This window comes from Actinocorallia sp. A-T 12471 (assembly GCF_033875155.1).
Lineage (GTDB): Bacteria > Actinomycetota > Actinomycetes > Streptosporangiales > Streptosporangiaceae > Actinocorallia.
Map to the genome: position 1 here is coordinate 111801 of NZ_JAWZTE010000014.1, position 57347 is coordinate 169147.

A 57347-nucleotide genomic window follows, 5' to 3' on the forward strand; every position below is an offset into this window, starting at 1 on the left:
CCCCGCCGAAGTGGTCGGCGTGCGAGTGCGTGTAGATGACCGCCTCGACCGGCCGGTTCCCCCGGTGCTCACGGTAGAGCGCGAGCGCCGCTTCGGCGGTCTCCACCGACAGCAGCGGGTCGACGACGATGACGCCGTGATCGCCCTCGATGAACGTCACGTTCGACAGGTCGAACCCCCGGACCTGGTAGATCCCGTGCGCCACCTGGTAGAGCCCGTGCTTGGCGGTCAGCTGCGACTGCCGCCACAGGCTTGGGTTCGCCGTCTCCGGACACGGCCCGTCAAGGAACTTGAACGCCCCGAAATCCCAGACGGCGCGCCCGTCCGCGTCGGTGATCCGCTCGGCCGCGACGGTTCCGACGAACCCCCGGTCGGCGTTGGCGAAATCGGTCCGATCCGCGAGCGAAGGCATGACTTCCACAGCGGCTCCTCACCACGATCTACGACATTCCGTCCTCCGGGACCTGCCCTGACGTGCCTCTGGCCAGGCCCTCGCCGGGGCAAGGAACCCGCCATGCCGGCGCGCGAGGCGAAGGACCGTGTCCGGATCGGGCCACTCGCTGCGCATAAGGGGGATGAGGGGGGAGGGTTCGCTTGATCGTCTGGGCGCGCCGGGACCGGTGCGCCCGGGGTGGAAGCGCCCTCGCGGGCGTGGGGACGCCGGGGAGGCGCGTGGTGAAGGCTTTCGTACGGGACGAGTTCGGCGGTCCCGAGGTCCTGGAGATCCGTGACGTCCCGGTGCCGGAACCGGGGCCCGGCCAGGTCGTCGTCAAGGTGCGCGCGTCGTCGGTGCAGCCCTGGGACTGGCACAACCTGCGCGGCGAACCACGGGTCGCCCGGCTGATGGGCGGCGTCGGCCGCCGCCGTCCCCTGTACCCGGTGCTCGGCGCGGACCTCGCCGGGGACGTCACGGCGGTCGGCCCCGACGTCACCACGGTCGGCGTCGGCGACGCGGTCTACGCGATGCCGCTGGGCGGCGGCTTCGCCGAGTACGCCCTGGTGGACGAGACGGCCCTCGCCCCCAAGCCGGAGAACTTCAGCTACGAGGAGGCCGCCGCCGTCCCCCTGTCGGCGCTGACCGCCCTCATGGCCCTGCGCGACGACGGCAACCTCACCGAGGGCCAGTCCGTCCTGGTGACCGGCGCATCCGGCGGCGTAGGCATCTTCACGGTCCAACTCGCCAAGGCCCTGGGCGCATCCCAGGTCACCGCGGTCTCCGGCCCCCACGCCGCCGACCTCCTGACCTCCCTCGGCGCGGACACCATCATCGACCGCACCAAGGACGACTTCACCCGCACCGCCACCCCCCACGACCTCCTCATCGACATCGCCGGCGCCCACTCCGCCCGCGCCACCCGCCGAGCCCTCACCCCCAAAGGCGCCCTCGTGGTCGTCGGCGGCCCAGGCGGCCGCTGGATCTCCCCCGTCAACCACGTCATCTCCGCCATGGCCCTCGCCCCCTTCATCTCCCAACGCGTAGCCCTCACCGACGTCACCGCCTCCAAAACCATCGCCGCCGACCTGGCCTTCCTCACCTCAACCAACCTCAAGCCCATCCTCGACCGCACCTACCCCTTCCCCGACCTCCCCGCCGCCCTCCAAGCCCAAGAACACACAAGCACCACCGGCAAGTTGGTCCTCACCTTCTGACCCGCACCACCCACCCCCGACCGCGCGCGTCGGGGGTGCTGTTCGGGCGGGGTCAGAGGGTTTGGCCGGTCCAGATGGTTCGGGAGGTGAGGAGGGGGCGGATTGTTTGGAGGATGTGGGTGTGGAAGTGGGGGGTTTGGGTGTGGGCGGTGAAGGCGGGTTCGTCGGCGTACTGTTCGTAGAGGGTGAAGGAGGACTCGCCGGGGGGTGTTTCGGTGTCGGTGTGGACTATGTAGGCGAGGTTGCCGGGTTCGGTGGGGGTGTGGGTCTGCATCGCGGTGAGGGCGGCTTGGACGGTGGGGGCGTCGGATTCGGCGCAGCGGTAGTGGGCGATGACGGCGTAGGGCATGGGGGCTCCGGTTCGGGCTGACTGACGGGGTGGGAATTCCCTGATCTCACCATGGGGGAGGTCGGGGACGGGCTACGTGGCGTGCAAGCAATGGATGCCGTTCGGCGGATGGTTGCGGGGGCGGGGAATTCCTATCGTGGGCCCGGCGAGCGCGCCCTGACACCCCGTGAACGAGCCCTGAGGAGCCCTGATGGCCTTGCAGTCGATGGAGACGCTTTCCGGAGGACGCTGGGTGGGGGCGGATTCCTGGGTCGAGGTGTTCGACCCCGCCGACGTGCGCGAGGCCGTCGCGGCGGTGCCCGCGCTGACGCCGGAGGACGTGACCGCCGCCTATGACGCCGCCGAGTCCGCGTTCGCGGTGTGGCGGCGGACGTCACCGTTCGAACGGGCCCGGATCTTCACCCGGACGGCGGCGCTGCTGCGCGAGCGCGCGGCGGAGATCGCCGAGGCCGTCAGCACCGAGAACGGCAAGACCAGGGCCGAGGCGCGCGGCGAGACCGAGAAGGCCGCCGACTTCTTCGAGTACTACTCGTCCCTCGCCCGCGACGGCTACGGCACGCTGATCCACGACGTAAGGCCGGGCACAAGGACGAGCTTCCAAAGCGAGCCGCTCGGCGTCGTCCTGGCGATCACCCCTTGGAACGATCCGCTGCTCACCCCCGCCCGCAAGCTCGCCCCCGCCCTCGCCGCGGGCAACACCGCGGTGCTCAAGCCCGCCACCGAGACCCCGACATCGGCCCTGCACCTCGCCCGCGCGCTCCACGACGCGGGCCTCCCCGCGGGCGTCCTCAACGTCGTCACCGGACGCACAAGCCAGATCTCCGACGCCCTCCTGGACGACCCGCGCATCGCCGCGGTCACCTTCACCGGAAGCAACGGCGTGGGGGAGACCCTGCGGGTCAGGCTCGCCGCACGGAACATCAGATTCCAGGGCGAACTGGGCGGCAAGAACGCCTCGGTGATCCTCCCCGACGCCGACCTCGACGCCGCAGCGACCGCCGTGGTGGCCGCGTCCTTCGGCCAGGCCGGGCAGCGCTGCACCGCGACCAGCCGGGTCCTGGTCCACCGCGACGTCCACGACGCGTTCGCCGACATCCTGCGCGCCAAGGTCACCGCCCTGCGCCTCGGCCCGGGCCGCGACGCCGACGTCAACGTCGGCCCTCTGGTCAGCCAGAGCCACCGCGCCGGGGTGCTCGCCGACATCGACCGCGCGGTCGCCCAGGGCGCGAAGATCGACGTCGGCGGCACGCCCCCCGAAGGCCCCCGCTACGCGCACGGCTGCTACGTCACCCCGACGGTCCTCGCCGGGGTCACCCCCGAGATGGACGTCTGGCGGCACGAGGTCTTCGGCCCCGTCGTCGTCCTGCGCGCCTTCGACACCCTCGACGAGGCCATCGCGGCGGTCAACGACTCCGACTTCGGCCTCGCCGCCGCGATCTTCACGAAGGATCTCGGCGCGGCCCACACGTTCATCGACGCGGTCGACTGCGGCCAGGTCGCGGTGAACACCACGACCTCGGGCTGGGACGTGCACCACCCGTTCGGCGGGTTCCGCGACTCGGGCTCGGCCTTCAAGGAGCAGGGCGGCGAGGCGCTGCGCTTCTACACCCGGGTCAAGACCGTCGCGATCCACTATGGAGGGTGACGGGCGCGGCCCGCACGGAAGCGACAGCGAGAACGAACGGATTGACGGAACATGGCCGAAGAGAGCATTGGAATCGTCGGCGCGGGCATTGTCGGCCTTGCGATCGGACGCGAGATCCTCCGGCGACGGCCGGGCACCCGCGTCGTCGTCCTGGAGAAGGAGGACAGGGTCGCGGTCCACCAGACCGGCCACAACTCCGGCGTCGTGCACGCGGGGATCTACTACAAACCGGGCAGCCTCAAGGCCGAGTTGTGCACCAGGGGAAGGCTCCTGCTGCGCGAGTACTGCCAGGAGCGCGGCCTCCCCTATGACGAGTGCGGCAAGCTCGTCGTCGCCGTCACCGAGGAAGACGTCGCCCGCATGGACGACCTCCACAAGCGCGCTGACACCAACGCCGTACCGGGCCTCAGAAGGATCGGCCCGCAGGAGATCCGCGAGATCGAGCCGCACGCGACGGGTCTGGCGGCCCTGCACTCGCCGGTCACCGCGATCACCGACTATGTGAGGATCGCCCAGGCGTTCGCCGCGGAGATCACCGACGCGGGCGGCGAGATCAGGTTCGGCTTCCCCGTCGACGGCGTCCGCGAGGTCCCCGGCGGGTTGGAGGTCTCGTCAGGCGCCGAGGCGCTCAAGTTCGACAGGGTGATCCTCTGCGCGGGCATCCACGCCGACGCCGTCAGCCGGTTGGCGGGGGACGCCGACGAGCCCCGCATCATCCCCTTCCGCGGCGAGTACATGGTGATCCGTCCCGAAAAACGGGACATGGTCCGCGGCCTCATCTACCCCGTCCCCGACCCGCGCTACCCGTTCCTCGGCGTCCACTTCACGAGGCGCGTGTCCGGCGAAGTCGAGGTGGGCCCCAACGCCGTCCTCGCCTTCGCCAGGGAGGGCTACAAGCTCTCCGACGTCTCCCTCGCCGATCTCGCCGGAATCGCGGCATGGCCCGGCATGTGGCGGATGGCGGCACGGCATTGGCGCACCGGCGCGAAGGAGATGTACGGATCATTCTCCAAGCGCGCCTACATGAAAGCCGCGCGCCGCTATGTCCCGGAAATCGGCGCGGCCGACGTCGTGCGCGCCGGATCGGGCGTCCGAGCGCAGGCACTCGACCGCGACGGCGGCCTTGTCGACGATTTCCGCATTCACCGGCTCGGCCCCGTCACCGCGGTCCGGAACGCCCCCTCGCCTGCGGCTACCTCGTCCATGGCGATCGCCGAGTACGTCCTTGACGTGCTCGAAGGAAAAGCCGTTGGCTGATCGGCGCGAGCATCGCGATTCGTGCAACAACCGTTTGCGCGTCGCGGACTCCGCAAAACCCGATCACCCCTCTAGCGTCTTATCCAGATTCACCCGAGATCCCGCAGCACCCGATCGATAGGAAACAGATCATGTTCGTTGTCGACTCCCAGGTCCACATCTGGAAGGAAGAGACCCCGGACCGTCCGTGGGTCCCCGGCGCGCGGGAGCGGATCAGGCTGAACGGCCACCGCGAGGACCCCTTCAGCTACGAGGAGTGCCTTGAGCTGATGGACGAGGCCGGCGTCAACCGGGCCCTCATCCTGCCGCCGTCCTGGGAGGGCGACCGGATCGACTACGCCCTCGAGGCGTGCGAGGCGCACCCCGACCGCTTCGGCATCATGGCGCGCATTCCGCAGAACAAGCCGGAGGAGGGCACCGCGATGCTGCGCGACTTCGCGCAGAACCCGCACGTCAAGGGCACCCGGCTGACGTTCCACCGGCCGCAGGACCGCAACTGGATGATCGACGGCACCAACGACTGGTACTGGCCGATCGCCGAGGAGCTGAACATCCCCACGATGGTGCACGCGCCGGTGTGGAAGGCCGAGCTCGGCGCGATCGCCGGAAGGCACCCCGGGCTGAAGATCATCATCGACCACATGGGCATCATGGCCCGCTGCGTCGACGACGCCATCGGCTACTGGGCCGCCGAGACCGCCGACCTGCACGAGCACCCCAACATCTACGTCAAGGTCTCCGCGCTCCCCGGCTACTCCACCGCGCCCTTCCCGAACCTCAACATCGAGAAGTACGTGCGCCACATGGTCGACAAGATGGGCCCCGAGCGCTGCTTCTGGGGCACCGACATCACCCGGCTGCTCGGCCACGGCCTCACCTACACCGACACGATCGAGCAGTTCACCAAGCACTTCGACTTCACCCCGGAAGAGCTCGACTACATCATGGGCAAGGGCATCTGCGACGTCCTCGACTGGCCGATCGAGGGCTGATCCCGACATGACGCACCCCACCGACCGGCCGCACCCCGGTCAGCCGCACCCCGGTCAGCCGCACCCCGACCGGCCGCACACCGACGGCGGCGACGCCGTCATCGCGGCGTTCAACGCGATCGGCGCCGACTACGTGTTCTCCTCGCCGGGCTCGGAGTGGGCCCCGGTCTGGGAGTCGCTGGCCCGCAGGCACCGCGACGGGCTCCCGTGCCCGAAGTACCTCGACCTGACGCACGAGACAGTCGCCGTCGGCATGGCCACCGGGTACGGCCTGGTCACCCGACGCGTCCAGGGCGTCCTGCTGCACGCGGGCCCCGGCCTGCTCCAGGGCTCGATGGCCGTGCACGGCGCGCTCCTCGCGGGCGTGCCGATGGTGGTCGCCTCTTCGGAGTCCACCACCTACGGCGACGGACCCGGCCCCGACCCGGGCGGGCAGTGGTACCGCAACCTGTCGGTCGTCGGTGGGCCGCACGGCATGGCGAGGCAGTTCGTCAAGTGGGCCAACGAGGCGGCGAGCGTGCACACGCTCCCCGGCATGGTCACCCGTTCGGCGGAGCTCGCCGAACGGGCCCCGGCCGGGCCCGTCTACCTCAACATCCCCCTTGAGGTGCTGCTCGACCCGTGGGAGGAGCGCGAGCTCAAGCCGGTCGCGCCGAAGGGCGCGACGGTCAGCGCGCCCGACGAGATCAGGACGGTGCTCGACCTCATCGCCGCGGCCGAGAACCCCGTCATCGTCACCGAGACGGCGGGCAGGGAAGCGGGCGGCATGGCAGCGCTCGTCGCGTTCGCCGAGGCGCTGCGCATTCCCGTGGTCGAGCCGCCTTCCGCGGTGTGCGCGAACTTCCCGCGCACCCATGACCTGCACGTCGGCCCGGACATCGAACCGTGGATGGACGCCGCCGACCTGATGATCCTGGTGAACTGCCGCGCGCCGTTCTACCCGCCGAGCCGCAGGCCGTCGCGGGCGCGGATCGTCGTCATCGACGAGGTGCCGCAGCGGCCCCACGTCGCCTACCAGGTGCTTTATGCCGACCACTACCTTGAGGGCGGCGTCGCGGCGACGCTGCGCGAGCTGACCCGCCTCGCCGTCGAGACCGCGCCGGCTCCCGCCGCGCGGGACGCCGACCTGCGGGAGCGGCGTGCGGCCGAGGTCAAGGCTATCGAAGCGGCCGAGACGCGTGCCGCGTCCGCCGCGTCGGGAGGCGTCGATCCCGTCGCGGTGGCGGTCGCGCTGCGTGAGCTGCTCGCGCAGGACGATCCGGTCATCGTGGACGAGACGATCACGCACAGCCGTGTGGTGTCCAGGCACCTCAGACGGTCCACCCCGGACTCCTACTTCTACGTCCAGGGCGGCCTCGGGCAGGGCATCGCCGTCGCGCTCGGCGTCAAGCTGGCCGCGCCCGAGCGGCCCGTGGTCTTCACCGTCGGCGACGGGGCATTCCTCTACAACCCGGTCATTCCCTCGCTCGACGCGGCCAAGCGGTACGGCATCCCGCTGCTGATCGTCATCTTCAACAACCGCGAGTACCTGTCCATGAAGATGAACCACCTGCGGTTCTACCCCGAGGGCGCGGCCGTGCAGACCGGCGAGTTCCTCGGCGTCGACCTCGCCGGCCAGCCGGATCTCGCGAGGTTCGCCGAGCCGTTCGGGTTCCACGGCGAGACCGTCGCACGGGCCGCCGACCTCACCCCCGCGCTGGAACGCGCGCTCAAGGCGGTCCGCGAGGGCGTCACCGCGGTCGTCAACATCTCCACGTCACGCTAGATCCGGAGCACCCCGATGTCACCAGCGACCAAAGTCGTGGTCCCCGCCGCCGACCTCACCAGCTTCACCGCTGAGCTGTTCACCAGGGCGGGCACAAGCCCGGAGCACGCGGCGACCATCGCCGACGTGCTCATCTGGGCGGCCCTGCGCGGCGTGGACTCGCACGGCGTCTCCCGCGTGCCGCGCTACCTCGAACTCCTCGCGTCCGGCGAGGCCAACCGCGACCCGGGGATCGAACTCACGTCGAGCGTGCCCGGCGTCGCCGTCCTCGACGCCGACCGCGCGCCGGGACCCGTCGCGCTCACCATGGCCGCCGACGAGGCCGTCGCCCGCGCGCGGGCCAATGGGATCGGCGCGGTCGGCGTGCGCGGGACCGTGCACACCGGCGCGATCGGCTACTACACGACGCGGATCGCCGAGGCGGGGCTGACCGGCGTCGCGTTCGTCGCGGGCATGCCGAACATGGGCTACACCGGCGCGAAGGGCGCGGCGGTCGCGACGAGCCCGCTGTCGATCGCCGTCCCCGCGACGGGCAGGCCGCCGGTCCTGCTCGACATGGCGACCGCCACGATCGCGCTGGGCAAGATCGCCCAGTACCGCAACAGCGGCACCCCGCTGCCCGAGGGCGCCGCCGCGACCGCCGACGGCGTCCCCACCACCGACCCGGCCCTGGCGAAGATCCCGCTGCCGATGTCCGGCGCGAAGGGCGCGGGCATGTCCCTGGCGTTCGAGCTGATCACCAGCGTCCTCGTCGGCGCGCCCATCGTCTCGAAGTTCCACGGCGGGGACCGCAAACACCGCCAGAACGCCCTCATCATCGCCCTCGATCCGGCGGCCTTCGGCGACCCCGCCGCCTACCCCGACGCCGTCGCCGACACCCTCGCCGTCCTCAAAAGCCTCCCCCGCGCCGACGAGTCCACCGAGATCTTCTACCCGGGCGAACGCAGCACCGCCGTCGCCGCCCACCGCGCCGCCACCGGCATCCCGGTCGGCCCGAAGATCTGGACCGAACTCACCACCGCCGCCGCATCCCTGGGCGTCGAACCCCCCGCCTGACGCGGGCCACAAGACCCGGGCGGGCCCCACCGGTTGGGGCAGGGCCCGACCCGACGGCCCGGCCCGCCGCCCCCTCCCGCGGCGGCGCGCCGGGCCACACCCCGAACCCGGAGGAACCCGGTGAAGCGGCCCCCTGCCGGGGGCCGCCGGGGCGTCGTACCCTTTGACGTGCGGTGATTTGCCGGGAAAAGTGAGTCATCTGGGTTTATCAGGCGACAGACGGTGTGTCCGGCAGGGTGGCGACGGAAGGTGGGGATCATGGGTGCGGATGAGGGGGCGGACCGGCTTTCGGTGCGGCCGCCCAAGGGGTGGGCGGCGGGGGTGCCGGGGGTCGCGCACGCGCTGGAGTACGCGCTCGGCCAGATGTCCCCGGCGACGACCGCGCGCACCCTCCTCGCGCTCAACCAGGCCGACGGGCTCGACTGCCCGGGCTGTGCCTGGCCCGAGGGTTCCCCGGACAAGAGGCACATCAACGAGTACTGCGAGAACGGCACGAAGCACATCGCCGACGAGGCGACCCGCCGCCGCGTCACGCCCGAGTTCTTCGCCGAGCACTCCGTCGCAGACCTCGACGGCAGGTCCGACCAGTGGCTCAACCAGCGGGGCCGCCTCACCGAGCCGATGATCAAGCGGCCCGGCGCGACCCACTACGCACCCGTCGGCTGGGCCGAGGCACTCGCGCTCGTCGCCGCCGAGCTGCGCGCCCTCGACTCCCCGGACGAGGCGCTCTTCTACACCTCGGGACGCCTCAACAACGAGGCAGCGTTCCTGCTCCAGCTCTTCGCCCGCGCCTACGGCACCAACAACCTGCCGGACTGCTCGAACATGTGCCACGAGTCGAGCGGCACCGCCCTCATCCAGACCCTCGGCGTCGGCAAGGGAAGCGTCAGCCTTGACGACATCCACGGCGCCGACCTCGTCTTCGTCGTCGGGCAGAACCCGGGCACGAACCACCCGCGGATGCTGTCGGCGCTGGAGCAGACCAAGCGGAACGGCGGCCGGGTCGTCGCGGTGAACCCGTTGCCGGAGGCCGGGCTGATGCGGTTCAAGCACCCGCAGAAGGCGCGCGGCGTGCTCGGCCGCGGCACCGCGATCGCCGACGAGTTCGTGCCGATCCGCGCGGGCGGCGACCTCGCCCTGTTTCAGGCGCTCAACCTGCTGCTGCTCGAAGCCGAGGACGCAGCCCCCGGCACGGTCCTCGACGCCGCGTTCATCGAGGCGCACACGTCGGGCTTCACCGAGTTCGCCGAGGGCATCCGGAAACTCTCCTGGGACGACGTCCTCGCCGCCACCGGCGTCCCGCGCGACCAGATCGAACGCGTCAGCGCGATGGTGCTCCAGGCCAAGAGCGTCATCGTGTGCTGGGCGATGGGCATCACCCAGCACCGCCACGGCGTCGCGACGATCCGCGAGATGGTCAACTTCCTGCTGCTGCGCGGGAACCTGGGCCGTCCGGGCGCGGGCGTCTGCCCGGTGCGCGGGCACAGCAACGTCCAGGGCGACAGGACGATGGGCATCAACGAGAAGCCGCCGCGCGCGTTCCTCGACGCGCTCGGCGCGGAGTTCGGCTTCACCCCGCCGCACGAGCACGGCATGGACACCGTCGAGGCGATCCGCGCGATGCGCGACGGCAGGGCCAAGGTGTTCCTGGGCGTCGGCGGGAACTTCGTGCGCGCGACCCCCGACAGCGCCGTCACCGAGGCGGCCTTGCGCTCGTGCCGCCTCACCGTGCAGATCTCCACCAAGCTCAACCGCTCGCACACCGTCTGCGGCGACACCGCGCTCATCCTGCCGACGCTCGGCCGCAGCGACCGCGACGTGCAGGCGGGCGGCGTCCAGTTCTTCACGGTCGAGGACTCGATGAGCGAGGTGCACGCGTCGCGCGGGCGGCTGGCTCCGGCGTCGCCGCACCTGCTGAGCGAGGTCGCGATCATCGGCCGTCTCGCCCGGCTGACCCTCGGCGACGAGCCGGCGATCCCGTGGGCGGACTTCGAGTCCGACTACTCACTGATCCGCGACAGGATCGCCAGGGTCGTCCCGGGTTTCGCCGACTTCAACGCGCGTGTCGCCGTTCCCGGGGGTTTTGTCCTGCCGAACCCGGTCAACTCCTACGAGTTCCGCACCTCCACCGGCAAGGCCCTGTTCACCCGCAACGCCTTCGTTGACCTGCGGGCCCCCGAGGGCCATCTGATCCTCCAGACGCTGCGCTCGCACGACCAGTGGAACACGATCCCCTACACCTCGAACGACCGTTACCGGGGGATCAAGGGGTCCCGCCGCGTCGTGCTCGTCAGCCCGGACGACCTCGCCGCGCTGGGCATCGCCGACGGCTCACTCGTCGACCTCGTCGGCGTCTGGACCGACGGCGTCGAGCGCCGCGCCCCCGGCTTCACCGTCGTCTCCTACCCCACGACCCCGGGTTCGGCCGCCTCCTACTACCCGGAGACCAACGTCCTCGTCCCCCTCGACAGCGTCGCCGAAGGCAGCAACACACCGACTTCGAAGGACGTCGTGGTGCGCCTGGAGCCCGTCGGCTGACCGACCCTCAGCCGCGCACCGGGACGGGCTCGCCGAGCCCCCGCCCCGGCCGGGCCATGACGACGAGGGCGGCGACGGTCAGCAGCGCAGCGCCGAGCATGATCGTCGCCATGGGCAGCGAGCTCGCGTCGCCGAAGAGGCCGACGAGAGGGGAGACGAGCGCTCCGGCGAGGAACTGGAGGCCGCCGAGCAGGGCGGACGCCGCGCCCGGCGCGCCCCTGCCGAGGGTCTGGCCGATCGTCATGGTCGCCGGGAAGATCACGCCGACGCCCACGAGGGTGAGGAACAGGGTCGCCAGCGTGCCCGCCATGGTCTCGCCCGCGACGAGCCTGACCACCACCTGGCCCGCCGCCCCGACCGTCAGGATGCCGACGCCGACGGTCAGCAGCCTGGTGAGGCCGACCCGTCCGGCGAGCCGGCCGAACACGCTGCTCGCGACGAGCATGCCGAGCGCGTTGCAGGCGAAGATCACCGAGTAGGCGGTGGCCGAGACGCCGTGGATGCTCTCGAACACGAAGCTCGACCCCGCGATGTAGGTGAACATCGCGGCCGAGGCGAACGCGAGGACGAGCACATAGCCGAGGAACGACCGGTCGGCGGCGAGCCGTCCCATCGCGCGGAACGTGCCGCCGAGCCCGTCGGACCGCCGCCGCTCGCGCGGCAGCGACTCGGGCACCTTGGCCAGCACCGACACCAGCAGCAGCACCCCGACGACGGCGAGGGCCGCGAAGACCGCGCGCCAGGTCGAGACGGCGAGGATCGCCCCGCCGATGACCGGCGCGACGATCGGCGCGATCCCGGTGATCTGGGCGAGCAGCGCGAAGTACCTGGGCAGCGCGGGCCCGTGGAAGAGGTCGGTGAGCACCGCGCGGGCGAGGACCATGCCGACGGCCCCGGCGACCCCGTGCAGGAACCGCGCTGCGGTCAGCAGTTCGACGTTGGGCGCGAGCGCGCACAGCACCGACACGACGGCGAACCCGGCGCTCCCGCCGATCAGCAGGCCGCGCCGCCCGATCGCGTCGCTGACCGGCCCGAGCAGCACCTGGCCGACGACGAGACCGGCGAGGAACGCGGTCATCGTCAGCTGGACCGCGGAACTCGTCGTGCCGAGGCTCTGGCCCATCGACGGGAAGCCCGGCACGTACATGTCGATCGCGAGCGGGGCCACCGCGGTGAGCGCGGCGAGGACGGCGATCAGCGCGCCCGCCCGTCCCGCGGTCGGGAGGTTCGTGGCGCGTTCGGCCACGTGCTTGTCGGAGGACGCGGTTACCATGGGACAAAACGTTAACAGGTAGTTCACTGGTTAACAATTGTGGCGGTGGCCACCCCGAGCCGAGGAGACGACAGTGCTTCCCACGCCTGAAGGCGTCCGGGCCCAGTGGGCCGCGGGCCGGCCCGACCTCGACACCTCCCCGATGGAGGTCGTGGGCCTGCTGAAGCAGATCAACGCGCTCCTCGCCCAGGCATTCGAGCCGCTGTACGAGACCGCGCCGGTCACCCCGTCCGAAGTCGACATCCTGATCACGCTCCGCTACGCCGAGCGCCCCGCGATCGCCTGCCGCCTCGCCGAACACCACGGCCTATCCCGCGCGGGCATGAGCAAGACCCTCGCCAAACTCGAGAAACGCGGCTACATCACCCGCACCCCCAACCCCGCCGACCGCCGCGCCGCCCTCGTCACCATCACCCCCACCGGCGCCACCACAATCGACTCCTTCTTCCCCGGCCAGCTCGCCGTCGAGGCCGCACTTCTTTCCCCCCTCGGCAACGACCGCGACGGCGTAGTCGCCGCCCTCACCCTCCTCTCCCAAACCCTCCAAACCGCCCTAACCCGCCGCGCCTAGGGCGAACGTGCACGTGGAAGGGTGGGAATGGGGTTAGGGGGTTAGGGCTTTTAGGGCTATTTGTTCGTTGTGGGCCAGGTGGTGGGCTATGGCGGTGGCGGCCTGTTCTGGGTCGCGGGTGCGGAAGTGGGCGACGAGGTCGACGTGGGCCTGGGCGCGGCGGTGGTGCTCGGCGGGGTCGGGGTCCAGGCGGCCGATGCCGATGCGGATGTAGCGTTCGCCGGCGCGCCACAGGGTGGTGAGGACGCGGTTCTCCCATGTGGTGACGGCGGGGGCGAGGAGGGCGAGGTGGAAGGCGATGTGGTCGTCGTAGATGTCGGCCATGCCGTGGGAGTGGTCGCCGAAACCGGTGGCCGCCGCGTCGAGCTCGTCGAGGTCGGCGTCGGTGAGCAGCGCGCAGGAGCGGCGGGCGATGTCGGGCTCGATGGAGCGTCTGAGCCGGTAGATGCCCTGGAGGTCGGCGAGGTCGAGCGGCGCGATCATGACGCTGCGGCCCCGGCTCGTGGTGACCAGGCCCTCGCCTTCGAGGCTGCGCAGCGCCTCGCGGATCGGGATGAAGCTGACCTCGAGCATCCCGGCGAGCTCGCGCAGTGAGTACTGCTCGCCGGGCGCGAGCGCGCCGGACAGGATGGCGCGGCGCAGTTCGTCGGTGACCTGCTCGACGACCGAACGCGCGGCGATGGGACGGACGGACTGGCGCGCTGGCATCACGGTCAAGGCCCGCTCCTCGGGTCCCGATGGGGTGGAGTTATCAAGTATAGCGGTTCGCCCCGCCGCGTGTTGATCATGGGCTCCGGGGAAATGGCCAGGTCACCGCCCCACCCCTGTCTGATCGACGGTCTGATCGGCCTTCGGGCCCGACGGAGCCTTGCTGTTATCAAGTATTATTGATAACGTCACGGCGTCGTCTTGGACGCCCCGGCGCCTCCTGCGAGTCGCCCCTACCGCAGTTCCCCATGGCCCGCGCATTTCTGTCGCCGCCATTGCGAAACACAATTCCCCAGTGCTTTTCCGCCATTGCGTCTCCGCCACCCCCCGAGAAAGGAATGATGGCAATGTGCATCAATGATTGGACCCGGCGTGACCTCTTCCGGAACGCCGCGGTCGTCGGAGCCGCCGCCGTCGGCGTCCACACGCTCGCCGCGCCGCCGGTCTCCGCGAAGGAGCGGAGGTTCCTGTTCGGCGAGAAGATCGCCCTGACCAACGTCAGGGTCTTCGACGGCACCGCGCTGAGCGCGCCCCGGACCGTCGTGATCGACAACGGCCTCATCGGCATCAGCGCCCTCGGCGCCCGCACGGTCGACTGCGGGGGCGCGACGCTGCTGCCCGGCCTGATCGACGCGCACGTCCACCTGGAGAACCTCGGCACGCTGGAGCAGCTCACCGGTTACGGCGTCACCACCGGCCTGGACATGGCGACCTTCCCGGCGTCGGTGGTCAGGTCGCTGCGCAGGCAGCCGGGGCTGACCGACATCCGCAGCGCGTGCACGCCCGCGGTCGCGCCGGGCAGCCTCCAGAGCCAGATCCCCGGGTTCCCGGCGAACGGCGTGGTGACCGGACCCGACAAGGCCGTGCAGTTCGTGACGGCAAGGGTCGCCGAGGGCGCGGACTACATCAAGATCATCGTGGACAACCCGGGCCTCGACCAGGCGACGGTGACCGCGCTGACCAAGACCGCGCACCTGTTCGGCAAGCAGGTCATGGGCCACGCGACCTCGGCCGCGATGGTCGAGAGCGCCCTGACCGCGGGCATCGACCTGATCCACCACGTCCCGCTCGACACGGCGATCAGCGCGGCGACCGCGGCGCGCTACGCGGCCAAGGCGCGGGTCGCGGTGCCCACCCTTGGCATGATGAAGGGCTTCACCCAGCTCGGCATCCCCGGCATGAACTACGAGGCGGCGCGCGGCAGCGTCGCCGCGCTGCGCCAGGCCGGGGTGCGCATCCTCGCCGGGTCGGACGCCAACAACAAGCCGAACATCCCGGTCCGCCCGGCGTTCGGGCTCAGCCTGCACCAGGAGCTGGAGCTGCTGGTCGAGGCCGGGCTGACCCCGGCCGAGGCGCTGCGCTCGGCCACCGACCTGCCCGCGCTGTCCTTCGGGCTGCGCGACCGCGGCGTCATCAAGCCCGGCTACCGGGCCGACCTCGTCCTGGTCGACGGCGACCCGCTCGCCGACATCCGCAGGACCCGCGACATCCAGCGCGTCTGGGTGGGCGGGGTCGAGCACTCCGCCTGACCGAAGGCCGTGGCCGGCCCGACGGGGTCGGCCACGGCCCGAAGTCATTCTGAATTATGCATTGCATTCACCAATGAGGGATTGTTACGGTGAGGCTCCCCAGTCCGAAATGACGCTCACCCACCCCCGAAACGGAGCACGAGGCCATGTCTGACCAGCCGAGAGTCAAGCACTGGATCGACGGCGAGTGGACCAGCTCGCCCACCGAGAAGAACAGCGTCAACCCCGCGACCGGAGAGGTGATCGGCACCTACAGCGACGGCGACGCCGGCACCGCCGACCTCGCGATCGAGGCCGCCGCGCGCGCCTTCGCCACCAGCGGCTGGCGGCACGACGCCATGGGCCGCGCCACCGCGCTGAGCCGTCTCGCCGACGCGTTCGAGACGCGGCTCGGCGACCTCGTGCAGAGCCTGGGCACCGAGAACGGCAAGCTCAACAACGAGGCGGGCTACGAGGTCCACTTCATCCCGCGCGCGCTGCGCTTCGCCTCGGGGCTGGCGCTGCTGAACCAGGGCCGGGTCGCCGAGACCAAGCCCGGCGTGCAGTCCCTGTCGATCCGCCAGCCGGTCGGCGTCGCGGGGATCATCGTGCCGTGGAACTCCCCGGCCTACCTGAGCATCCGCGCGATCGCCCCGGCGCTGGCCGCGGGCTGCACCGTCGCGGTCAAGATGCCCGCGCAGGCCGCGCAGACCGGCGCGATCGTCGCCGAGATCTTCGCGAGCGTCCCCGACTTCCCGCAGGGCGTGGTGAACTTCTTCGTGGAGTCCGGTGACGCGGGCGCACGCAGGCTCGTGGAGTCGCCGAGCGTCCCGGTCATCAGCTTCACCGGCAGCACCGGGACCGGCCGCGCCATCGCGCGCGCCGCCGCCGACGGCCTGAAGCGCGTCAGCCTGGAGCTCGGCGGCAAGACCCCGCACCTGGTCTTCGAGGACGCCGACCTCGCCGCCGTCGTCCCCACGATCGTCGCCTCGACGACGGTCTTCGCCGGCCAGTTCTGCATGACGGGCAGCCGCATCCTCGCGCACAGCTCCATCGCCGACGAGCTCATCGAGGCGGTCGCCAAGCAGCTGGAGAGCGTGCGTCCCGGCCCGGCCGCCGACCCCGAGAGCCAGATCGGCCCGATGATCGACCTCGCCGCGGTGGCCCGCGTCGACGCGGCGGTCGAGGAGGCCATCGCGGCGGGCGCGGTCCCGATCGTGCGGGGCGGACCGTCGACGCTCCCGCACCTGAAGGGCGGCGCGTTCTACCACCCGACCCTGCTCGAGGTGTCGAGCACCGACCTGCCGATCGTGCAGACCGAGACGTTCGGCCCGGTCCAGACGGTCCAGCGGTTCGACACCGAGGAGGAGGCGATCGCGCTGGCCAACGCCACCGAGTACGGCCTCAGCGCCTGCGTGTGGAGCCGTGACTCCGACCGTCCCATGCGGGTCGCGCGGGCCCTGGAGGCCGGTCTGATCTCCATCAACAGCTGGGCGAACCTCGCCGTGGAGTTCGAGGAGGGCGGCTTCAAGAGCAGCGGCCTCGGCCGTCTCGGGGGCGTCGCCAGCCTTGACGACTTCCTCGAGTACAAGCAGATCAGCCAGGCTTACGCCTGACCCGCTTCGGCGGGCGGGTCCTTGACCTGCCCGCCGAGGTCGGCGGTGATGAGCCTGCTCGCCTTGAGCAGGTCGTCCGAAAGCCGCCGGGTGACGGGCGCGGTGAGCTCGCGGCTGGGCAGCGCGAATCCGAGCACGAGCGCGAGCCCGTCACCGGGACCGAAGACGGGGGAGGCGACGACGGACAGGCCGGGGATGATGGCCCCCGCGGTGATGCACACCTGCGTGCTGCGGACGTCGTTGACGATCTTCGTCAGTTCCTCGTCGGTGTAGGCGCGGGCCTCGCCGCGCTTCTCCTGGGCGCGCAGCACCGGCTTGGTGATGGCCTGGGGGAGATAGGCGTAGCAGACGCGTCCCGCCGACGAGTCGATGAGCGGGAGCACCGAGCCGACGCGCACCGAGATGGGCAGCGGGTACGCGCCGTAGTCCCATCTGATGAGCGTCGGTCCCGCGTCGCTCCACGTCACGAGCAGGACAGTGTGCTGGGTGCGGTCGCGCAGCTCGATCGCGTGCTGTGAGGCGATGCCCGCCTCGTCAACGCGCCGCAGCGCCTCGATGCCGAGCCGCCTTACCGCGCTGCCGAGCGTGTACAGCCCGGTCGTCTTCTCCTGTGCCGCGAGACCCGACCGCACGAGGCTGACGAGATACCGATGCACCTTGCTCGGTTGCAGTCCGGAGAGGTTCGCGAGGGTCGACAGCGAGACGGGACGCCGTGCCTCCTCAAGTGCCGTGAGGACCTCCATTGCCACCTCGACGGACTGGATGCCCTGTCGCTCATCGCTTGCCATGCCCCAAATATAGCGTTTCGCATTATGCATTGCATTCACTAATGCAGGATTGTACGGTGTGGGTCACATCGAGCTGAGAGAAGGTTTCTCGTGGGTGCTCATCGCCTGATCTCCCTGACCAGACGCGTTCCGGACCTCGACCTGACGCGCGAGTTCTACCGCCAGTTCGGCCTCCAGGAGACCGCGCCCGGCACGTTCGCGACCGAGCTCGGCGGCGACCAGCTCCACCTCCTGCCGGGCGACGTCCCCGAGGTCGTGGAGGTGCACATCGGCGTCGACTCGCCCGACGACCTCGACGCCATCGCCGAACGCCTCGCCCGCTACGGCGTGACACGTGCGGCGGGTTCCATCGCCGCCGTCGAACCGGTGAGCGGCGTGCGCGTCCGCCTGTCGGTCGCCGAACGCCTCCCGAAGCAGACCCCCTACACCGCCCCGACGTCGGTCAAGCGCGACGAGCTCGTCCGGCGCGGCGATCTCCTGCCGCTGCGCCTCGGCCACCTGGCCATCGGCTGCACCGACGTAGAGGAGGCCAAGGTCTTCTTCATCGACGGCATCGGCATGCGGCTGAGCGACTACGTCATCGGCGGCCCGTTCATGCGGTTCGAGACCGACCACCACAACGTCGTGCTGCTGCCCGCGCCGATGACGCTGCTGCACCACACCGCGTGGAAGGTCCGCGACATCGACGAGATCGGCTACGGCGGCTCGCGGATGATCGAGAACCACCCGGAGCGGCACGCGTGGGGCCTGGGCAGGCACGGCGCGTCCGCGAACTACTTCTGGTACCTGAAGGACCCCGCCGGAGCCTTCGCCGAGTACTACTACTCCGAGATGGACGACCTCGCCCCCGACCCCCTGTTCTGGGACCCGGTCCCGGGCACCGGCGAACTCCCCGTCGCCGTCTGGGCCTCCCCAGCCCTGCACGAGCGGCCCCTGGTCCCCGAGGCGATGCGCGCTCCGCTGCTCGACGCCGAGCGCTGACCCCCGGCGCTTTTCCCGCAAGTCCCCGGCAAGTCCTGGCATTTCCCCACCCCTTTGGAGAGCCGACATGACCACCACCCCCCGCTGGACGACCCTCGCCCTCGCCCTGGCCCTCACCGCGACCGCGGCCTCGGCCTGTTCCTCATCCGACGACGGCAAGAGCGAGGCCGCGCCCGTCCGGATCGTCATCAACCCCGCCGCCCCGCCGGCCCTCCCGCTGGTCGCCGAGAAGAACGGCGACTTCAAGAAGAACGGCATGGACGTGAAGATCACGATCCTGCCCAGCACCAGCATCACCACGTTCGCGCCGGGCCTCGGCCGCACGTACGACATCGCGTGGGGCACCCCCGCCGACGTCATCGCCGCGTCCGCCCAGGGCCACGACATCAAGGTCATCGCGGCCGCCTACGTCGACAGCGAAGAGCACCAGCAGGGCCAGCTCTTCGCCTCGAAGTCCGCCAAGATCACCTCACTCGCCGACCTCAAGGGCAAGCGCATCGCGACCCCGTCGCTGTCCGGCACGCTCTACCTGTCGGTGCAGACCGCGCTGCGCAAGGCGGGCGTGGAGGCCAAGGACGTCGAACTCGTCGAGGTCCCGTTCCCGAACATGCTCGACCAGCTCAACGCGGGCCGGGTCGACGCCGTCGCGACGATCGAGCCGTTCGTCGGCGGGTTCAAGGCGGCCGGCCACACCGGACTCGGCGACCCGTTCCTGTCGGTGGCCTCGCCCGCCGTCACCGGGATGTGGATCGCGAACCAGGGCTGGGCGCAGAAGAACCCGGAGAAGGTCACCGGGTTCGTCGCGGCGCTCGACGCCGCGGAGACCTGGGCCGGTGCGAACGACAAGGAGGCGCGCGACTTCCTCGCCTCGGCCCTGAAGCTGCCGCCGCAGGTGATGGCGGCCTCCACGCTGCCTGACTGGGAGAGCGACATCACCGCGGAGAACCTCAACCCGTGGATCGACGCCGTCGCCGCGTCCGGCCAGGTCAACGGCACCCTGCCGAAGGCGACCGACCTGGTCGCCGGCAACTGACACCAAGGAAAGAACACTCATGAAGATCGCGAACATCTCCGGACGAGCCGCGCTGTTCACGGGCACGGAGTTCGTGGACGTGCACAAGGCGAGCGACGGGGCCTTCGGGCCCGACCCCGTGTCGGTGTTCGACCAGTGGACGGTGTTCCTCGCCTGGGCGCGGTCCGCCTACCCCGACGCCGTCGGCGTCGAGGCGACCCTGCCCGCCGACGCCGAGGTCGGCCCGCCGAGCCCGCGGCCCCGTCAGGTGTTCGGGGTGGGCCTCAACTACACCGAGCACGCCAAGGAGGCCGGGTTCGACCTGCCCGAGACCCCCGTGGTGTTCACCAAGTTCCCGACGAGCGTCGCGGGCCCCGACCAGACGATCGCGCTGCCCGACGGCTCGGTCGACTGGGAGGTCGAGCTCGTCGTCGTCATCGGGGCGCACGCGCACCGGATCGAGCCGGACCGCGCGTGGGAGGCCGTCGCGGGCCTCACCCTCGGCCAGGACCTGTCGGAGCGGCAGCTCCAGCACAAGGGTCCCGCGCCGCAGTTCAGCCTTGCCAAGTCCTTCCCCGGCTTCAGCCCGACCGGCCCGGTGCTCGTCACCCCCGACGAGTTCGCCGACCCGAACGACCTGAACATCGGCTGCCGCCTGAACGGCGAGACGATGCAGGACGACAGGACCTCGGACATGATCTTCCCGATCGGCCCGCTGGTGTCCTGGCTGTCGCACATCACCCCGCTGTGCCCCGGCGACATCATCTTCACCGGCACCCCGTCCGGCATCGGCGCGAGCCGTACGCCCCCGCGCTTCCTGAGCCCCGGCGACGAGCTGGTGAGCTGGATGGAGGGCGTCGGCACGATCCGCACGGTCGTCGCCGGTCCCGCGTACGCCGGTCCCGGCGTCCCGGCCGTCGGAGGGCGCGGTGACTGAGGTGGGCGCGCCGGAGACTGACCTCCCGCAGGCGCGGCCCGCAGACGCCGTCCCGCGCCTCGAAGTACGCGACGTTTCGGTCTCGTTCACCGTCAAGGGCAAGCGCCGCACGATCCTCGAAGGGGTCTCCTGCGAGATCGCCCGTGACGAGATCGTCGGCATCGTCGGCAGGTCGGGCACGGGCAAGACCACGCTGTTGAACCTGCTCGGCGGCATCCTGCGGCCGAGCGGGGGCGGCATCCTGCTCGACGGCGAGCCGTTCGACAAGCCGGTCGACAAGGTGATCACCGTCTTCCAGGACTACAACCAGGCGCTCCTGCCCTGGCGGACGGTCCGGCGCAACGTGTCCCTCGGCATCGAGCGCAGGCTCACCCGGGCCGAGGTCACCGACCGGGTGGACCGCGCGCTTGAGATGACGCACCTTACCGACAACGCCAACGACCTGCCTTGGCAGCTGTCGGGCGGCATGCAGCAGCGCGTGCAGATCGCCCGCGCGCTCGTCATGGAACCCGAGGTGCTCCTTCTCGACGAGCCCTTCGGCGCGCTCGACGCGATGACCCGCGCCACCCTCCAGGACGACCTCCTGAGGCTCCAGCGCGAGACCGGCTTCACCGTCGTCTTCATCACCCACGACGTGGACGAGGCGGTGTACCTGGCCGACCGGGTGCTCGTCCTCGGCGGAAGCCCGGCCAACGTCGTGCGCGAGGTCGTCTCCGGGCTGCCCAGCGAGCGCGACCAGCTCGACACCCGCGAGTCGCCGCTGTTCACCACCGCGCGGCGCACCCTCGCCGACGAGCTGTGGGGTGAGGGGCGGTGAACCTCCCGGGGCTCGTCGTGCCGGTGCTGCTGGTCGGCGCGTGGGAGCTGCTCGTCAGGATCGACGTGCTGACGTTCACCTATCTCCCGCCGCCCAGCGACATCGTCGCGGCGGTCGGCGGGCTCGTCACCGACGACGACCTCGCGGGCCGCGTCGTGCACACCACCGCCATCGCCCTCCTGGCGTGGGCGGTGGCCCTCGCGGTGGCGCTCGCCATCGGGACCGCGATCGGGTTGTCGCCGAAGACCTGGCGCTTGTCGATGGCGTCCATCGAGGTGATGCGGACGCTGCCCGCGGTCGCGCTCGTGCCCGTCGTGCTGCTCGTGCTCGGCCCGACGGTACGGGCCGAGATCGTCGTCGCCGCCTACGCCGCGTGCTGGCCGATGCTCATCAGCGTCGCGTCCGGCCTGCAGGGCGCGCCGCCGAGGCTCATCGACGTGGCACGCCAGATGCGGCTGTCCAAGACGCGCGTCGTCTTCTCGCTGATGCTGCCGGCCGCCGCGCCGCTGATCCTCTCGGGGGCGCGGCTGGCGCTCGGCATCAGCCTGATCGTCGTGGTGCTCGCCGAGATGGTCGGCAACCCGCAGGGGCTCGGCGCGGGCATCGTGGAGATGCAGATGGCGCTGCAGCCCGAGAGCATGTGGGTCTACGTGCTGTGCGTGGCGCTGCTGGGCACCGCACTCAACGCCGCGCTCCTGCTGACGGCCCGGCTCTCGTTCTCCAATCTCCTGGTGAAGGACAGGCCATGAGGCTTCCCGGCACGCGCCGCCGTCCCCGCTCGGGACGGCCGCTGTTCCCCCCGCTCGTCGGCCTCGCGCCGCTCGCGCTCGTCCTGCTGCTGTGGCAGCTGTTCGGCGACCCGGACTCGGTGAACTTCCCACCGCCGGGGGAGTGGGTCGAGGCGACGAAGGCGGTCCAGGACCGTGACCTGCTCCTTCCCGCACTCGAACAGACCCTCGCGGTGTTCGCGGTGGCGCTCGTGCTCGCCGCGGTCATCGGCGCGGCGGCCGGGACGCTGCTCGGCGCGTCGGCGTTCGCGCGCGACGCGTTCGGGCCCGTCGCGGAGTTCCTGCGCAACTTCCCGCCGCCCGCCGCGGTGCCCGTCGCGGTGCTGCTGCTCGGCGACACGCTGACGATGAGCCTCATCGTCATCGTCGGGACCGCGGTCTGGCCGATCATCCTCAACACCGAGGAGGCGGTCCGCGCGATCCCGCACGTCAGGATCAACGCCGGACGCGCGCTCGGGCTGTCTCGGCCGCGCCAGATCACCACGCTGATCGTGCCGGGGGTGCTGCCCGCGGTGATGATCGGCGTCCGGGTGGCGACCCCGATCTGCCTGATCGTCGTGCTGCTCGCCGAGATGTTGGCGTCCACGGGCGGCGTGGGACATCTGATCTTGGAAAGACAACGTATGTACGACTCGGCCGGGGTCTTCGCCTGCCTCGCCATCGTCGGCGTCCTCGGCCTGCTCACGTCGGCGACGGTGGGCGGCCTGGAACGCGTCATGTTGCGGAACTGGCCGCCAAGTCACGCCGAAGGGAAATCCACATGACCGGACACCGCATCGACGTCCACGCCCACTATCTCGGCCCCGCCGTCGCCGAGATGTTCGCCTCGGGGTTCTCCCTCGCGGGCGGCTACAAGATCTCCGTGGAGTGGACTCCGGAGGCGGCGCTCGCCTTCATGGACAGACACGGCATCCAGACGCAGATCCTCTCCGCGCCGTGGTCGTTCGCGGGCACTGAGGAGCGGCCCGAGATGGCCAAGGACTTCTGCCGGAAGGCGAATGAGGAGTTCGCGGCGCTCGCCGAGGAGTATCCCGGGCGTTTCGGGGCGTTCGCGGCGATACCCGCCGACGACACCGACAGTGCGCTCGCCGAGCTCAGGCACGCCCTTGATGTCCTGCGGCTCGACGGCGTCCTGATCTCCACGAACACGGTGAACGGGGAGTATCTGGGCAGCCCGTACTTCGAGCCGATCCTTGCCGAACTGCATGAGCGTCAGGTGCCCGCGCTGGTCCATCCCAGGAACCCGCCGTGCCTTGAGGCTGTGGGGTTCGGCAGGTCGCCGTCGGTGGTGGAGTTCCCGTTCGACACCGCGCGGACGGTCACGAACGCGATCTACACGGGCGTGTTCCAGCGGTATCCGGGGCTGAAGCTGATCCTCGCGCACTGCGGCGGCGTGCTGCCCACGCTGGGCTGGCGCATCGCCGAGCACACCGAGATGGGCATGGGCCCGACGGACGCCGACATCGGCCCCGCGCACGTCACCGGCGTCCTGCGCGGCCTGTACTACGAGACGGCTCTGGCGGGCGCTCCGCACTCGGTGCGGCCCACGCTCGAGGTCACCGACCCGGACCACATCCTGTTCGGCACGGACTGGCCGGCCGCGCCCGAGGCGACGGTCACGCACAACAACGCCAACCTGACGGGCTCGGGCGTCCTGACGGCCAAGCAGATCGCCGCGGTCGAGCACGACAACGCGCTCGCGCTGTTTCCGCGATTCCGCAAGAACTGATGCATTGACAAACGTTGCAAATGCAACTTAGCTGAGGGGGCCGGACCGCGCCCCTTCCTCGGCCGGCGAAAGGAGCAGGACGATGCCGTCAAACCACCCCGACGGACTTCCCGACGCGTTCCGCACGGTCATGCGTCATGTGGCCGCCACCGTCACCGTCGTCACCGCCGTGGACTCCGAGCGGCAGCACGGCATGACCGTCACCGCGGTCTCGTCGCTGTCGATGGAGCCGCCGGCGCTGCTCGTCTGCGTCAACCAGCGGACGCTGCTGCACGACATGCTGCTGCGCGGCAGCCGCTTCTGCGTGAACGTGCTCGCCCACGACCAGGCCGAGGTCTCCGCCGCGTTCAGCGGAGCGCTCCCGCCCGAGGAGCGCTTCGCCTGCGGCGACTGGCGCACCACCGACGACGGTCTGCGCTTCCTCGCCGACGGGATGGCGAGCCTGATCTGCCGCAACACCGCGACGATCCCCTACGGCACCCACACGATCTTCGTCGGCGAGGTGACCGAGGTCCTGCGCACCGGCCCGGAAGTCCCCCTCCTCTACCAGAACACCAAGTACTGCCGCTGCGAACCCATAGACGCAGTCCCCGCCTAACCCCCCTGCAGTCCCTTCGGGACTGCAGGGAGGGCAGCGCACCCACAGACGCAGTGCCCGCCTGACCCGCCCCGCGGTCCCCTCGGGACTGCAGGGGGGTGCACCCACAGACGTAGTGCCCGCCTGACCCGCCCTGCGGTCCCTTCGGGACTGCAGGGGGGCGCACCCACAGACGCAGTGCCCGCCTGACCCGCCCCGCGGTCCCTTCGGGACTGAGGGGGGCGGCGAACCCGTAGACGCAGTCCCCGCCCACCTCCCCTCGGGGGAGGCGACCTTCCCTCGCAGTCCCGAAGGGACTGCGAGAAGGGGGTGCGCAGTCGTTGTCCTTGTTTGATCCTCCGTGTTTGAAAGGAAGCTCGAGATGATCGATGCTCCTGCCGAGAGCTCACTGGCCACCCCGCGGGAAATCGCTGAGCGGGTTCGGGAGATCGCCGCTGAGGCGCGCGGACGCGCGCGGCAGACCGAGCGTGATCGGCGTGTGCCCGACGAGACGATCGACGCGCTCGGCGCGGCCGGGTTCTTCCGGATTCCGCAGCCGCGGGTGTTCGGCGGCGGCCAGACCGAGCTCGACACCGTGGTCGAGCACATCTTCACGCTCGCGGCGGCATGCCCGTCGACGGGCTGGGTCGCCGGGCTGTTCGCCGCGCACCAGTGGCTGCTCGCCTGCTTCGGCGAGCAGGCTCAGCACGACGTCCTCGACGTCGACCCCGACGCGCGGATCTGCGGCTCCTATGCGCCGACCGGCCAAACCCGCGAGACCGACGGCGGCTACCTGCTCAGCGGCAGGTGGTCGTTCGCCAGCGGCAGCGACACCGCGACCTGGGCGGTGTGCGCGTCGTTCCTGCCCGCCGAGGAGGGCGCGCGCGGCAAGCCAGCGTTCTTCCTCATCCCCGCCGCCGACTACACCATCGACGACGACTGGGACGTCGCGGGCCTGTCCGGCACGGGCAGCAAGACCCTCGTCGTGGACGACGCCTTCGTGCCCGCCCACCGGCTGCTCCCGTTCTCCGACATCATGGCGGGCACGACCGAGGGCGCGGCGCTGCACGCCGACTACCCGGCGCTGCGTCTGCCGATGCTCACGCAGATCCCGACCTGCCTCGCGGCAGTCGGCGTCGGCGCGGCGGCCGGCGCGCTCGCCGACTTCCAGGAGATGGCCGGCACCCGTCAGACGCGCGGCGCGCTCGTGGGCGGCGGCAGCAGGATCGCCAACTTCGCGACGGTCCAGCTCAGGGTCGCCGAGGCCGCGGCGAGCGTCGACGCGGCCAAGGAGATCCTGCTCCGCGACATCCGTCTGCGCGCCGCGACCGCCCGCGAGGGCCGTCAGGTCTCGCCGGAGGAGCGCATCCTCAGCAGGCGCGGCCAGGCTTTCGCGGTGGCGCTCTCCGTCCGCGCGGTCGAGGCGATCAACGGCGCGACCGGCGGCCAGGGCCTCGCCATGGACAACCCGATCCAGCGCGCCTGGCGCGACGTCAGCGCGGTCAGCAGGCACATCTCCCTGAACTGGGACGCCGTCGGCACCATGTCCGGCCAGGCCGCCCTCGGCCTGCCCCCGCAGGGCCAGTACTGAACCACGCGGGGGATGGGCGCGGCGGCTACCGCTCCTCGTCGGGGCCGCCGAGGTTGTCGTACATGGTCCGGAGGATCTCCTTGAACCTGACGACCTCCTTGGCGCTCATCCCCGCGGTGGCGGCCCGCTCGTAGGTGTCGGCGACGGGGATGAGCGGCTCGACCACGGCGAGGCCCTTGGCCGTGAGGTTGATCGCGACGATCCTGCCCTGGTCCTCAGGCCGCTCCCGCGACACGAGGCCGTCACTGCGCATCGTGGAGATGAGCCGCGACAGCGTCGACTTCTCTATCGAGGTCTTGACGGCGAGATCGCCGAGCCGCTGGTCGCCCTGCTCGCGCAGGGCCGCGAGGACCCGGTACATCGGCAGGGTCAGCCCGTGGTCCTTCAGCTGGACCGCGAACCGCTCGCCGAGCCGGACGCCGAGCCTGTTGAGCAGGTACGGGACCGAATCGGTGAACTGGTAGGGCAGGGACTCGCCTGTTTCTTCCGACACGCAGCGATCCTAGCCTTTCGACCTGCGTCGTTGCCAATGCATCAGATGCGGTTGCAAAAGATGCGATCACAAGTGATGCGCTGCACCGCTCCCCGAAGCCTCTCAGGAGACGACGCGTTCGCCCAGCCGTCAGCGCGATCTGTGAGGAATTAACGTGATGGACACACCCGAAAGTGTGAATTAGTAACACTTCGCCGTGATCGTTTCACCTCAGTCGGAGCCGACGGAGGAGGTGGAGCGGTGGATCGCGAAGGCGTCACACGGTTGGTCAGGCGGGTGGGCATGCCCGTGCTGGCGATGGTGCTCGCGCTCGGGATCGGCGGGGTGATGGTCGCCGGGCTCGGGCACTCGCCGCTGACCGCGGCGCGGACCGTCCTCGACGCCGGGTTCGGGTGCAACGCGGACTACTGCAACCTGAGCGGGACGCTCGCGCTCGCCGGGCCGATCGTGCTGTGCGCGCTCGGCGCTGTGGTGTCGCTGCGCAGCGGGTTGTTCAGCATCGGGCAGGAGGGCCAGTACGCGCTCGGCGGGCTCGCCGCCGCCGTCACCGGGTCGGCGCTGTCGCTGCCGGGCGGGGTCCATCCCGTCGTCGCGCTGGCGGCGGCCGTCGTGGTCGGGGCGCTGTGGGGGGTCATCCCCGCGCTGCTCAAGGTGTTCCTGAACGTCAACGAGCTGATCATCACGATCGTGCTCAACGCCATGGCCGGGCTGCTGCTCGACTTCCTGGTGAACCATCCGCTGCGCGCGGAGGCGTCGACCGTCGGGTACACCAAGCCGGTCGACGCGTCCGCGCGGCTTCCGGTGTTCGACCCGTCGACCAAGTTCGGGCTCGGGTTCGTCATCGCGGTCGTCGCGTGCGTCGCCGTCTGGTTCTTCCTCAGCCGCACCACGACGGGCTACGAGCAGCGGATGTCGGGCGAGGCGCTCGACTTCGCCCGCTACTCGGGCATGTCGAGCACCGCGAGCGTGCTGCGCGCCGGACTGCTCGGCGGCGCGCTGGCCGGGCTCGGCGGCGGCGTCCAGGTGCTCGGCACCAACTACCGCGTCATCGAGGGCTTCTCCGACGGGACGGGCTTCACCGGCCTCACCGCCGCGATCCTCGGCGGCACCACCGCGATCGGCGCGGCCCTCGCCGGAATCCTCTACGCGGGCATCACGGTCGGCGCGGTCAACGGCCTCCAGATCGTGCTAGGCGTCCCGCGCGAGATCGGCTCGACGACGCTCGCCCTGATGATCGTCCTCGTCGCGCTCCAGGCCCCGCTGCTGGCGAAGATCGAGGCGGCGGCCGACCGGCGGCGCGCGGCGGGCAAACGCGGCGATCCCCCCGACGACCCCGCCAAGGAACAGGCACCGGAGAAGGCGGAGGCCGCACCATGAACCTCGTCGCGGACTTCCTCAACAGCGGCATCCGCCTCAGCACCCCGATCCTCTTCGCCGCGATCGCGTCGCTGATCTCGGCCAGGGCCGGGATTCTCAACCTCGCGATCGAGTCGAAGGTCCTCGCCGGCGCGTTCGTCGGCGTCCTGACGGCTGCGGCGTTCGGCCTCTGGGCCGGGATCGCGGCGGCGGCCCTGACGGGCGCGCTCATCGGCCTGCTCATGGCGTTCGCGCACCGGATCGGCGTCGACCTCGTGGTCCTCGCGATCGGGCTGAACATCCTCGTCCTGCAGCTGACCGTGTACCTGATGCGGTCCTACCTGGGCGGCGTCGGCACATACGCGCCGGAGATCGACAGGCTGCCGGAGATCGCGCTCCCGCTCCTGTCGGACCTGCCGTTCCTCGACCATCTGACGGCACGGCTCAACGTGCTCGTCTACCTCGCGCTGGGCACCGCGCTCGCGGTCGGGATCTACTTCAGGACGCGCAGCGGCCGCCATCTCCTCGCCGTCGGGGAAGCGCCCGTCGCGGCGGCGGCGTCCGGGATTCCCGTCGCGCGGGTCCAGCTCGCGGCGCTGGTCGTCGCGGGGGCGATCGCGGGGGTCGGCGGGGCGTTCCTGTCGATCGGCGACGTCGGCCTGTTCACCCGCAACATGAGCGCGGACCGCGGCTGGATCGGCATCACCGCGGCGCTGCTCGCGCTCAACCGGCCGGCGCTCGTGGTGCCCGCCGCCGCGGTCTTCGGGTTCGCCTCGGCCGCCGCGATCCGCCTCCAGTCGCTGGACGTGCCCGCGAACCTCACCCAGTTCCTGCCGCAGGGCGCGGCGTTCGTCGCGCTCGTCCTCGTGGGCGTGCACGGCAGGCTGCGCGGCAACGTCGCACGGCTCTGGCGTGACAGCACCCGCATCCCCTTCCCGTTCCCCAGCCGCTCATCCCCCGACAAATCCCCAGACGCATCCCCAGACAACCCGCCGGACAGCCACGCGAAAACCCCCCAGGAGACGCCATGACCAGCCCCGTCAGAACCCTGCTCAGAGCCACCGCCGTCACCGCCGCCCTGACGCTCGCCGCCGCGTGCGGCGGAGGCGGCGGGGACACCACCGCCGACCCCGACGCGTTCAGCTACTCCCTCATCACCCCCGGCTCGGCGGGCGACGGAGGGTTCATCGACTCGGCGATCCTCGGCACCGAGCGGGCCAAGAAGGAACTCGGCGTCACCGGCCGGGTCGTCGAGGCCGAGTCGGTCTCGCAGCAGGAGGGCGTCATCCGCTCGACGGTCGCGACCCGCCCCGACATCATCATCGCGCCCGGCCTCGACCCCGAGTCGCTGCTGGCGGTCGCGGGGGAGAACCCCGACCAGCTGTTCGGCGTCCCGAGCGACATCTTCGCCGACAAGCTGCCCGACAACGTCTCGGCGTTCTCCATCAACGTGCACGAGTCGAGCTTCCTCGGCGGGTACGTCGCCGGGAGCATGACCGAGACCAAGAAGGTCGGCGCGGTCCTCGGCATCGACAACCCCGGGCTCAACCAGTTCTACTACGGCTACAAGCAGGGCGTTCTCGCCGCCTGCCCCGACTGCACGGTCACCCCGAGCTACCTGAACGGCGAGTTCGGCGACCCGTCGGTCGGCCAGGAGGCGGCGCTGGCGCTGTACCAGGGCGGCAACGACATCGTCTACGCCGTCGCCGGGCTCAGCGGCCAGGGCGTGCTGACCGCCGCCAAGAAGGAGGGCAAGTTCGCCATCGGCGTCGACGCCGACCAGGACGGCGACGCCCCCGGCACCGTCATCGTCTCGGTCATGAAGCGGGTCGACCAGACGACGTTCCAGCTCATCGAGGCCGCCAAGACCGGCGCGTTCAAGGCGGGCTTCGTCCAGGCGGGCCTCGCCGACGAGGTCACCGGCCTGTCGTGGAGCGACGGCTCGACGGTCTTCGCCGACAAGGGCCCGGAGAAGCTCGCCTCCAAGGTCCCGGCCGTCACCGAGAAGGTGAATGAACTGCGCGAGCAGATCCTCGCGGGCGAGATCAAGGTCTGCGACGCGCTCAACGACCCGTCGTCCGAAGCCTGCGCCAAGGTCGGCCTGAAGTCCTGACCACGAGCCCGCCGCACCGCACAGAGGGAGGAAACCGCCGATGACCGCGCCGCCGCGCCTCGAACTCCGGGGCCTGCGCAAGTACTTCGCGACGTCGAAGGTGCTCGCGGTGGACGACGTCTCCCTCGCCGTCGCGCCGGGTGAGGTCGTCGCGCTCATCGGCGAGAACGGGACGGGCAAGACCACCCTGATGAACCTCGTGTTCGGCGTCCACCAGCCGGACGCGGGCGAGATCAGGGTGGACGGCACACCCGTCAGGATCAGCGGTCCGCAGGCCGCGATCGGGCACGGGGTGGCGATGGTGCACCAGCACTTCGAGCTCGTCCCGAGCTTCACCGTCGCGCAGAACGTGCTGCTCGGCAGGGAGCCGATCCGGCGCGGCCGCTACGACGACGCCGAAGCCGTCCGCCGCGTCAGCGCGCTGATGGAACGCTCAGGGCTGGTCCTCGACCCGCGCCGACGGGTCGGGGACCTCCCGGTCGCCGCGCAGCAGCGCGTGGAGATCCTGAAGGCCCTGGCCAGGGACGCCCAGGTGGTGATCCTCGACGAGCCGACCGCCGTCCTGACCCCGCGCGAGGCCGACGAGCTGATCGCCCTCGTGCGGGGCCTGGCCGCCGACGGCAGGTCTGTCGTCTTCATCTCGCACAAGCTCCCGGAGGTCCAGGAGGTCGCCGACCGGATCGTGGTGATGCGGCGCGGCAGGGTCGTCGGCGAGGTCGCGCGCGGCGGCGCGGACAACGCCGCGCTCGCCCGCATGATGGTCGGCCGCGAGGTCCCCATGACGGGTTCCTACGCGACGCAGCCGCCCGGCGACGAACTGCTCACCGTCTCCGGCGCGTCGGTGGCCCCGACCGTCGAGGGCAGCAGCGGGCTGCGCGGCGTCGACCTGACGCTGCGGTCCGGCGAGATCCTCGGCGTCGCGGGCGTCGGCGGCAACGGCCAGGACGAGCTCATCGACGCCATCACCGGCCTCGGCCGCCTCGAAGCGGGAAATGTCGCGATCGACGGCCACGACATCACCCGCGCCGCCCCCGCCGAGACCCGGCGGCACGGGATCGCGCACATCGCCGCCGACCGCATGCGCGTCGGCCTGAACCTCGAAGCCACCCTTGAGGAGAACGCCGTGTCCACATCGTTCCGGACCCGCCGGTTCAGCCGGGCCGGGCTGATCAGACGACGGGCGCGGCGGCGGTTCGCCGCGTCGCTGATCGCCGACTACGAGGTGCGCGGGGCCGCGCCGACCCGTCAGGTGCGCTCGCTGTCCGGCGGCAACCTCCAGAAGATCGTCATCGGCCGTGAGCTGTCGGGCAGCCCGCGCGTGGTGCTGGCCAACCAGCCGACGCGCGGCCTGGACGTCGGCAGCATCGAGTTCGTGCACGGCGCGCTGTCGCTGGCGCGCGCGGCGGGCGCGGGCGTCCTGCTGGTGTCGGCCGAGCTCGACGAGGTCATGGCGCTCTCCGACAGGGTCGCGGTGATGTACGACGGGCGGCTGATCGGGCCGTTCGACCGCGCGGACGTCGACCGGGAACGCGTCGGCCGTCTGATGGCCGGGGTGGAGGGCGCGTGACAAGGACAGAACTGATCGTCGCCGACCATGTGCTGGTCAACGATGACGCGGGCACCGTGCTGTCGCCGGGCGCCGTCGAGGTCGCGGACGGGCGGATCGTCTCCGTCGCGAGGCCCGCGGCGCGTCCTGCGGGACCGGGCGTCACCGACCTCGGGGCGAGCGTCGTCATGCCCGGCCTGGTCAACGCGCACGCGCACACGCCGATGTCGCTGATGCGCGGGACCGCAGAAGGGCACTCGCTGCTGACGATGGAAGGGTTCCTCACGGTGCTGCGCAGCCGCGAGGAGCACCTGACGCCCGACATGGTCCCCGCGTCCGTCGCGGTGTCGTGCGGCGACATGATCCGGCACGGCACCACCGCCTTCGCCGACCAGTACTTCTACGCCGACGAGATCGCGCCGACCGTCGAACGTTCCGGGCTGCGCGCCCGCATCGCCTGGGGCATCGTGGAGCTCGGCGACGACGCCGCGCGCGCCCGCGAACTCGACGCCGCCGCCCGCTTCGCCGAGAGCCTGCCCGCCGACGGACGTGTGTCGGCGTGGGTCGGCCCGCACGCGTACTTCGTGGACAACACCCCCGAGGCGATGGCCGCCGAACTCGCCCTCGCCCGTCGGCTCGACGCGGGTCTGCACGTCCACTTCTCCACGTCGGGCGAGGAGGACGCGTGGTGCCTTGAACACTATGGCCGTCCCGCCCTTGAGGTGCTGCGCGACCTCGGCATGCTCGACGTGCCGACGATCCTCGCGCATTGCACGACGCTGCCCGCCGACCAGCTGCCGCTGCTGGCCGGGACGCGCGCGGTGATGGCCGTCATCCCGAGCGTCGCGATGATGAGCGGGGTGCCCGCCGCGCCCGTCAGGGAAGCGCTCGACCACGGGGTCGCCGTCGCGCTCGGCTCCGACAACGTCTGCAACAACACCAACACCGACCTCTTCGAGGAGATGCGCGTCCTCGGCAAGCTCGCCGCGTTCACCTCACGGGTGCCCAACCAGGTCACGCCGCGCGAGATCCTGCGGATCGCGACGGTCGGCGGGCACCGCGCCCTCGCGGGCGGGCCCGACGACGGACGGCTCGTCGCCGGGGCCGTCGCGGACCTCATCGCCGTTCCGCTCGCGGAGGTGGCGCGCGGTCCCGTCGGCGCGCAGTCGCTCGAAGCCGCCCTCGTGTACGGGACGTCGGGGGCGTCGGTGACGCACGCGATGGCCGACGGGAACTGGCTCATGACCGACCGGGCCGTGCACACCCTCGATCTCGCCGCGGCGGCGCGCCGTCAGCAGGACGATTACGACATCCTCTCGTCCAGGATGACCGGACGACGGACGAGGGAGACCACACCATGAACGCGCGGGACCGCCGGAAACTCATCGAACAGCAGGTGGTCCGCACCGGCGAGGTCCAGTTCAGCGTGCTCGCCGAGGAGTTCGGCGTGTCCGAGATGACCGTTCGGCGGGATATCGACACCCTGGAGCGTCAGGGCGTCGTGCGGCGGGTGTCCGGCGGGGCGATCCCCGTCTCGGCCGCCGCGTTCGAGCCGTCGTACGGGCTGCGCAACGATCTGGCCGCCGCGAGCAAGGACCACATCGCGACGGCGATGGCCGGGCTGCTGCGTCCGGGCGAGACAGTCGTGCTGGACAGCGGCAGCACCGTCGCGCGGGTCGCGCACGCGATCCGGGGGCGCGGGCTCGGGCTCACCGTGATCACGCCGAGCCTTCCCGTCGCGACGGCGCTCGCCGACGAGCCCGGCACGCATGTGATCCTCACCGGCGGGACCGTCAGGCCGGGGGAGCTCAGCCTCGTCGGGCACGACGCCGAACGCGCCTTCGAGCGCTTCAACTGCGACACCTTCGTCATCGGCGTCGCCGGAGTCGACGCCGACAAGGGCCTCACCGAGTACCACCCAGGCGAGGCGAGCGTGAAACGCGCGGCGCTCGCCGCCTCGTCCCGGCTCCTCGTGGGCGCGGACGCGGCGAAGCTCGGCAGGGTCCATCTCGTCAACATCGCCCCCATCACCGCCGTCGGCGTCCTCGTGACGGACGCCGCGCCGGACCATCCGACGGTCGAGGCGGCCCGCGCGGCCGGAGCGGAGGTCGTCCTGACCTCCCGGGACGTCGGCGAACGAACAGGAGAAAGCGTATGAACCGTTTCGCGGCGATCTTCGCCGGTACCGCCAAGCCGCTGATCGCGATGGCGCACCTTCCGGCGCTGCCGGGGACTCCCCTTTATGACGCGGGAGCGGGGGTGCAGGGCATCGTCGACCAGGTCAGCGAGGAGGTCGCGGTGCTGGTGGACGCGGGGTTCGACGCCGTCATGTTCTGCAATGAGAACGATCGGCCATATGAGCTGAACGCCGGGCCTGAGGCGGCGGCGGTGATGGCGCGGGTCGTCACCGAGTGCCGTCCGGATTCCGTGCCTTTCGGGGTCGACTATCTGTGGGACAGCAGGATCGCGCTCGCCACGGCGGTCGCGACGGGCGCGAGCTTCATGCGCGAGGTCGTCACGGGGGTGTGGGAGTCGGACATGGGACTGTGGAACACCAACGCCGCGCACACGCTGCGCGAGCGTCGCCGTCTCGACAACGACGACCTCGCGATCTTCATGAACGTGACGCCGGAGTTCGCCTCACCCATCGGGGACCGTACGCCCGCGCAGATAGCGCGCTCGACCGTGGTGTCGAGCCTCGCGGACGTGATCCTTGTTTCCGGGCCGATGGCCGGGGCCGAGCCGTCCGCGCGGACGCTGCGCGAGGTGCGCGAGAGCGTCCCGGACGAGGTGCCCGTCATGCTCAACACCGGGGCCCGCGAGGACAGCATCGCCGAGCTGCTGAAGATCGCCGACGGCTGCATCGTCGGGTCGTCGCTCAAGGTCGACGGCAGCACCTGGAACCGGGTCGACCCCGTCCGGGCCCGGCGCTTTGTGGAAGCGGCGCGGGCGTGAGCTCCGCGATCACGATCGGGCTCGACATCGGCACGACCGGCGTCAAGGGCGTCGCGCTGGACGTCGAGCGCGGGCTTGTCGCCGAGGCCGCGCGCGGCAACGCGCTCGGCTCGCCCAGGCCGGGGTGGGCGGAGGCCGACCCGGCGCAGTGGGAGGCGAACGTCGCCGACGTCCTCGCCGAGCTCGCCGCGAAGATCGACGCCGCACGCGTCGTCGGGATCGCGACGACGGGGATGGTTCCGGCGGTCGTCTGCCTTGACGAGGCGGGTCGGCCTTTGCGGAACGCGATCCTGCAGAACGACGCGCGCGCGGTCGGCGAGGTGGCCGAGGTGCGGGAGCTGCTTCGGGACACCGACGTCCTCGCCCGCACCGGCTCGCCGGTGACCCAGCAGTCGGTCGCGCCCACGGCACGCTGGCTGCGGACGCATGAGGCCGACGTGTGGGAGCGGACCGCGACGGTCCTCGGGTCGTACGACGCGGTGCTCACCTGGCTGGGCGCGCGGCCACACGTCGAGCTGAACTGGGCGATCGAATCTGGGCTTTTCGACCTTTCCGGGGAGCGGTTCGCGCCCGCCGTCGCGGCGGGCGGGCTGGGCGACCGGCTGCCCCCGGTGGAGGCGGGCGGGACCGTCGTCGGCGAGCTGCTGCCCACGATCGCCGACCGCGTCGGCCTCCCGCGCGGCGTCCCCCTCGCCGTCGGCGGGGCCGACCACGTCCTTTCCGCCTACGGCGCGGGCCTCACCGAACCCGGCGACTGGCTCGTCAAACTCGGCGGCGCGGGCGACATCCTCGCCGTCAGCGCCGAACCCGTCGCCGACGACCGCTTCTACCTGGACCGCCACCCCATCGACGGCCTCTGGCTCCCCAACGGCTGCATGGCGACGAGCGGCAGCCTCGTCCGCTGGGTCCAGTCCCTCCTGGGCGTTGACGATCTCCGGGCCATGGACGCCGAAGCCGCCGACCGCGCCCCCGCCTCCATCCTCTGCCTCCCCTACTTCCTGGGCGAAAAGACCCCCCTCAACGACCCCCTCCTCCGCGGTGTCTTCGCGGGCCTCCACCTGGGCCACGACCGCGCCGACCTCTACCGCTCGGCCCTCGAGGGCGTCGCCTTCGGCTTCCGCCACAACGCCGAAGTCCTCGCCTCCCGCGGCATAACCCTCACCTCCGCCACGGTCACCAACGGCGGCTCCACCTCCCCCCTCTGGAAACAGATCCACGCCGACATCCTCCAAACCCCCCTCCGCACCCTTAAATCCCACCCCGGCGCCTCCCTCGGCGCAGCCGTCTCCGCCGCCATAGCCACCACGACCCTCCCCACCTGGACCGCCATCACCCACTACATCCAAGAAGGCCCCACCATCCACCCCAACCCCTCCCTAACCCCCCAATACGACCACACCTACCCCCTCTGGCAATCCCTCTCCACCACCACAACCCCCACCATGCACGCCCTCTCCCACCCCCCCGACTAACCACACCCCCACCCCGACCCAAGACACGGCCGCCGAGGGGTTTTCGCGGGAGCCGACGGGCGGGAAGGATGGGCGGATGGACAGGCTGGGCACCGCGCTCTGCGCGCGGCTGGGAATGCGGGTTCCAGTGGTGCAAGCACCAATCGGAAGCGCCTGCACCGCAGAACTGGTGGCCGCCGTCGCGGCGGCGGGTGGACTTGGCATGTTGTCGGTGACATGGATGAGAACCGCGGAGATCAGGGAGAGTTTGCGCCGAATTCGGGCACTTACGTCCGGGCCGTTCGGGGTGAACGCGGTGCTGGCGTTCGCGGTTGAGGAGAAGATCGAGCTGTGCTTGGCGGCCGGGGTCCGGGTCGTTTCGACGTTCTGGGGCGATCCCGCGCCCTATGTCGAGCGCATTCATGGGGCGGGCGCGGTCCATCTGCACACCGTGTCGTCGGCGGCGGAGGCCGTCGCGGCGGTGGAGGCGGGGGTTGATGTTGTGGTCGCGCAGGGGGTTGAGGCGGGCGGGCATGTGCGGGGTGGGGTTCCGACGATGGTGCTGGTGCCCGCGGTCGTTGACGCTGTGGGGGACGTGCCGGTGATCGCGGCGGGGGGCATCGCGGACGGGCGGGGGCTTGCGGCGGCGCTTGTGCTCGGGGCGCAGGGTGTGTGGATGGGGACGCGGTTTCTGGCGGCGCGGGAGGCGGCGACGCATGAGGTCTACCGGGATCGGGTGATCGGTGCGGCGGAGACGTCGGCCGTGCGCACGCTCGCGTTCGACGGGGGGTGGCCTGACGCGCCGCATCGGGCGCTGGAGAACAGCACGCTTCGCGCGTGGGAGGCGGCCGGGCGGCCTGGCTCTCCGGACCGGCCGGGTGAGGGCGACGTCGTCGCGACGGGGCCGGACGGCACCGCTTACCTCCGCTACGGCGACATGATGCCGTTGCCCGGGATGGCCGGGGACCTTGAGGCGATGGCCTTGTATGCGGGTTGCTCGGCGGGGCTTGTGCATGAGGTGGAACCCGCCGCTGAGATCGTCGCCCGCGTCGTGGACGAGGCACGCGGCCTTCTTTCCTGAGCCCTCGCGCGGCCGCTGTCGCGGCGCGGCCGGTCTCCCAGAAGAGGGCAAAGCTCTCTTTTGTGACGGTAAAGCGGGCGGGTGGTCGCGGTAAAAGGGCAGGTCGCGGTGGGTCGAGGGTGGGGGAGTGGGGCTGTCTTAGGCGGTGGGTGGGGGGAAAGGAATTACGGAGAGGGGGAAGGGGAGGGACCATGCGGATTGTGATCATCGGGGGGACCGGGCTGATCGGGTCGAAGCTCGTCGCGAAGCTCGGCGCGCGGGGACACGAGGCGGTGGCGGCAGCCCCGAGTACCGGTGTCAACGCGCTCACGGGCGAAGGGCTCGGTGCGGCGTTGAAGGGGGCCGACGTCGTCATCGACGTGTCCAACTCGCCGTCCTTCGAGGACGCGGAAGTCCTCGAGTTCTTCGAGAAGTCGACGGGCAACCTGCTGGCCGCCGAGAAGGAGGCGGGCGTCGCCCACCACGTCGCGCTGTCCGTCGTGGGCACCGACCGGCGTCCCGACATCGGCTACTTCCGGGCGAAGATCGCCCAGCAGGATCTGATCAAGGAGTCGGGCGTGCCCTACTCGATCGTCCACGCGACCCAGTTCTACGAGTTCGGCAAGCGCATCGCCGACGGCGCGACCGAGGACGGCGAGGTCCACATCGCCCCGGTCGCGTTCCAGCCGATCGCGGCCGACGACGTCGCCGACAACGTCGCCAAGACCGCCATCGCAACCCCGCTCAACGGCTCACTCGAGATCGCGGGCCCGACCCGCTACCGCATGGACGACTTCTTCCGCGAAGCACTCCACGCCTGGCACGACCCCCGCACCGTCGTCACCGACCCCCACGCCCACTACTTCGGCGCCGAACTAGACAACCTCACCCTAGTCCCCACCACCGACGCAACCCTCGGCGAAATCCCCTACAACACCTGGCTCCCCACCAACACCTGACGCTCCCCCACCGAGAACCCCCGTCCCACGAAAGGAGAACCATCATGAGCACCCGCACACTGGACCCCGAGGCACGCGCGATCGCCGACGCCACAGCCAAGCCCCCGTTCCTGTACGAACTGGGCCCGAAAGGCGCACGCAAGCTCCTCGAGGACCTGCAACGCGACGCCGCGGCCACCAAACCCGACGTGGACGACAAATGGATCACCGTGCCCGCCGACGTCGGCGACGTGCGGGTGCGGATCGTCCGTCCGCCCGGCGCGGGAGACGACCTCCCCGTCATCCTCTACGTGCACGGCGGCGGATGGGTGATCGGCGACGCGAACACCCATGACAGGCTCGTCCGCGAACTCGCCGTGGGCGCGCGGGCCGCCGTCGCGTTCGTCGAGTACGACCGCTCGCCCGAGGCCCGCTACCCCGTCGCGATCGAGCAGGCATACGCGACCGCCAGGTGGCTGACGGCCAACGGCGCGGGGGAGGGCCTTGACGTCTCGCGCATTGCGGTCGCCGGTGACTCCGTCGGCGGGAACATGGCCGCGGCGCTGACCCTGATGGCCAAGCGGCGCGGCGACGTCACCTTCGTCCACCAGTCGCTCTACTACCCGGTCACCGACGCCGCCCAGGACACCGCGAGCTACCGGGAGTTCGCCGACGGCCCCTACCTGACCGCCAAGGCGATGGCCTGGTTCTGGGACGCCTACACCACCGACCCGGCCGAGCGCGCCGAGGTCACCGCGTCGCCGCTCCGCGCCTCACTTGACGAGCTCGCCGGCCTGCCGCCCGCGCTGGTGATCGTGGACGAGAACGACGTGCTGCGCGACGAGGGCGAGGCATACGCCCGCAAGCTCACCGAGGCGGGCGTGCCGACCACGAGCGTCCGCTACAACGGCACGCTGCACGACTTCATGATGCTCGACCCGCTCAGCGACAGCAGGGCCGTCCGCGCGGCCGTCGCCCAGGCCGTCACGGCGCTGCGCGGCGCGCTGCACACCGACGACTCGTGAGCGCCGAAGCCCTTAGCCTCCGCGTGGACCGGCCTCCGGACGGACCTTGAGAGAACGCGGCAGATCTCGTGGCCGGACGGTTGCCGAGTCAAGGGGATGGGTCTGGGGGTTGGGTCGATTTGGGAAGGGGTGGCGGGGTGGATAGGCGGGGGTTTGTCAGGGTGGTGTCGGTTGGGGCGGTGGTGGGGGCGGTTGCGGGGGTGCGGGCCGCCAGTGGGGGCGGGGGGAATCCGGTGGGGGAGCCGGCGGGGGACGGGGAGGCGGGCATTGGGTTTGGGCCGTTGAAGCAGATCGATGCGGGTCTGCTGAATGTCGGTTATGCCGAGGCCGGGCCGCAGGACGGCCCCGTCGTGATTCTGCTGCACGGCTTCCCCTACGACATCCACAGCTACGCCGACGTGACGCCCCTGCTCGCCGCCCAGGGCCACCGCGTGATCGTCCCGTATCTGCGGGGCCACGGCACCACGCGCTTCCTCGACGACGCCACGGTCCGCAACGCCCAGCAGTCCGCCTTCGCCGTAGACCTCATCGCGCTCATGGACGCCCTGGGCATCCCGAAGGCAGTCCTCGCCGGGTTCGACTGGGGTTCGCGGACCGCCGACATCGTCGCCGCCCTGTGGCCCGAGCGGGTGAAGGCCCTGGTGTCCACGAGCGGGTACCTGATCACGAACCGCGCGGCGCAGAAGGAGCCGCTGAACCCGTCCGCCGAGCATGTGTGGTGGTACCAGTACTACTTCGCGACGCCGCGCGGCGAGAAGGGCCTCACCCGCAACCGGCACGACTTCGGCGAGCTCGTCTGGCGGCTCGCCTCCCCGACCTGGGACTTCGACGCCGCCACCTACGACCGCACCGCCCGCGCCTTCGAGAACCCCGACTGGGTGCCCATCGTCATCCACAACTACCGCTGGCGGCTCAGCCTCGCCGAAGGCGAACCCCGCTACGACGACCTGGAGATCAAACTCGCGGCAAGCCCCACCATCACGGTCCCCACGATCGCCGTAGACGCGGCCCTTGATCCCTTCGGCGCGGGAGGCAGCGACGCCGCCTACCGCGCCAAGTTCACCGGCCCCTACGAACACCGCGTCCTGAAGGACGTCGGCCACAACGTCCCCCAGGAGGCTCCCGAGCAGTTCGCACGCGCGGTCCTCGACGCCGCCGACCTGTGACCGGGCGGCTAACGGGAAGGCCGCGTCGGCTCGTGCGCGGGGCCCGTGGGTTCGTGGGTGGGGATGAGGACAAGGGAGAGGACGATGAGGGGGAGGCCGGCGGCCAGGAGCCAGGGCGTGGTGAAGGCGGGGCCGGGGGCGGGGAGGGCGAGGAGGCCGCAGCCGACGACGAGGAACGCCTTGGCGACGACCGTCGCGACGAAGACGACGGTGAGGAGACGGCAGCGCTGGAGCGCCATCTGGAGCTGGGCGAGGCCGAGGGTGACGCCGACGAGGAACAGCGGAACGAGCGGCCCGGTGAAGGCGTCGACGCCCCAGCCCGCGCGGGCCTGGAGGTTGAAGGCGAGCTCGGCGAACCCGACGAGGACGCCCGCGCCGACCCCGTAGGCGATGCCGGTCAGCGGACGGGCGTGCCGGCCGTCGGGCCGTGCGTCGCCGACCGTGAACAGCAGCACGGGCAGCCCCAGCGACACGACAGCGAGCAGCGCGAGGGACACGCCGGGCACCTCGGCCGGGACCGCGGGCGACGACCAGGAGACGAGGAGCCCGCCCGCGGCCATCGCCGTCAGCCAGGCGGCCTCGGCCCCGCCGGGACGTTCGCCGGTCACCGCGAGGGACAGCACGACGAGCGCGGCGAGCCCGGTGAGCAGCGCGGTGACCAGCACGGGAATCGGCAGTCTCGGCGCGGCGACGACCTGGATCACCACCCCCGCGCCCATCAGCGCGGCCCCGACGAGCCAGCGCCCGTTCCGCACGACGGAGCCCGCGAAGGCCCCTGGCCGGGTGGCGCGCAGCGGCGGCAGGACGGCCGCCGCGTCCTTGAAGAAGACGAACCCCAGGTAGTACAGGCACCCGGAGACGAACGCCAGGCCGATCGGGAGCGCCATGCGCCCTTCCCTTCGCGCGACTTTCCTGACTCGACGGGCCCGTCGCGCCGCGGTCAGCCGGTGCCGACGCGATCGGGCCGCGCGGTCCGCCCCTGACCGCCCCACATTCTTAGCCGAAACGCACCCCCCATGTAACCCATCACTTTCTGCGTAATGCGAATGCTCACTCCGGTGACAAAAATCGCGCCCGAATGTGCCTTGGATCGCTCCAATTCGACGCCGGTAATTCTCCGGTGAGTACCCATCACGGAGGAAAGGCGACATGAAGTGAGCGCGGGTCCCCTTTCGGGCGCCCGCGCTCATCACTGATCCGTCAGCCTCTAGGGCTTCGGTGGTTCCGTCGCCGAAAGGTCCCAGCGGGCGAGGTCGCGCAGCCACGCCTCGGCGTTGCCGTCGGAGGGCGCGCGCCAGTCGCCGCGCGGCGACAGCGACCCCCCGGCCGAGACCTTCGGCCCGTTGGGCATCGCCGAGCGCTTGAACTGGGCGAACGCGAAGAAGCGGCGGCAGAAGACCTCGAGCCAGCGGTGGATGGTGGCCAGGTCGTAAGACACCCGCTTGGCTTCGGGGAACCCGGGCGGCCACGCGCCGGCGTCCGCGTCGTGCCACGCGTGCCACGCGAGAAAGGCGATCTTCGACGGACGGAGTCCGAAACGCAGCACGTGGAAGAGCGTGAAGTCGTGCAGCGCGTACGGGCCGATCTTCGATTCCGTCGACTGGAGTTCCTCGCCGGGCACGAGTTCCGGGCTGATCTCGGTGTCGAGGATCGCGGTGAGCGTGCCGCCGGTCTCCGCGTCGAACTGCCCGCTGCTGACGACCCAGCGAATGAGATGCTGGATCAGCGTCTTCGGCACCCCGGAATTGACGTTGTAGTGGCTCATCTGGTCGCCGACGCCATAAGTCGACCACCCGAGCGCAAGTTCCGAAAGGTCGCCCGTCCCCAGCACGATCCCGCCGCGCTGGTTGGCGAGCCGGAACAAATAGTCGGTCCGCAACCCGGCCTGGACGTTCTCGAAGGTGACGTCGTACACCGGCTCGCCCTCGGCGAACGGATGCCCGATCTCCTTCAGCATCAGCCGCGCGGTCGGGGTGATGTCGAGTTCGGCGGCGGTGATGCCGAGCGAGCGCATCAGCTTGTGCGCGTTGTCCTTGGTGTGGTCGCCGGTGGCGAAGCCCGGCAGCGTGAACCCGAGGATGTCGGTGCGCGGGCGTCCCGCGCGGTCCATCGCGCGGGCCGCGACGATCAGCGCGTGCGTCGAGTCAAGGCCCCCGGACACCCCGATGACGACCTTCGGGTTCCCGATCGCGCCGAGCCGCTGCTGGAGCCCGGCGACCTGGATGTTGTACGCCTCGTAGCAGTCCTGGGCGAGCCGCGCGGCGTCGGCGGGCACGAACGGGAACCGCTCGACGCGCCGGCGCAGCCCGAGGTCGGTCCTCGGCGGGTCGAGGACGAATCCGACGCGCCGGAACCCGTCGGTGCGCGCGGCGTGGGCGCGGCGGTTGTCGTCGAACGTGCCCATCCGCGCGCGCTCCTGCCGCAGCAGGTCGAGGTCGACGTCCGCGACCGCGTGCCGGTCGCCCGACGGGAACCGCTCGGTCTCGGCGAGCAGCGCGCCGTTCTCGTAGATCATCGTCTGGCCGTCCCAGGCCAGGTCGGTGGTCGACTCGCCGATGCCCGCCGCCGCGTACACATACGCCGCCAGGCAGCGCGACGACGCCGACCGGCACAGCAGCCGACGGTCCTCGGCCCGCCCGACGGTGATCGGGCTGCCGGAAAGGTTCGCCAGCACCGTCGCCCCCGCCAGCGCCGCCTCCGCGCTGGGCGGCACCGGCACCCACATGTCCTCGCAGATCTCCGCATAAAGGACGAGCCCCGGCACGTCGTCGGCCGCGAACAGCAGATCGACGCCGAACGGGACGTCTACGCCGCCGAGCCGGATCGTGCCGCCCCGCTCGTCGACGCCGGACGCGAGCTGTCGCTGCTCGTAGAACTCGCGGTAGTTCGGCACGAACGACTTCGGCGCGACGCCCAGGACCCGCCCCCGGTGCACCACGACAGCGCAGTTGTAGATCCGGTTCCGGTGCCGCAGCGGCGCGCCGACGACGAGCACGGTCATCAGCCCGGCCGACCCCGCCGCGACCGCCGCGACGGCCGCCTCGACCTCGTCCAGCACCGCGTCCTGGAGCAGCAGGTCCTCGATCGAGTACCCCGTCAGGCACAGCTCGGGGAAGACGGCGACCGCGACGCCCTCCTCGGCGCTGCGCCGCGCCTGCGCCAGCACGGCCTCGGCGTTGGCCGCCGGGTCGGCGATCGCCGTGTGCCCGGTGCAGGCGGCGACGCGGGCGAAACCGTGTTCGTAGATCGACCAGAAGCTCACCGCTCCACCGTATCCATCCCGCGATCTACCCCCGCGCCCGGGCGAGGACGTCGGGGTTGGCGAGGTGCAGCGGCAGGTCGCCGCGCAGGTGCCGGGCGACGTCGGCGGCCACGATCGTCGCGGCGTTCATCGCGGTCTCCTTGGACGCGCCCGCCAGGTGCGGGGTCATCACGAGGTTCGGCGCGGTGAGCAGCCGCGAGCCCGCCGGGATCGGCTCCTCGGGGAACACGTCGGTGGCCGCGCCGAACAGGTGGCCGGTCTCCAGCGCGTCGCACAGCGCGTCGTAGTCGAGCAGGGAGCCGCGCGCGCAGTTCACCACGACGGCCCCGCGCGGCAGCGCGGCGAGCTCGCCCTTGCCGATCATGCCCCGGTTCTCGGCGGTCGCGCGGGCGTGCAGGCTGAGGAAACGGGAACGTTCCAGCAGCTCGGGCAGGGCGACGAGCTCGATCTCGGGCGCGTCGGCGGGCGCGAGATACGGGTCGTGGACGAGGACCGTCGCGCCGAACCCGCGCAGCATCGCCGCGACCTTCCGCCCGATCGCCCCGTAGCCGACGAGTCCGACGGTGCTCCCGGCCAGCTCGGGGCCGACGCTCTCGTACCTGTAGTAGTCGCCGCGCCAGACGCCGCCCGCGAGGTCGCCGTGCGTCGCGGGAATCCTGCGGGTGGCGGCGAGCAGCATGGCCAGGGTGTGCTCGGCCGTCGCGACCGCGTTGCGGCCCGGCGCGAACGTCACCGCGACGCCGGCCTCCGTGGCGGCGTCGAGGTTGGCGTTCACCGGGCCGCCCCGGCTGACGCCGAACAGCCGCAGCCGGGGCGCGGCGGCGAGCACCTTCTCGGTCAACGGGGCCATCTGGGTCACGCAGACGTCGACGCCGTCGAGCGCGGCGATCAGCTCGTCCTCGACGTCGGACGCCTCGTTGACCTCGCCGACCCTGCCGAACGGCGTCAGCGGCCACGGGAGGGTCAGCTCACGCGTCTCGAAGTCGCCGGGGATCTCCCGGCGCAATGCCTCGAGAAAAAGGCTGTTCAGGACAAAGTGGTCGCCTGCTGTGAGAATCCGGATGGTCACGGGGAAAGCTCCGTCACTGGGTGGGAGAGTTGTACTGCAGGAGCGCCGCGCGTCCGTCGCGCAGGCGGATCTCGGTGAGCGCGCCGTTGTCCAGGCGCGGCAGGAGCCGTCGGTACTCGCCGAGCGGCAGGCCGAGCAGCCGGCACAGCGCGAGCCTGATCGCGGTGGTGTGCGCGACGACGAGGACGCGCCCGCCCTCGATCTCCGCGAGGCAGGAGATGAACCGTTCGGCAGCCGCGTGCGGGTCCTCGCCGCCCGGCAGCGGGTGCGCGGCGGGGTCGGCCTCGAACGCGGCCCGCTCGGCGGGGAACGCCGCCTCCTGCTCGGCCTTGGTGAGCCCCTCGGCCCGGCCGAAGTCGAGCTCGCGCAGCCGCGCGTCGACCCGCAGGTCGAGGCCCGCCGCGTCGGCGCTGGCCTGGGCGGTGATGCGGGCGCGGCTCAGGGTCGAGGACCAGACGGCGTCGAGCCCCGCGCCCTTGGCCCACACGGCGAGCCGTTCGGCCTGCCGCGTCCCCTCGTCGGTCAGCGCGACGTCGCTGACGCCCGCGTAGCGGTTCTCGGCGTGCCAGACGGTCTGCCCGTGCCTGACGAGGACAAGATCGGTCATCGTGCGCTTCTTTCGTGTGCGTGCGCGGCGACGTGGGCGGGCAGCCAGCCCCGTGCGGCCAGCGCGTCCACGAACCGCAGGTAGTGGGCCTGATCGGCGGGGCGCGGTTCGACCACCTCGCGGGTGCGGGCCATCGTCGCGGTGAGCCCCTGGGCGAGCAGCGCCATGCCGAGGGCGGGTTCCGCGTTCTCCCGCAGCGTCACCGGACGGCCGAGCGCGTCGGCGCGGACCTGGGTGACGTAACGGCTGCGGGCCGCCCCGCCCGTCAGGATGATCTCACCGTCGACCGGAGCGCCGAGCAGATCCAGGTAGTCGAAACACAACCGTTCGATGAAGGCCGCGCCCCTGATGGCGGCCGCGTAGCGCGCTACGTCGTCGTCTATCTCGCCCAGGGTGAAGCCGCGCGCTTCGGGGGCGTTGAAGGGGAACCGTTCGCCGGGGGAGACCAGCGGATAGGTGACGGCGTCGAGGGCGGGCCGTCGGGCGGCCTCGTAAGACAGCTTGTCGAGGTCGCGGCCCGGAAGGTCGCGGGAGAGAACTCCCGTGCCTGTGCTCGACGCGCCGCCCGGCAGCCAGCCGCCGTCGGGCGCGCGGTGGGAGTAGACGACGCCCAGCGGGTCGCGCACCGGCTCGCGGGTGACGCCCTTGAGCACGAGGGTCGTGCCGAGCACGCTGTTCCAGCTCCCGGGCGTCGTCGCGCCCGCGCCGAGTTGCGCGGCGCACCCGTCGGTCGTCCCGGCGATCACCGGCGTGCCCTCGAGGAGACCGGTCTCCTTAGACGCCGCCGCGCACACCGTCCCCAGCACAGAGCCGGGACGGACCACGGGCGGCAGCACCGCGTCCGGGACGCCGAGCGCGGCCATGACGTCGCGCGGCCAGTCCTCGGCCATCAGATCGACGCCGGTCTTGAGCGCGTTGCTGAGGTCGGCGGCCGTCGCGCGGCCCACCAGACGACGGTTGACGTAGTCGTTCTGGTGGGCGAGCCGGAAGTCGCCGGGGAACTCGCGCAGCAGCCACAGCAGCTTCGGCAGCGCCCACGGCGGCTGCATCGCCCGGTAGCCGAGCCGGTCCCAGACCGCGCCGCCCGCCTCGTTGACGCGCGGCAGGAACGCCGCGGCGCGGCGGTCGTCGTACATGAGGGCGGGGGAGCGGGGGGCGCCCGCGTCGTCCACCAGGAGGACCGTGCCGGACGTCGCGTCGACCGCGACGCCGCCGACCTCGTCGGACGGGACGTCTCGCAGCGCCTCGGCGCAGGCCGCGGCGAGCGCGGCGTACCACTGCTCGGGGTCCTGCTCGTGCCGGTCGCCGTCGCGGCGGCTGGTGAGCGGACGGCTCGCCGCGCCCACCACGTCTCCGGCGTCGGTGACGGCCATCGCCCTGACGCTCTGGGTCCCGAGGTCGATGCCTACCCAGACCGTCATGCGCGCCTCCAGGGCGGGGTTCCGTCGCGGAGCGCGCGGAACCTGGTGAACACATCGTCATAGCGCGCGGGGGCGGGCTCGAAGGTGTCGCGGAGCCTGACGAGCCCGCGCGCGGCGTCGGCGAGGTCGCGGTGCGCGCCCGTCGCGACGAGGCCGGTCAGGTGCGCGCCGCGCGCGCCCACCTCGCGGTCGGCCGAGCGGTGCACGGGCAGGCCGGTGACGTCGGCGATCAGGCCGGTCCAGAACGCGTTCGCCGCGCCGCCCCCGCACACCCGCAGGTCGGCGACGGGCGAGCCGATCGCCGCGAGGCAGTCGCGCACGACGAGGGACAGCCCCTCGAACACCGCGCGGGCCAGGTGCTCGGGCCCGTGGTGCAGGGTCAGGCCGACGAGCGTGCCGCGCGCTGACGGGTCGGTGAAGGGCACCCGCTCCCCGGCCGGCGAAAGGTACGGGAGGAAGACGAGGCCGTCGGCTCCGGGCTCCGCGCGGGAGGCGAGCTCGGCGAGGGCGTCCGGACCGGGTGCGCCGAGGGCGCGGCAGGCCCAGTGCAGGACGTCGACGCCCGCGAGCGTCGGGAACGCGCGCAGGTAGCCGTCGTCAAGCGCCAGCGTGACGCCGACGGGATCACCGTCAAGGGGCGGCTCGGCGACCGGCGTCTCGGTGCACAGCGTGGTGCCGAGGATGCCGCACGCGGTGCCCGGCTCGATCGCGCCGACCCCATGTGCGGTCGCCGCGATGTCGTAGGGCGCGAGCACTACGGGGGTGCCTGCGGGAAGTCCCAGCAGGGAGGCAGCTTCGGCGGTGAGGGCGGCGACGCGTCCCGCGCCCTCGCGGGGCTCCGGAAGCAGCCTCGCCGCCCACTCCATGCCGAACAGGGCGAGGAGTTCCGGGGAGTAGCGGCGGGTCCGCAGGTCGAGGAAGGGCGCGGACGCGTCGGAGACGTCAACGGCGAGCTGTCCTGTGAGACGGGAGAAGATCCAGCCTCCACAGGTCAGACAGGCCGCCGCCTTGTCGATCCGTTCCGGCTCGTTGGCTTTGAGCCACGTGAGCAGCGCGTGAGACAGGCCGGGAAAGGTGGGGTTGCCACCCGTGCGGAAGGCACGTGCCGGAAGGCCGTCGGCCGCCCAGCCGTCCACGACCGACGCGGCGCGCCCGTCGTTCCACAGCGCCGCGGGCCCGACGGGGTCGCCGTGCGCGTCGACGAGCCACGCGCCGTCGCCCTGCGCGGTGACCGCGAGGAAGTCGACGGGCTCGCCGAGCGCCTCGCGCGCCTCGCGGACGGTGCGCGCGACGGCGTCCCAGACCTCGGCCATGTCCTGCTCGGCCCGGTCGGGCGCGGGCCGTCGCACGGCGGCCTGGCTCCTGGCGACGGCGGCCTCCGCGCCGTGGCGGTCGTAGCCGACCGCCTTGATCACCGAGGTGCCGACGTCCACACAGATGGCCCCCACGGTCAGCCCCTGCCCGCCGACGTGCGCGACTTGCGGGCGACGGAGTCGATGACGACCGCGAGCAGCAGGACGAGGCCCGTCACCATGAACCGGATCGAGGAGTCGAGGCTGAGCAGCGTCAGCCCGCTGGAGATCGACTGGATCACGATGATGCCCAGCAGCGCGCCCCACGCGCTGCCGCGCCCGCCGAACAGGCTGACGCCGCCGATGACGGCCGCCGCGATCGCGTTGAGGTTGACGTCGCCGGTGCCGCTGCTCTGGTTGGCGGCCGCGAGGCGCGAGGCCATGAGGATGCCGCCGACCGCCGCGAACGTCGAGCAGGCGATGAACACCGAGGTGTAGACGCGTCTGACGTTGATGCCCGCGCGCCGCGCCGCCTCGACGTTCCCGCCCACCGCGTAGACGGACTTGCCCCACTTCGTCCGGGTGAGCAGGTAGTGCATGACCAGCACCAGCGCGAGGAACAGCACGAACATCCAGCCGACGCCGCGCGCCTGGTTGAGGTACCAGACCGCGAACCCGACGACCACGAGCAGCGCGACGCTCCGGGCGACGAGGAAGCCGGTGCCCGTCGCGGAGAGCCCGGCCGCCGCCCGCGCGCGGGCGTGCAGGAACCCGCTGGCGAACAGCCACACCGACCCCGCCGCGACCAGAACATAGGACAGCCATGCGGGCACGAACGCGAGCTGCGCGAAGTGCACGAGGCCCGAGTCGAACGGCAGGTTGATCGAGCCCTTGGTGCCCAGCACGTACAGCTGGAGGCCGAGCAGCCCGAGCAGGCCGCCCATCGAGATGACGAAGCTCGGCACCCCGAACCTGCTGAACACCTGCGCGTAGATCCAGCCGACGACCACGCCCATGACGATCGAGCCGAGCACCGCCACGATCGCGGGCAGGCCCTGGTTCACGAACAGCACGGCGAGGATCGCCGCGGAAAGGCCGCTCACCGAGCCGACCGACAGGTCGATCTCGCCGACGAGCAGCACGCACACGATGCCGAGCGCCATGATCCCGACGGCCGCGGACTCCATCGTCAGGTTGACGAGGTTCGCGCTCGACAGGAACACGGGATTGAGCGCCTGCATCACCGTCCAGATGATGACCAGGCCGACGATGACGGGGAGCATGCCGAGCTCGCCCTGACGGGCCCGGTCCATGACGCCGGCGACCGCGCCGCCCAGACCGTCACGCGCCTTGAGGCGCTCGTCCTGAAGATCGGTCGTCACGCTCACGGGCGCGCTCCCTCCGTGCTGTGCCGCCTTGCCGCCCGGCGCGTCACGACGTTGTCGGTCGCGCCGGTGATGGCGGCGATGATGTCCTCGGGGGAGACCTCGGCGACGTCGAAGGTCCCGTTGTTGCGGCCGAGCCTGAGCACCGCCACCTTGTCGGCGACGGCCTTCACGTCGGCCATGTTGTGGCTGATCATGATCACGCCGAGGCCGTTCTCGCGCAGCCGCTCGATGAGGTTCAGCACCTCGGCGGTCTGCGCGACGCCCAGCGCGGCGGTGGGCTCGTCAAGGATGATGATCCTGGGGTCACCGAGCAGCGAGCGGGCGATCGCGACGGTCTGGCGCTGGCCGCCCGACAGCGCGGCGACCGGGACCCTGACCGTCGGGATCTTCGCCGACAGCTGGCGCAGCAGCTCCCAGGAGCGGGTCTCCATCGCGACGGTGTCGAGACGCGCGGGACGCAGCTCGTGGCCCAGGAACAGGTTCTCGATCACGTTCAGGTTCTCGCACAGCGCGAGGTCCTGGAAGACCGTGGCGATGCCGAGCTTCTGCGCTGCCTTCGGCGTCGGGATGTCGACCTGGCGTCCGGCGAACGTGATCGTCCCGGAGTCGGCGGGGTGGACGCCGGAAAGGATCTTCACCAGCGTCGACTTGCCCGCGCCGTTGTCGCCGACGACCGCGACGACCTCACCGGCGGCGACGTCCAGCTCGATGTCGGTCAGCGCGGCGACCGCGCCGAACGACTTGTTGATTCCGCGCAGGGACAGCACCTGCTCCGCGGGGTTCGCGGTCATGGAGGGCTCCTTGACGAGGAGGCGCGCGCCGCGGGCACGGCGGCGCGCGCCACGGGCGTTACTTGATGCCGAGCTCGGCGCAGGGCTTGGCGTACTCGGCGGTGCACACGTCGGCGGCCTTCATGATCCCGCTGTCGAACAGCACCTCCTTGACGTTCTCCCGGGTCACGACGGTCGGGACGAACAGCTCGGAAGGCGTGTCGTACAGGGTGGTCTTGCCCGCGGGCTTCTCGCCCTTGACGAACGCGTGCGCGATCACGGCCGACGCCTCGGCGACGATCTTGATCGGCTTGGAGATCGTGTTGTACTGGTCGCCGGAGATGATCCGCTGGGCGGCCGCGACCTCGGCGTCGTTGCCGGTGATCGGCGGGACGGGCTTGCCCGCGGCCTTGAACGCCGCGATCGAGCCGCCGCCCGTGCCGTCGTTGGCCGCGACCACGCCGGCGATCTCGTCGCCGAACTGGGCGACCTGGCCGCTCACCCAGTTCTGCGCCTTGGCCGGGTCCCAGTCGGGGGTGTCGAACTCGGCGAGCAGCTTGAAGCCGCTCGGGTCGACCGCGCTGTGGATGCCCTTCTTGATCAGGCCGGCCGCCGCGTCGGTGGGGGAGCCGTTGACCTGGAGGATGCCGCCCTCGGCCTTGGTCTCCTTCAGGTGCGTGACGAGCGACTCGGCGATGAGCGAGCCGATCTTCTCGTTGTCGAACGAGACGTAGTAGTCGGCGGCCGCGTCGGGGATGGGCCGGTCATAGGCGATCACGGCGGCGTCCTGCGACTGCGCGGTCTTGACGATGCTCGCCGCGGCGGCGGAGTCGACCGGGTCGAGCACGATGACCTTCGCGCCCTGCGCGAGCGCCGAGTCCGCCTGCTGCTGTTGCTTGGCGGCGTCGGAGTCGGCGTTCTGGTAGATCACCTTGCAGTCGGGGCAGAGTTCCTTCATCTTCGCCTCGAACAGCGGCTTGTCCTGGAGCTCGTAGCGGGTGGAGGCCAGGTCGGGCATCAGGAAGGCGACCTTCGCGCCGCCTCCGCCGCCCGAGCCGGCGTCCCCGTCCGACGAACACGCGGCGAGGGAGGAGACGGCGACGAGCGCGGAGACCGCGAGCGCCGCGGCCCGCAGCTGAACTTTCTTCACGATGACTTCCTTACTTACCGGGCGCCGGACGGGACTTCCCGCGACGGCCTCGGCTCCGGGGTGGCACGGGCCCTCGAGGGTCGGTCCCGTGGTGCCGACACGGTAGCGCCCATCCGGAACAAATGTCCAGCACACCTGTTCAGGCCCTGCCCAACCCCCAAACCGGACAAACCCAGAGTATGCGCAGCTCAACCCACTCCCCGTCCCCCCAAACCCCCCCAAACCCCACCGAACGAATGTGCAAACCCCCGCCGGCGGCGCCCACGAGAGGGCACGCCACAGCCGGGTCTGTGCGGGGAGGCGGGGTCAGCGGGGGCGGGCGGCGGCGAGGAGCCCTTCGGCGGTGGGGACGTCGCTGACCAGGACGTTGAAGTAGCCGCCGCGCGCGCCCGCGAGGATCGAGGGGATCTTCTCCTGGCCGACCGCGACGGCGATCGAGACCGGCACCCGGCGCAGGTCGGCGAGGCTCGTCGCGACGACCCTGTCGCTGCCCGGGTAGGAGACGGGCAGCCCGTCCTGGTCGTAGAACCGCGAGCACACGTCGCCGACGGCGTTGCGCAGGCTCGGCGCGTCGGACGGCACGAACGACGGCAGCACCTGCCGCATCAGCGGCGCGGCCCCCACCCCGACGAGCGCGCACTTGGCCCGCCCCCACAGCTCGTTGATCCGCCGGAACGAGGGCTCGTCCTGCAACGACCCGAACAGCGCGGGCCCGGGCAGCGCGGGCGCATACAGATAACTCGGCACCCCGCCAAGCCGCTCCGCGAGAATCCGCGTCGTCTCATTGGTCTGGAACCAGGGCTGCGGCTCCTCCTGCCCCCCGACGGCTGGAGCCACCATCACCCCCGGAAAGTGCCCGAGGTCCTCCTGTGCGCACTCATAAACCGTCGACCCGGACGACACGACGATCACGTCCCCCGGCATCAACCCCACCCCCCCGAGCGCCCGCGCCACCCCCGGCGCAAGCCACGGCCCGAGCCTCGCCCCCTCGGCCTTCGGCACAAGATAAGCCTGCCGCAACCCCACGGCCTCAGCGACCTCAGCCGCCAACCTTCCCCCGTCGACCCCCACAGGCCGCCGCACCCGGATCTCCACAATCCCCTGCCGCCGAGCCTCAGTGAGCAGCCTGCTCACCGTGGCCCGACTGACCCCAAGCCGCCGCGCGATGTCCGCCTGATTCGCATCCTCCAGGTAGTACTGCTGCGCCGCCGCATACATCAACTCCTGTGGAAACCGCGTCCCCGCGCCTTCCCCACCCCCGCCCACCGTCACGTCCGCCCCCACGCCACCCTCCCAGAATCTCCGTTCCGCACAAGTGTACCCATCCCGCCCGCGCTCCCGGATTCCCGGAACCGCGACCCCCTCCGAGTACCACGACAGGCGGGGCCCGTGCAGGCGGAAGGGGTCACGATTGTCGGGGGTCAGGGGAGGGAGCGGAAGGCGGTGAAGGTGGATTGTTCGTCTTGTTCTGTGCCGTGGTCGCTGAGTTTCACGATGACGGTTCGGGTCGGGGGGTTGATGTAGAGGTATTGGCCGTGGATGCCGAGGGCGGAGAAGTCGGTGGTGGAGCCTGAGGGGTGCCACCACTGGGCGGAGTAGCCCCAGTCGGTGATCTTGTGGGGGGAGGGGGTGGAGATGCGGGTGATCCAGGCCGGGGGGATGATCTGGGTAGTGGCAGAGCTGCCGTTGTTGAGGATGAGCCGGCCCAGGCGGGCGTAGTCGCGGGCTGTGGCGTTGAGGCAGCAGTACGCCTTTTCGGTGCCGTCCGGGTGGTCGAGGTTCCAGGTGGCGGGATGCTCCGCGCCCAGGGGACGCCAGATGCGGTCGGACAGGAGGTCCGCGAGGGGGCGGCCAGTGACGCGGGTGAGGACGAGGCCGAGGATCTGGGTGTCGACGCTGCGGTAGGTCGCGCGGCTGCCGGGGGTGTAGGAGACCGCGCGGTGGTCGGCGACGAAGCCCGGCAGGTCGTGGGTGAGGTACATGCGGGCGGTGCCGGTGAAGGGCCAGTAGACCTTGTAGTTCTCCGAGACGTCGACGCCGGACGCCATGTCGAGGAGGTCCCGGATGGTGATCTTCGCGTAGTCGCCGTCGGTCTTGAGCTCGGGGAGGAGGTCGGTGAGCCTGTCGTCCTCGGCGAGCTCGCCCCTCTCGATGGCCTGCCCGACAAGGAGGGATACGACGGACTTGGCCATTGACCACGACGACAGCGGGGTCGAGTCGGTGACGCCGTCGCGGTACCACTCGTAGCCGATCTTGCCGTCGCGCAGCACGATGAAGGCGTTCGTGTGGGTGGTGGTGAGGAACTCCTCGAACGGGATCGTCCCGCCCTCCCACGGCACGGTCTCCGGTGCGGTCCACGCCGTCGGCTCAAGCGGCGACGGCTCCTCGGCCGCCGCGACGGTACGGGCGGGGAAGAGGTCGCCCCACCGTGACGGCTCGGTCGTCTGCACCTTGTACAGGGTGTGCGGCGGCGGCACGTCCATGATCGCGGTCGTCGCGTAGGCGGCTCCCGTAAGGACGGCGAGCGCCACCGGGACGGCGATCAGCGCGCGGCGCACGCCGCGCCTTCCGGTGCGCGCGGGGGCGGGGGTTTCCATCGGCGGGGGCTCCTTCTCAGGGTCGGTCAGGTCTCGGCGGCGACGGCGGCGGCGACCGAGAGCCACAGCGCGTGCAGGAGCATGGTGAGCACCCTGTCGTCGTCCTGGACGGCGAGGTGGGGGAGGTGCTCGGCGATCGCGGGGTAGCGCTCGGCCGGGAGCGTCGCGTACGCGCCCGCCCATGCCTGCTCGTCGCCCTGCCTGACGTGTTCGGGCAGGACGGCGTAGCCCGCCCGCGTCCCCGCGTACGCGAGGATCGCTTCGGCGAGCATCCGCTGGTGCAGCGCGGCTTGCGCGCCGCGTAGGCCGATCTCCTCAAGCGCGCTCAGCATCAGCTCGACCACGGCGAACTCGCCCGGCCCGCGCGTCACCCGGCACGCGATCGCCGCGCCCACGTAGGGGTGCGCGACGTAGACGTCGACCACGCTCCGCGCGAGGGTCTGGAGCCGCTCGCGCGGTCCGAGCCCTTCGGGCACCCGCGCCGCGGCGATCTCCAGCAGCCGGTCCCCGACGGCGAGCAGCAGCGCGTCACGGTCCGCGAAGTGCCGCCACACCGCCGACCGGTCGGCCCCGAGTTCGGCTCCCAGCGCCCGCCCGGTCAGCCCGTCGGGCTCCCCCCGCGCCGCGACCCTGACCCCCGCCTCAACGATCAACTCCCGCGAAAGCCTCTTCCCCGCCACACCCACCCCTCCGCATCTGTGGTGTCATCACCGATGACACCACAGATGCCCAACCCACGCAAACCCCACAAGCTTGACGCATCCGAGGTCAGGTGATGCGCGACCCGAGTAAGCCCCACGAGCTGGGCGGGTGGAAGTCGGGAGGTGCGCGGTCCGCGCAAACCCCCACAAGCCGGGTGCGGCGGAGGTCTGGGTCAGGTGAGGGCGGTGCGGGCTCGGTTGAGGTAGTCGCGGAAGGTTTCGCGGTCGGCGGGGGTGAAGGACTTCAGCATTTCGGCTTCGAGGGCGGCTACGGGGGCGGCGTAGTCGGCGAGGAAGGCGCGGCCCGCCGGGGTGAGGCGGAGGATGTGGCGGCGGCGGTTGGCCGGGTCCACCGAGCGGGTGACGTAGCCGCGGCGTTCGATGGCGGCGATGACGTCGGCCATCGACTGCGGGGTGACGAAGGAGTTCCGCGCGAGTTCCGCGCCGGACATGTCGTCGCGGCGTTCCAGCACGGTGAGCGCCGTGTACTGCAGCGTCGTCAGCCCCGACGGCTTCAGCAGCTCGTCAAGACGGGCCCGCGTCGCCAGTTCCACCTGCTTGATCGAGTACAGCAGCGAGGGCTGTGCCATGTCCGCCTCCGCTCGACGCCGTTCGAAGATCCCCGGCGCACAGCTTAGCCCCGAGGCGTTTACAACCGATTCCACCGCTGGCATCATCAGGAACCCTGATATCAGGATTCCTGATGATTTGGAGGAGAAGTGCCCCTTTTGAGCGTGGAGACCGAGGGACGCGTCGCCGTCCTGCGGCTGACCCGTCCGGAGAAGCGCAACGCGCTCGACACCGCGACGATCCTCGCCGTCGAGCGGTTCTTCAGCGCACCGCCCGACGGCGTCGGCGCGGTCGTCCTCGCCGCCGAGGGCCCGCACTTCTGCGCGGGCCTCGACCTCTCGGACCTCACCGAGACCTCCACCTGGGAGAGCGTCCGGCACTCCCTCATGTGGCACAGGGTCTTCGACCGGATCGAGGCGGGCCCACTGCCCGTCGTAGCCGCCCTGCACGGAGCCGTCATCGGCGGCGGCCTTGAACTCGCTGCCTCCGCGCACATACGCGTCGCGGAAGAGTCGACGTTCTACGCGCTGCCCGAGGGCCAGCGAGGGCTGTTCGTCGGGGGCGGCGGCTCGGTACGGCTGCCCAGGCTGATCGGCGCGAGCCGGATGACCGACATGATGCTCACCGGACGCGTCCTCGACGCCGCCGAAGGCCAGGCGGCGGGCCTGTCCCACTACCTCGTCGGCCCCGGCGACGGCCTGGCCAAGGCCGTCGCACTCGCCGAGAAGATCGCCCAGAACGCCCCGGTTTCGAACTTCGCCGTCCTCAGCGCCCTCCCGCGCATCGCCGAGGCCGCCCCCGAGCAGGGCTATCTTCTTGAGTCGCTGATGTCGGCGGTGGCGGCGGGCAGCGAGGACGCCCAGGCGCGCATGCGCGCGTTCCTGGAAGGCAAGGCAGGAAAGGTGACCCGATGACGGCCCCGCTGACGACCCCCCAAGGCTGGGAGCACAGCGGCATCGGCCGTTACGTCTCCTGGCTCAAGGCGGAACGGAACCTCGAGTTCGCCGACTACACCGCGCTGCACACCTGGTCGGTCACCGACCTCGACGGCTTCTGGTCCTCGATCTGGGAGTACTGCGGCGTCCGCCCGCACACCCCGCCGACCGCCGTCCTGGACAGCCGCGCGATGCCCGGCGCGCGCTGGTTCCCGGGCGCGACCCTCAACTACGCCGAGCACGCGCTCGGCCTGCCCGAGGACGCCGACGAGATCGCGATCGTGGCGCGCTCGCAGACCCGTCCCGGCTTCGCACTGACCTTCGGCGAACTGCGCGCCCAGGTGGCCAGGGCACGGGCGGGGCTCAAGCGCCTCGGCGTGGGCCCCGGCGACCGAGTTGTCGCCTATCTCCCGAACATCCCCGAAACGCTCGTCGCCTTCCTCGCGACCGCCAGCCTCGGCGCGATCTTCGCCTCCTGCGCCCCCGAGTTCGGCGCGCGCAGCGTCATCGACAGGTTCGGCCAGCTCACCCCCAAGGTCCTGCTGACGATCGGCGGCTACCGCTACGGCTCCCGCGACGTCGACCGCACCGCCGAGGTGGCCGAACTCCGCGCCGGCCTGCCGACCCTCGTCCACACCGTCGCCGTCCCCTACGGCGACTTCACCGTCCCCGACGCCCCCACCTGGGACGACCTCCTCGACGCCCCCGCCGACGAGGGCTTCGCACCCGTCACGTTCGACCATCCGCTGTTCGTCCTTTTCACCTCGGGCACAACGGGCCTGCCGAAGGCGATCGTGCACGGCCACGGCGGCATCCTCCTGGAACACCTGAAGAACCACGCGCTGAGCTGGGACCTCGGCCCGGGCGACCGGATGCTCTGGTTCAGCACGACCGCGTGGATGCTGTGGAACACCCTGGTCTCGGCGCTGACCCGGCGCGCGTCACTCGTCATGATCGACGGCGACCCCGCCCACCCCGACCTGCGCGAACAGTGGCGGCTCGCCGAGGAGACCGGCGCGACCCTCATGGGCACCAGCCCCGGTTACCTGATGGCGTGCCGCAAGGCCGGGATCAACCCCGGCACTGAGTTCGCGCTTCCCCGGCTGCGCCAGCTCGGCGCGGCGGGCAGCCCGCTCGCGGCCGAGGGCTACCACTGGGTGCGCGAGCAGTTCGGCGACCGGGTGCTGCTCAACGTCGGCTCGGGCGGCACCGACGTGTGCACCGGCATCCTCCAGGGCTCGCCTTGGCAGCCGGTGTGGGCGGGCGAGATCTCCGGCCCGTGCCTCGGCGTCGCGGCCAAGGCGTTCGACCCCGAGGGAAACGAGGTCGTCGGC

52 protein-coding genes and 1 pseudogene (2 of these 53 cut by a window edge) are annotated in these 57347 nt (G+C 71.3%); 33 read left to right on the forward strand and 20 right to left on the reverse strand.

Translation table 11 applies throughout. The features are described 5' to 3' along the window. Window positions 1-412 carry the 5' end (the start) of an alkyl/aryl-sulfatase gene (locus tag R9X44_RS30570; RefSeq protein ID WP_319817896.1) on the reverse strand. Its footprint begins 1388 nt before the window's first position, so 412 of the gene's 1800 nt are visible here — the first part of the coding sequence; its start codon is at window positions 410-412; the stop codon falls past the left edge of the window. Between the two features lie 263 nt (window positions 413-675). Here R9X44_RS30570 and R9X44_RS30575 point away from each other — a divergent pair, with 263 nt between their 5' ends. Continuing rightward, the gene (locus R9X44_RS30575) at window positions 676-1650 is read left to right on the forward strand and encodes an NAD(P)-dependent alcohol dehydrogenase (RefSeq protein WP_319817810.1); all 975 of its coding nucleotides are present in this window, start codon (window positions 676-678) and stop codon (window positions 1648-1650) included. 52 nt (window positions 1651-1702) lie between these two features. Here R9X44_RS30575 and R9X44_RS30580 read toward each other — a convergent pair whose 3' ends face one another. Beyond that, on the reverse strand, window positions 1703-1999 hold the full coding sequence (locus R9X44_RS30580) for an antibiotic biosynthesis monooxygenase family protein (protein WP_319817811.1): 297 nt from the start codon (window positions 1997-1999) through the stop codon (window positions 1703-1705). Window positions 2000-2189: 190 nt separating this feature from the next. On the opposite strand from R9X44_RS30580, the gene R9X44_RS30585 reads away from it, so the two are divergent. The 6 genes from R9X44_RS30585 (at window position 2190) to R9X44_RS30610 (ending at window position 11252) form a co-directional block, all read left to right on the forward strand. Then, a complete protein-coding gene (locus tag R9X44_RS30585) occupies window positions 2190-3644 on the forward strand; it encodes an aldehyde dehydrogenase family protein (RefSeq protein WP_319817812.1) in 1455 nt (484 codons plus the stop codon). Window positions 3645-3695: 51 nt separating this feature from the next. Next, window positions 3696-4901, forward strand: coding sequence for an L-2-hydroxyglutarate oxidase (gene lhgO, locus R9X44_RS30590; RefSeq protein WP_319817813.1), 1206 nt, complete (start codon window positions 3696-3698; stop codon window positions 4899-4901). A gap of 131 nt (window positions 4902-5032) precedes the next feature. Continuing rightward, window positions 5033-5893 (forward strand): amidohydrolase family protein, encoded by an 861-nt coding sequence (locus R9X44_RS30595; RefSeq protein ID WP_319817814.1) that lies wholly within the window; start codon window positions 5033-5035, stop codon window positions 5891-5893. 7 nt (window positions 5894-5900) lie between these two features. After that, entirely contained in the window at window positions 5901-7658 is a 1758-nt protein-coding gene (locus R9X44_RS30600; protein WP_319817815.1) for a thiamine pyrophosphate-dependent enzyme, read from the forward strand. Between the two features lie 15 nt (window positions 7659-7673). After that, on the forward strand, window positions 7674-8714 hold the full coding sequence (locus R9X44_RS30605) for an Ldh family oxidoreductase (RefSeq protein ID WP_319817816.1): 1041 nt from the start codon (window positions 7674-7676) through the stop codon (window positions 8712-8714). Window positions 8715-8972: 258 nt separating this feature from the next. Further along, complete coding sequence (locus R9X44_RS30610) at window positions 8973-11252, forward strand: FdhF/YdeP family oxidoreductase (RefSeq protein WP_319817817.1); 2280 nt, start codon at window positions 8973-8975, stop codon at window positions 11250-11252. Between the two features lie 7 nt (window positions 11253-11259). Here R9X44_RS30610 and R9X44_RS30615 read toward each other — a convergent pair whose 3' ends face one another. Continuing rightward, window positions 11260-12525, reverse strand: coding sequence for a multidrug effflux MFS transporter (locus R9X44_RS30615; protein ID WP_319817818.1), 1266 nt, complete (start codon window positions 12523-12525; stop codon window positions 11260-11262). A gap of 73 nt (window positions 12526-12598) precedes the next feature. Here R9X44_RS30615 and R9X44_RS30620 point away from each other — a divergent pair, with 73 nt between their 5' ends. After that, the gene (locus tag R9X44_RS30620; RefSeq protein WP_319817819.1) at window positions 12599-13096 is read left to right on the forward strand and encodes a MarR family winged helix-turn-helix transcriptional regulator; all 498 of its coding nucleotides are present in this window, start codon (window positions 12599-12601) and stop codon (window positions 13094-13096) included. A gap of 33 nt (window positions 13097-13129) precedes the next feature. Here R9X44_RS30620 and R9X44_RS30625 read toward each other — a convergent pair whose 3' ends face one another. Further along, a complete protein-coding gene (locus R9X44_RS30625) occupies window positions 13130-13804 on the reverse strand; it encodes a GntR family transcriptional regulator (RefSeq protein WP_319817897.1) in 675 nt (224 codons plus the stop codon). A 347-nt stretch (window positions 13805-14151) separates the two neighbouring features. Between R9X44_RS30625 and R9X44_RS30630 the strand changes: the two genes are divergently transcribed. Both R9X44_RS30630 and R9X44_RS30635 read left to right on the forward strand, forming a co-directional pair. Next, window positions 14152-15333 (forward strand): amidohydrolase family protein, encoded by a 1182-nt coding sequence (locus R9X44_RS30630; protein WP_319817820.1) that lies wholly within the window; start codon window positions 14152-14154, stop codon window positions 15331-15333. A gap of 146 nt (window positions 15334-15479) precedes the next feature. Continuing rightward, window positions 15480-16928, forward strand: a complete 1449-nt coding sequence (locus tag R9X44_RS30635) for an aldehyde dehydrogenase family protein (protein ID WP_319817821.1) — start codon at window positions 15480-15482, stop codon at window positions 16926-16928. Here the strand turns inward: R9X44_RS30635 and R9X44_RS30640 are convergent. Continuing rightward, window positions 16919-17716: an IclR family transcriptional regulator gene (locus R9X44_RS30640; protein WP_319817822.1), complete on the reverse strand. Its 798-nt coding sequence runs from the start codon at window positions 17714-17716 to the stop codon at window positions 16919-16921. The two genes, R9X44_RS30635 and R9X44_RS30640, sit on opposite strands and share 10 nt — an antisense overlap. A gap of 90 nt (window positions 17717-17806) precedes the next feature. Between R9X44_RS30640 and R9X44_RS30645 the strand changes: the two genes are divergently transcribed. From R9X44_RS30645 to R9X44_RS30685, 9 genes are all read left to right on the forward strand, one after another. Further along, window positions 17807-18697: a VOC family protein gene (locus tag R9X44_RS30645; protein WP_319817823.1), complete on the forward strand. Its 891-nt coding sequence runs from the start codon at window positions 17807-17809 to the stop codon at window positions 18695-18697. A gap of 67 nt (window positions 18698-18764) precedes the next feature. Further along, window positions 18765-19730 carry an ABC transporter substrate-binding protein gene (locus tag R9X44_RS30650; protein WP_319817824.1) on the forward strand — a complete coding sequence of 322 codons (966 nt, stop codon included), beginning with the start codon at window positions 18765-18767 and terminating at the stop codon, window positions 19728-19730. Between the two features lie 19 nt (window positions 19731-19749). Further along, on the forward strand, window positions 19750-20646 hold the full coding sequence (locus tag R9X44_RS30655; protein WP_319817825.1) for a fumarylacetoacetate hydrolase family protein: 897 nt from the start codon (window positions 19750-19752) through the stop codon (window positions 20644-20646). Further along, window positions 20639-21463 (forward strand): ABC transporter ATP-binding protein, encoded by an 825-nt coding sequence (locus tag R9X44_RS30660; RefSeq protein WP_319817826.1) that lies wholly within the window; start codon window positions 20639-20641, stop codon window positions 21461-21463. Before R9X44_RS30655 ends, R9X44_RS30660 begins: the two co-directional genes overlap by 8 nt. Further along, window positions 21460-22212, forward strand: a complete 753-nt coding sequence (locus R9X44_RS30665) for an ABC transporter permease (protein ID WP_319817827.1) — start codon at window positions 21460-21462, stop codon at window positions 22210-22212. Before R9X44_RS30660 ends, R9X44_RS30665 begins: the two co-directional genes overlap by 4 nt. Continuing rightward, a complete protein-coding gene (locus tag R9X44_RS30670; protein WP_319817828.1) occupies window positions 22209-23015 on the forward strand; it encodes an ABC transporter permease in 807 nt (268 codons plus the stop codon). The genes R9X44_RS30665 and R9X44_RS30670 overlap by 4 nt, the downstream gene beginning before the upstream one ends. Further along, complete coding sequence (locus R9X44_RS30675; protein WP_319817829.1) at window positions 23012-23980, forward strand: amidohydrolase family protein; 969 nt, start codon at window positions 23012-23014, stop codon at window positions 23978-23980. The genes R9X44_RS30670 and R9X44_RS30675 overlap by 4 nt, the downstream gene beginning before the upstream one ends. Window positions 23981-24062: 82 nt before the next feature. Then, on the forward strand, window positions 24063-24578 hold the full coding sequence (locus R9X44_RS30680; RefSeq protein WP_319817830.1) for a flavin reductase family protein: 516 nt from the start codon (window positions 24063-24065) through the stop codon (window positions 24576-24578). Between the two features lie 361 nt (window positions 24579-24939). Beyond that, entirely contained in the window at window positions 24940-26148 is a 1209-nt protein-coding gene (locus tag R9X44_RS30685) for an acyl-CoA dehydrogenase family protein (RefSeq protein ID WP_319817831.1), read from the forward strand. Window positions 26149-26173: 25 nt separating this feature from the next. Here the strand turns inward: R9X44_RS30685 and R9X44_RS30690 are convergent, their stop codons facing one another. Next, window positions 26174-26641, reverse strand: a complete 468-nt coding sequence (locus R9X44_RS30690) for a MarR family transcriptional regulator (RefSeq protein ID WP_319817832.1) — start codon at window positions 26639-26641, stop codon at window positions 26174-26176. Between the two features lie 240 nt (window positions 26642-26881). On the opposite strand from R9X44_RS30690, the gene R9X44_RS30695 reads away from it, so the two are divergent. The 12 genes from R9X44_RS30695 to R9X44_RS30750 all read left to right on the forward strand — a co-directional run bounded on the left by R9X44_RS30695 (window position 26882) and on the right by R9X44_RS30750 (window position 40251). Beyond that, entirely contained in the window at window positions 26882-28018 is a 1137-nt protein-coding gene (locus R9X44_RS30695; RefSeq protein ID WP_319817833.1) for an ABC transporter permease, read from the forward strand. Next, entirely contained in the window at window positions 28015-29028 is a 1014-nt protein-coding gene (locus R9X44_RS30700) for an ABC transporter permease (protein ID WP_319817834.1), read from the forward strand. Before R9X44_RS30695 ends, R9X44_RS30700 begins: the two co-directional genes overlap by 4 nt. After that, window positions 29025-30110 (forward strand): BMP family ABC transporter substrate-binding protein, encoded by a 1086-nt coding sequence (locus R9X44_RS30705; RefSeq protein WP_319817835.1) that lies wholly within the window; start codon window positions 29025-29027, stop codon window positions 30108-30110. The genes R9X44_RS30700 and R9X44_RS30705 overlap by 4 nt, the downstream gene beginning before the upstream one ends. Before the next feature lie 40 nt (window positions 30111-30150). Continuing rightward, on the forward strand, window positions 30151-31677 hold the full coding sequence (locus tag R9X44_RS30710) for an ABC transporter ATP-binding protein (RefSeq protein WP_319817836.1): 1527 nt from the start codon (window positions 30151-30153) through the stop codon (window positions 31675-31677). Beyond that, the gene (locus R9X44_RS30715) at window positions 31674-33017 is read left to right on the forward strand and encodes an amidohydrolase family protein (RefSeq protein ID WP_319817837.1); all 1344 of its coding nucleotides are present in this window, start codon (window positions 31674-31676) and stop codon (window positions 33015-33017) included. The genes R9X44_RS30710 and R9X44_RS30715 overlap by 4 nt, the downstream gene beginning before the upstream one ends. Further along, complete coding sequence (locus tag R9X44_RS30720; protein WP_319817838.1) at window positions 33014-33814, forward strand: DeoR/GlpR family DNA-binding transcription regulator; 801 nt, start codon at window positions 33014-33016, stop codon at window positions 33812-33814. The genes R9X44_RS30715 and R9X44_RS30720 overlap by 4 nt, the downstream gene beginning before the upstream one ends. After that, window positions 33811-34611 (forward strand): BtpA/SgcQ family protein, encoded by an 801-nt coding sequence (locus R9X44_RS30725; protein WP_319817839.1) that lies wholly within the window; start codon window positions 33811-33813, stop codon window positions 34609-34611. Before R9X44_RS30720 ends, R9X44_RS30725 begins: the two co-directional genes overlap by 4 nt. Next, complete coding sequence (locus tag R9X44_RS30730) at window positions 34608-36083, forward strand: FGGY-family carbohydrate kinase (protein WP_319817840.1); 1476 nt, start codon at window positions 34608-34610, stop codon at window positions 36081-36083. Before R9X44_RS30725 ends, R9X44_RS30730 begins: the two co-directional genes overlap by 4 nt. 76 nt (window positions 36084-36159) lie before the next feature. Continuing rightward, window positions 36160-37143: a nitronate monooxygenase gene (locus tag R9X44_RS30735; protein ID WP_319817841.1), complete on the forward strand. Its 984-nt coding sequence runs from the start codon at window positions 36160-36162 to the stop codon at window positions 37141-37143. A gap of 191 nt (window positions 37144-37334) precedes the next feature. Beyond that, on the forward strand, window positions 37335-38081 hold the full coding sequence (locus tag R9X44_RS30740) for an SDR family oxidoreductase (RefSeq protein WP_319817842.1): 747 nt from the start codon (window positions 37335-37337) through the stop codon (window positions 38079-38081). Between the two features lie 44 nt (window positions 38082-38125). Next, window positions 38126-39085 (forward strand): alpha/beta hydrolase, encoded by a 960-nt coding sequence (locus R9X44_RS30745; RefSeq protein WP_319817843.1) that lies wholly within the window; start codon window positions 38126-38128, stop codon window positions 39083-39085. A gap of 281 nt (window positions 39086-39366) precedes the next feature. Continuing rightward, a complete protein-coding gene (locus R9X44_RS30750; RefSeq protein WP_319817844.1) occupies window positions 39367-40251 on the forward strand; it encodes an alpha/beta hydrolase in 885 nt (294 codons plus the stop codon). Window positions 40252-40259: 8 nt separating this feature from the next. Here R9X44_RS30750 and R9X44_RS30755 read toward each other — a convergent pair whose 3' ends face one another. The 14 genes and pseudogenes from R9X44_RS30755 to R9X44_RS30820 all read right to left on the reverse strand — a co-directional run bounded on the left by R9X44_RS30755 (window position 40260) and on the right by R9X44_RS30820 (window position 55098). Next, a complete protein-coding gene (locus R9X44_RS30755) occupies window positions 40260-41138 on the reverse strand; it encodes a hypothetical protein (protein WP_319817845.1) in 879 nt (292 codons plus the stop codon). Window positions 41139-41458: 320 nt separating this feature from the next. Further along, window positions 41459-43513 carry an NAD(+) synthase gene (locus R9X44_RS30760; RefSeq protein ID WP_319817846.1) on the reverse strand — a complete coding sequence of 685 codons (2055 nt, stop codon included), beginning with the start codon at window positions 43511-43513 and terminating at the stop codon, window positions 41459-41461. A gap of 25 nt (window positions 43514-43538) precedes the next feature. Next, window positions 43539-44582, reverse strand: a complete 1044-nt coding sequence (locus R9X44_RS30765; protein ID WP_319817847.1) for a 2-hydroxyacid dehydrogenase — start codon at window positions 44580-44582, stop codon at window positions 43539-43541. Between the two features lie 13 nt (window positions 44583-44595). Continuing rightward, window positions 44596-45189 carry a histidine phosphatase family protein gene (locus tag R9X44_RS30770; RefSeq protein ID WP_319817848.1) on the reverse strand — a complete coding sequence of 198 codons (594 nt, stop codon included), beginning with the start codon at window positions 45187-45189 and terminating at the stop codon, window positions 44596-44598. Beyond that, window positions 45186-46610, reverse strand: coding sequence for an FGGY-family carbohydrate kinase (locus R9X44_RS30775; RefSeq protein ID WP_319817849.1), 1425 nt, complete (start codon window positions 46608-46610; stop codon window positions 45186-45188). Before R9X44_RS30775 ends, R9X44_RS30770 begins: the two co-directional genes overlap by 4 nt. Further along, entirely contained in the window at window positions 46607-48058 is a 1452-nt protein-coding gene (locus R9X44_RS30780) for an FGGY-family carbohydrate kinase (protein WP_319817850.1), read from the reverse strand. Before R9X44_RS30780 ends, R9X44_RS30775 begins: the two co-directional genes overlap by 4 nt. Window positions 48059-48060: 2 nt before the next feature. Continuing rightward, the gene (locus tag R9X44_RS30785) at window positions 48061-49290 is read right to left on the reverse strand and encodes an ABC transporter permease subunit (RefSeq protein ID WP_319817851.1); all 1230 of its coding nucleotides are present in this window, start codon (window positions 49288-49290) and stop codon (window positions 48061-48063) included. Beyond that, window positions 49287-50081 carry an ATP-binding cassette domain-containing protein gene (locus R9X44_RS30790; RefSeq protein WP_319817852.1) on the reverse strand — a complete coding sequence of 265 codons (795 nt, stop codon included), beginning with the start codon at window positions 50079-50081 and terminating at the stop codon, window positions 49287-49289. The genes R9X44_RS30785 and R9X44_RS30790 overlap by 4 nt, the downstream gene beginning before the upstream one ends. Window positions 50082-50139: 58 nt before the next feature. Further along, window positions 50140-51210: a sugar ABC transporter substrate-binding protein gene (locus R9X44_RS30795; RefSeq protein WP_319817853.1), complete on the reverse strand. Its 1071-nt coding sequence runs from the start codon at window positions 51208-51210 to the stop codon at window positions 50140-50142. 306 nt (window positions 51211-51516) lie between these two features. Beyond that, on the reverse strand, window positions 51517-52260 hold the full coding sequence (locus R9X44_RS30800) for a sugar-binding transcriptional regulator (RefSeq protein ID WP_319817898.1): 744 nt from the start codon (window positions 52258-52260) through the stop codon (window positions 51517-51519). 36 nt (window positions 52261-52296) lie between these two features. Then, a pseudogene (locus R9X44_RS30805) lies at window positions 52297-52428 on the reverse strand (helix-turn-helix domain-containing protein); the annotation flags it as partial. Window positions 52429-52631: 203 nt separating this feature from the next. Continuing rightward, window positions 52632-53807, reverse strand: coding sequence for a serine hydrolase (locus tag R9X44_RS30810; protein ID WP_319817854.1), 1176 nt, complete (start codon window positions 53805-53807; stop codon window positions 52632-52634). A gap of 26 nt (window positions 53808-53833) precedes the next feature. Then, on the reverse strand, window positions 53834-54487 hold the full coding sequence (locus R9X44_RS30815; RefSeq protein WP_319817855.1) for a TetR/AcrR family transcriptional regulator: 654 nt from the start codon (window positions 54485-54487) through the stop codon (window positions 53834-53836). 194 nt (window positions 54488-54681) lie between these two features. Then, window positions 54682-55098: a MarR family winged helix-turn-helix transcriptional regulator gene (locus R9X44_RS30820; RefSeq protein ID WP_319817856.1), complete on the reverse strand. Its 417-nt coding sequence runs from the start codon at window positions 55096-55098 to the stop codon at window positions 54682-54684. Window positions 55099-55242: 144 nt separating this feature from the next. Here R9X44_RS30820 and R9X44_RS30825 point away from each other — a divergent pair, with 144 nt between their 5' ends. Next, the gene (locus R9X44_RS30825; RefSeq protein ID WP_319817899.1) at window positions 55243-55992 is read left to right on the forward strand and encodes a crotonase/enoyl-CoA hydratase family protein; all 750 of its coding nucleotides are present in this window, start codon (window positions 55243-55245) and stop codon (window positions 55990-55992) included. Further along, window positions 55989-57347: the 5' portion of an acetoacetate--CoA ligase gene (locus R9X44_RS30830; protein WP_319817857.1), read on the forward strand. It continues 576 nt past the right edge of the window; the window shows 1359 of its 1935 coding nt (coding positions 1-1359); its start codon is at window positions 55989-55991; its stop codon lies beyond the right edge, outside the window. The genes R9X44_RS30825 and R9X44_RS30830 overlap by 4 nt, the downstream gene beginning before the upstream one ends.

What these genes read in the sequence shown, in the direction of transcription:
- R9X44_RS30655 (WP_319817825.1), top strand. Translation starts at nt 19,750, where the DNA reads ATGAAGATCGCGAACATCTCCGGACGAGCCGCGCTGTTCACGGGCACG.
- R9X44_RS30675 (WP_319817829.1), top strand. Translation starts at nt 23,012, where the DNA reads ATGACCGGACACCGCATCGACGTCCACGCCCACTATCTCGGCCCCGCC.
- R9X44_RS30810 (WP_319817854.1), bottom strand. Translation starts at nt 53,807, where the DNA reads ATGGAAACCCCCGCCCCCGCGCGCACCGGAAGGCGCGGCGTGCGCCGC.
- R9X44_RS30630 (WP_319817820.1), top strand. Translation starts at nt 14,152, where the DNA reads ATGTGCATCAATGATTGGACCCGGCGTGACCTCTTCCGGAACGCCGCG.
- R9X44_RS30735 (WP_319817841.1), top strand. Translation starts at nt 36,160, where the DNA reads ATGGACAGGCTGGGCACCGCGCTCTGCGCGCGGCTGGGAATGCGGGTT.
- R9X44_RS30600 (WP_319817815.1), top strand. Translation starts at nt 5,901, where the DNA reads ATGACGCACCCCACCGACCGGCCGCACCCCGGTCAGCCGCACCCCGGT.
- R9X44_RS30710 (WP_319817836.1), top strand. Translation starts at nt 30,151, where the DNA reads ATGACCGCGCCGCCGCGCCTCGAACTCCGGGGCCTGCGCAAGTACTTC.
- R9X44_RS30740 (WP_319817842.1), top strand. Translation starts at nt 37,335, where the DNA reads ATGCGGATTGTGATCATCGGGGGGACCGGGCTGATCGGGTCGAAGCTC.
- R9X44_RS30775 (WP_319817849.1), bottom strand. Translation starts at nt 46,610, where the DNA reads ATGACGGTCTGGGTAGGCATCGACCTCGGGACCCAGAGCGTCAGGGCG.
- R9X44_RS30705 (WP_319817835.1), top strand. Translation starts at nt 29,025, where the DNA reads ATGACCAGCCCCGTCAGAACCCTGCTCAGAGCCACCGCCGTCACCGCC.
- R9X44_RS30585 (WP_319817812.1), top strand. Translation starts at nt 2,190, where the DNA reads ATGGCCTTGCAGTCGATGGAGACGCTTTCCGGAGGACGCTGGGTGGGG.
- R9X44_RS30580 (WP_319817811.1), bottom strand. Translation starts at nt 1,999, where the DNA reads ATGCCCTACGCCGTCATCGCCCACTACCGCTGCGCCGAATCCGACGCC.
- R9X44_RS30640 (WP_319817822.1), bottom strand. Translation starts at nt 17,716, where the DNA reads ATGGCAAGCGATGAGCGACAGGGCATCCAGTCCGTCGAGGTGGCAATG.
- R9X44_RS30770 (WP_319817848.1), bottom strand. Translation starts at nt 45,189, where the DNA reads ATGACCGATCTTGTCCTCGTCAGGCACGGGCAGACCGTCTGGCACGCC.
- R9X44_RS30625 (WP_319817897.1), bottom strand. Translation starts at nt 13,804, where the DNA reads ATGCCAGCGCGCCAGTCCGTCCGTCCCATCGCCGCGCGTTCGGTCGTC.
- R9X44_RS30650 (WP_319817824.1), top strand. Translation starts at nt 18,765, where the DNA reads ATGACCACCACCCCCCGCTGGACGACCCTCGCCCTCGCCCTGGCCCTC.
- R9X44_RS30720 (WP_319817838.1), top strand. Translation starts at nt 33,014, where the DNA reads ATGAACGCGCGGGACCGCCGGAAACTCATCGAACAGCAGGTGGTCCGC.
- R9X44_RS30635 (WP_319817821.1), top strand. Translation starts at nt 15,480, where the DNA reads ATGTCTGACCAGCCGAGAGTCAAGCACTGGATCGACGGCGAGTGGACC.
- R9X44_RS30610 (WP_319817817.1), top strand. Translation starts at nt 8,973, where the DNA reads ATGGGTGCGGATGAGGGGGCGGACCGGCTTTCGGTGCGGCCGCCCAAG.
- R9X44_RS30700 (WP_319817834.1), top strand. Translation starts at nt 28,015, where the DNA reads ATGAACCTCGTCGCGGACTTCCTCAACAGCGGCATCCGCCTCAGCACC.
- R9X44_RS30820 (WP_319817856.1), bottom strand. Translation starts at nt 55,098, where the DNA reads ATGGCACAGCCCTCGCTGCTGTACTCGATCAAGCAGGTGGAACTGGCG.
- R9X44_RS30725 (WP_319817839.1), top strand. Translation starts at nt 33,811, where the DNA reads ATGAACCGTTTCGCGGCGATCTTCGCCGGTACCGCCAAGCCGCTGATC.
- R9X44_RS30615 (WP_319817818.1), bottom strand. Translation starts at nt 12,525, where the DNA reads ATGGTAACCGCGTCCTCCGACAAGCACGTGGCCGAACGCGCCACGAAC.
- R9X44_RS30605 (WP_319817816.1), top strand. Translation starts at nt 7,674, where the DNA reads ATGTCACCAGCGACCAAAGTCGTGGTCCCCGCCGCCGACCTCACCAGC.
- lhgO (WP_319817813.1), top strand. Translation starts at nt 3,696, where the DNA reads ATGGCCGAAGAGAGCATTGGAATCGTCGGCGCGGGCATTGTCGGCCTT.
- R9X44_RS30680 (WP_319817830.1), top strand. Translation starts at nt 24,063, where the DNA reads ATGCCGTCAAACCACCCCGACGGACTTCCCGACGCGTTCCGCACGGTC.
- R9X44_RS30745 (WP_319817843.1), top strand. Translation starts at nt 38,126, where the DNA reads ATGAGCACCCGCACACTGGACCCCGAGGCACGCGCGATCGCCGACGCC.
- R9X44_RS30685 (WP_319817831.1), top strand. Translation starts at nt 24,940, where the DNA reads ATGATCGATGCTCCTGCCGAGAGCTCACTGGCCACCCCGCGGGAAATC.
- R9X44_RS30755 (WP_319817845.1), bottom strand. Translation starts at nt 41,138, where the DNA reads ATGGCGCTCCCGATCGGCCTGGCGTTCGTCTCCGGGTGCCTGTACTAC.
- R9X44_RS30790 (WP_319817852.1), bottom strand. Translation starts at nt 50,081, where the DNA reads ATGACCGCGAACCCCGCGGAGCAGGTGCTGTCCCTGCGCGGAATCAAC.
- R9X44_RS30595 (WP_319817814.1), top strand. Translation starts at nt 5,033, where the DNA reads ATGTTCGTTGTCGACTCCCAGGTCCACATCTGGAAGGAAGAGACCCCG.
- R9X44_RS30670 (WP_319817828.1), top strand. Translation starts at nt 22,209, where the DNA reads ATGAGGCTTCCCGGCACGCGCCGCCGTCCCCGCTCGGGACGGCCGCTG.